56 protein-coding genes (2 of these 56 running past the window's edge) are annotated in these 53526 nt (G+C 69.8%); 23 read left to right on the top strand and 33 right to left on the bottom strand.

From position 1 onward, the window contains the following. On the bottom strand, window positions 1-235 hold the start of the coding sequence (locus CS1GBM4_RS18120) for a dicarboxylate/amino acid:cation symporter (RefSeq protein ID WP_186420133.1). The gene continues 1100 nt to the left of window position 1, outside the view; 235 of the gene's 1335 nt are visible here — the first part of the coding sequence; its start codon is at window positions 233-235; its stop codon lies beyond the left edge, outside the window. A 210-nt stretch (window positions 236-445) separates the two neighbouring features. Here CS1GBM4_RS18120 and CS1GBM4_RS18115 point away from each other — a divergent pair, with 210 nt between their 5' ends. After that, window positions 446-2263, top strand: a complete 1818-nt coding sequence (locus CS1GBM4_RS18115; protein ID WP_186420132.1) for an ATP-binding protein — start codon at window positions 446-448, stop codon at window positions 2261-2263. Beyond that, complete coding sequence (locus CS1GBM4_RS18110) at window positions 2260-3627, top strand: sigma-54 dependent transcriptional regulator (protein WP_186420131.1); 1368 nt, start codon at window positions 2260-2262, stop codon at window positions 3625-3627. The genes CS1GBM4_RS18115 and CS1GBM4_RS18110 overlap by 4 nt, the downstream gene beginning before the upstream one ends. A gap of 102 nt (window positions 3628-3729) precedes the next feature. Here CS1GBM4_RS18110 and CS1GBM4_RS18105 read toward each other — a convergent pair whose 3' ends face one another. After that, window positions 3730-4155 carry a hypothetical protein gene (locus CS1GBM4_RS18105; protein WP_186420130.1) on the bottom strand — a complete coding sequence of 142 codons (426 nt, stop codon included), beginning with the start codon at window positions 4153-4155 and terminating at the stop codon, window positions 3730-3732. A gap of 331 nt (window positions 4156-4486) precedes the next feature. Between CS1GBM4_RS18105 and CS1GBM4_RS18100 the strand changes: the two genes are divergently transcribed. Together CS1GBM4_RS18100 and CS1GBM4_RS18095 are read left to right on the top strand one after the other, a co-directional pair. Then, complete coding sequence (locus tag CS1GBM4_RS18100; protein WP_186420129.1) at window positions 4487-4786, top strand: PepSY domain-containing protein; 300 nt, start codon at window positions 4487-4489, stop codon at window positions 4784-4786. 14 nt (window positions 4787-4800) lie between these two features. After that, window positions 4801-5340, top strand: a complete 540-nt coding sequence (locus CS1GBM4_RS18095; RefSeq protein ID WP_186420128.1) for a hypothetical protein — start codon at window positions 4801-4803, stop codon at window positions 5338-5340. Between the two features lie 172 nt (window positions 5341-5512). On the opposite strand, the gene CS1GBM4_RS18090 is transcribed toward CS1GBM4_RS18095, so the two are convergent. The 4 genes from CS1GBM4_RS18090 to CS1GBM4_RS18075 form a co-directional block, all read right to left on the bottom strand. Next, window positions 5513-6037: a cupin gene (locus CS1GBM4_RS18090; RefSeq protein ID WP_186420127.1), complete on the bottom strand. Its 525-nt coding sequence runs from the start codon at window positions 6035-6037 to the stop codon at window positions 5513-5515. Between the two features lie 14 nt (window positions 6038-6051). Further along, the gene (locus CS1GBM4_RS18085; RefSeq protein ID WP_186420126.1) at window positions 6052-6279 is read right to left on the bottom strand and encodes a hypothetical protein; all 228 of its coding nucleotides are present in this window, start codon (window positions 6277-6279) and stop codon (window positions 6052-6054) included. 16 nt (window positions 6280-6295) lie between these two features. Continuing rightward, window positions 6296-7177, bottom strand: a complete 882-nt coding sequence (locus CS1GBM4_RS18080; protein ID WP_186420125.1) for a hypothetical protein — start codon at window positions 7175-7177, stop codon at window positions 6296-6298. A 138-nt stretch (window positions 7178-7315) separates the two neighbouring features. Continuing rightward, on the bottom strand, window positions 7316-7786 hold the full coding sequence (locus CS1GBM4_RS18075; RefSeq protein WP_186420124.1) for an MgtC/SapB family protein: 471 nt from the start codon (window positions 7784-7786) through the stop codon (window positions 7316-7318). Window positions 7787-8061: 275 nt separating this feature from the next. Here CS1GBM4_RS18075 and CS1GBM4_RS18070 point away from each other — a divergent pair, with 275 nt between their 5' ends. Both CS1GBM4_RS18070 and CS1GBM4_RS18065 read left to right on the top strand, forming a co-directional pair. Further along, entirely contained in the window at window positions 8062-8514 is a 453-nt protein-coding gene (locus tag CS1GBM4_RS18070) for a hypothetical protein (protein ID WP_186420123.1), read from the top strand. A 47-nt stretch (window positions 8515-8561) separates the two neighbouring features. Then, window positions 8562-8939 carry a VOC family protein gene (locus CS1GBM4_RS18065; RefSeq protein WP_186420122.1) on the top strand — a complete coding sequence of 126 codons (378 nt, stop codon included), beginning with the start codon at window positions 8562-8564 and terminating at the stop codon, window positions 8937-8939. 79 nt (window positions 8940-9018) lie between these two features. On the opposite strand, the gene CS1GBM4_RS18060 is transcribed toward CS1GBM4_RS18065, so the two are convergent. Both CS1GBM4_RS18060 and CS1GBM4_RS18055 read right to left on the bottom strand, forming a co-directional pair. Next, entirely contained in the window at window positions 9019-9522 is a 504-nt protein-coding gene (locus CS1GBM4_RS18060) for a ferritin-like domain-containing protein (protein ID WP_186420121.1), read from the bottom strand. 97 nt (window positions 9523-9619) lie between these two features. Further along, window positions 9620-10243 (bottom strand): DUF4142 domain-containing protein, encoded by a 624-nt coding sequence (locus CS1GBM4_RS18055; protein ID WP_186420120.1) that lies wholly within the window; start codon window positions 10241-10243, stop codon window positions 9620-9622. Between the two features lie 112 nt (window positions 10244-10355). Here CS1GBM4_RS18055 and CS1GBM4_RS18050 point away from each other — a divergent pair, with 112 nt between their 5' ends. Further along, entirely contained in the window at window positions 10356-10550 is a 195-nt protein-coding gene (locus CS1GBM4_RS18050) for a hypothetical protein (RefSeq protein WP_186420119.1), read from the top strand. A gap of 49 nt (window positions 10551-10599) precedes the next feature. On the opposite strand, the gene CS1GBM4_RS18045 is transcribed toward CS1GBM4_RS18050, so the two are convergent. Further along, window positions 10600-12129 (bottom strand): FAD-dependent oxidoreductase, encoded by a 1530-nt coding sequence (locus tag CS1GBM4_RS18045; RefSeq protein ID WP_186420118.1) that lies wholly within the window; start codon window positions 12127-12129, stop codon window positions 10600-10602. 245 nt (window positions 12130-12374) lie between these two features. Here CS1GBM4_RS18045 and CS1GBM4_RS18040 point away from each other — a divergent pair, with 245 nt between their 5' ends. Continuing rightward, the gene (locus CS1GBM4_RS18040; RefSeq protein WP_244607293.1) at window positions 12375-13799 is read left to right on the top strand and encodes a phospholipase D-like domain-containing protein; all 1425 of its coding nucleotides are present in this window, start codon (window positions 12375-12377) and stop codon (window positions 13797-13799) included. Window positions 13800-13850: 51 nt separating this feature from the next. Here the strand turns inward: CS1GBM4_RS18040 and CS1GBM4_RS18035 are convergent, their stop codons facing one another. From CS1GBM4_RS18035 to CS1GBM4_RS18015, 5 genes are all read right to left on the bottom strand, one after another. Then, on the bottom strand, window positions 13851-14825 hold the full coding sequence (locus tag CS1GBM4_RS18035) for a lysylphosphatidylglycerol synthase domain-containing protein (RefSeq protein WP_186420116.1): 975 nt from the start codon (window positions 14823-14825) through the stop codon (window positions 13851-13853). Further along, on the bottom strand, window positions 14815-15615 hold the full coding sequence (locus tag CS1GBM4_RS18030) for an endonuclease/exonuclease/phosphatase family protein (RefSeq protein ID WP_186420115.1): 801 nt from the start codon (window positions 15613-15615) through the stop codon (window positions 14815-14817). The genes CS1GBM4_RS18035 and CS1GBM4_RS18030 overlap by 11 nt, the downstream gene beginning before the upstream one ends. Window positions 15616-15671: 56 nt before the next feature. Next, window positions 15672-15860, bottom strand: a complete 189-nt coding sequence (locus tag CS1GBM4_RS18025; protein WP_186420114.1) for a hypothetical protein — start codon at window positions 15858-15860, stop codon at window positions 15672-15674. 377 nt (window positions 15861-16237) lie between these two features. After that, complete coding sequence (locus tag CS1GBM4_RS18020; RefSeq protein WP_186420113.1) at window positions 16238-16747, bottom strand: ferritin-like domain-containing protein; 510 nt, start codon at window positions 16745-16747, stop codon at window positions 16238-16240. A gap of 275 nt (window positions 16748-17022) precedes the next feature. Then, the gene (locus tag CS1GBM4_RS18015) at window positions 17023-17880 is read right to left on the bottom strand and encodes an SDR family oxidoreductase (protein ID WP_186420112.1); all 858 of its coding nucleotides are present in this window, start codon (window positions 17878-17880) and stop codon (window positions 17023-17025) included. Between the two features lie 351 nt (window positions 17881-18231). Here CS1GBM4_RS18015 and CS1GBM4_RS18010 point away from each other — a divergent pair, with 351 nt between their 5' ends. Beyond that, on the top strand, window positions 18232-18447 hold the full coding sequence (locus CS1GBM4_RS18010) for a hypothetical protein (RefSeq protein WP_186420111.1): 216 nt from the start codon (window positions 18232-18234) through the stop codon (window positions 18445-18447). Between the two features lie 117 nt (window positions 18448-18564). On the opposite strand, the gene CS1GBM4_RS18005 is transcribed toward CS1GBM4_RS18010, so the two are convergent. Then, window positions 18565-21534 (bottom strand): autotransporter outer membrane beta-barrel domain-containing protein, encoded by a 2970-nt coding sequence (locus CS1GBM4_RS18005; protein ID WP_186420110.1) that lies wholly within the window; start codon window positions 21532-21534, stop codon window positions 18565-18567. A gap of 361 nt (window positions 21535-21895) precedes the next feature. Next, on the bottom strand, window positions 21896-22717 hold the full coding sequence (locus CS1GBM4_RS18000) for a Ku protein (RefSeq protein ID WP_186420109.1): 822 nt from the start codon (window positions 22715-22717) through the stop codon (window positions 21896-21898). 125 nt (window positions 22718-22842) lie between these two features. Here CS1GBM4_RS18000 and CS1GBM4_RS17995 point away from each other — a divergent pair, with 125 nt between their 5' ends. Further along, entirely contained in the window at window positions 22843-23652 is an 810-nt protein-coding gene (locus CS1GBM4_RS17995; RefSeq protein WP_186420108.1) for a Ku protein, read from the top strand. Between the two features lie 63 nt (window positions 23653-23715). On the opposite strand, the gene CS1GBM4_RS17990 is transcribed toward CS1GBM4_RS17995, so the two are convergent. The 3 genes from CS1GBM4_RS17990 to CS1GBM4_RS17980 all read right to left on the bottom strand — a co-directional run bounded on the left by CS1GBM4_RS17990 (window position 23716) and on the right by CS1GBM4_RS17980 (window position 24905). Next, window positions 23716-24003 (bottom strand): hypothetical protein, encoded by a 288-nt coding sequence (locus CS1GBM4_RS17990; RefSeq protein ID WP_186420107.1) that lies wholly within the window; start codon window positions 24001-24003, stop codon window positions 23716-23718. 86 nt (window positions 24004-24089) lie between these two features. Then, window positions 24090-24539 carry a MucR family transcriptional regulator gene (locus tag CS1GBM4_RS17985; RefSeq protein WP_186420106.1) on the bottom strand — a complete coding sequence of 150 codons (450 nt, stop codon included), beginning with the start codon at window positions 24537-24539 and terminating at the stop codon, window positions 24090-24092. Window positions 24540-24695: 156 nt separating this feature from the next. Then, complete coding sequence (locus CS1GBM4_RS17980) at window positions 24696-24905, bottom strand: hypothetical protein (RefSeq protein ID WP_186420105.1); 210 nt, start codon at window positions 24903-24905, stop codon at window positions 24696-24698. Between the two features lie 166 nt (window positions 24906-25071). Between CS1GBM4_RS17980 and CS1GBM4_RS17975 the strand changes: the two genes are divergently transcribed. The 4 genes from CS1GBM4_RS17975 (at window position 25072) to CS1GBM4_RS17960 (ending at window position 30731) form a co-directional block, all read left to right on the top strand. Beyond that, the gene (locus tag CS1GBM4_RS17975) at window positions 25072-27435 is read left to right on the top strand and encodes a heavy metal translocating P-type ATPase (RefSeq protein WP_186420104.1); all 2364 of its coding nucleotides are present in this window, start codon (window positions 25072-25074) and stop codon (window positions 27433-27435) included. A gap of 72 nt (window positions 27436-27507) precedes the next feature. After that, complete coding sequence (locus tag CS1GBM4_RS17970) at window positions 27508-28410, top strand: AraC family transcriptional regulator (RefSeq protein WP_186420103.1); 903 nt, start codon at window positions 27508-27510, stop codon at window positions 28408-28410. A 127-nt stretch (window positions 28411-28537) separates the two neighbouring features. Next, window positions 28538-29824 (top strand): MFS transporter, encoded by a 1287-nt coding sequence (locus tag CS1GBM4_RS17965; RefSeq protein ID WP_186420102.1) that lies wholly within the window; start codon window positions 28538-28540, stop codon window positions 29822-29824. Further along, complete coding sequence (locus CS1GBM4_RS17960; RefSeq protein ID WP_186420101.1) at window positions 29817-30731, top strand: amidohydrolase family protein; 915 nt, start codon at window positions 29817-29819, stop codon at window positions 30729-30731. The genes CS1GBM4_RS17965 and CS1GBM4_RS17960 overlap by 8 nt, the downstream gene beginning before the upstream one ends. Here the strand turns inward: CS1GBM4_RS17960 and CS1GBM4_RS17955 are convergent. The 7 genes from CS1GBM4_RS17955 to CS1GBM4_RS17925 form a co-directional block, all read right to left on the bottom strand. Continuing rightward, window positions 30689-31876 carry an FAD-binding oxidoreductase gene (locus CS1GBM4_RS17955; protein ID WP_186420100.1) on the bottom strand — a complete coding sequence of 396 codons (1188 nt, stop codon included), beginning with the start codon at window positions 31874-31876 and terminating at the stop codon, window positions 30689-30691. The two genes, CS1GBM4_RS17960 and CS1GBM4_RS17955, sit on opposite strands and share 43 nt — an antisense overlap. A gap of 10 nt (window positions 31877-31886) precedes the next feature. After that, window positions 31887-33497: an NAD(P)/FAD-dependent oxidoreductase gene (locus CS1GBM4_RS17950; protein WP_186420099.1), complete on the bottom strand. Its 1611-nt coding sequence runs from the start codon at window positions 33495-33497 to the stop codon at window positions 31887-31889. 104 nt (window positions 33498-33601) lie between these two features. Next, the gene (locus CS1GBM4_RS17945; RefSeq protein ID WP_186420098.1) at window positions 33602-34372 is read right to left on the bottom strand and encodes an amino acid ABC transporter ATP-binding protein; all 771 of its coding nucleotides are present in this window, start codon (window positions 34370-34372) and stop codon (window positions 33602-33604) included. Continuing rightward, window positions 34369-35220: an amino acid ABC transporter permease gene (locus CS1GBM4_RS17940; protein WP_186420097.1), complete on the bottom strand. Its 852-nt coding sequence runs from the start codon at window positions 35218-35220 to the stop codon at window positions 34369-34371. The genes CS1GBM4_RS17945 and CS1GBM4_RS17940 overlap by 4 nt, the downstream gene beginning before the upstream one ends. After that, window positions 35217-35957, bottom strand: a complete 741-nt coding sequence (locus CS1GBM4_RS17935; protein WP_244607291.1) for an amino acid ABC transporter permease — start codon at window positions 35955-35957, stop codon at window positions 35217-35219. Before CS1GBM4_RS17935 ends, CS1GBM4_RS17940 begins: the two co-directional genes overlap by 4 nt. A gap of 118 nt (window positions 35958-36075) precedes the next feature. Beyond that, a complete protein-coding gene (locus CS1GBM4_RS17930; protein WP_186420095.1) occupies window positions 36076-36897 on the bottom strand; it encodes a transporter substrate-binding domain-containing protein in 822 nt (273 codons plus the stop codon). 84 nt (window positions 36898-36981) lie between these two features. After that, window positions 36982-37968 carry a GlxA family transcriptional regulator gene (locus tag CS1GBM4_RS17925; protein WP_186420094.1) on the bottom strand — a complete coding sequence of 329 codons (987 nt, stop codon included), beginning with the start codon at window positions 37966-37968 and terminating at the stop codon, window positions 36982-36984. Window positions 37969-38038: 70 nt separating this feature from the next. Between CS1GBM4_RS17925 and CS1GBM4_RS17920 the strand changes: the two genes are divergently transcribed. From CS1GBM4_RS17920 to CS1GBM4_RS17905, 4 genes are all read left to right on the top strand, one after another. Then, window positions 38039-39289, top strand: a complete 1251-nt coding sequence (locus tag CS1GBM4_RS17920; protein WP_186420093.1) for a sarcosine oxidase subunit beta family protein — start codon at window positions 38039-38041, stop codon at window positions 39287-39289. Window positions 39290-39448: 159 nt separating this feature from the next. Next, window positions 39449-39742: a sarcosine oxidase subunit delta gene (locus tag CS1GBM4_RS17915; RefSeq protein WP_186420255.1), complete on the top strand. Its 294-nt coding sequence runs from the start codon at window positions 39449-39451 to the stop codon at window positions 39740-39742. Further along, window positions 39739-42720 (top strand): sarcosine oxidase subunit alpha family protein, encoded by a 2982-nt coding sequence (locus CS1GBM4_RS17910; RefSeq protein ID WP_186420092.1) that lies wholly within the window; start codon window positions 39739-39741, stop codon window positions 42718-42720. The genes CS1GBM4_RS17915 and CS1GBM4_RS17910 overlap by 4 nt, the downstream gene beginning before the upstream one ends. Further along, the gene (locus CS1GBM4_RS17905; protein WP_186420091.1) at window positions 42713-43342 is read left to right on the top strand and encodes a sarcosine oxidase subunit gamma family protein; all 630 of its coding nucleotides are present in this window, start codon (window positions 42713-42715) and stop codon (window positions 43340-43342) included. Before CS1GBM4_RS17910 ends, CS1GBM4_RS17905 begins: the two co-directional genes overlap by 8 nt. Before the next feature lie 39 nt (window positions 43343-43381). On the opposite strand, the gene CS1GBM4_RS17900 is transcribed toward CS1GBM4_RS17905, so the two are convergent. Genes CS1GBM4_RS17900 through pdxH form a run of 4 tightly spaced genes read right to left on the bottom strand, consistent with a single transcriptional unit; the run spans window position 43382 to window position 45701 of the window. Beyond that, window positions 43382-43831, bottom strand: coding sequence for a TIGR02301 family protein (locus CS1GBM4_RS17900; RefSeq protein WP_186420090.1), 450 nt, complete (start codon window positions 43829-43831; stop codon window positions 43382-43384). Further along, window positions 43828-44313 (bottom strand): NUDIX hydrolase, encoded by a 486-nt coding sequence (locus tag CS1GBM4_RS17895; protein ID WP_244607290.1) that lies wholly within the window; start codon window positions 44311-44313, stop codon window positions 43828-43830. The genes CS1GBM4_RS17900 and CS1GBM4_RS17895 overlap by 4 nt, the downstream gene beginning before the upstream one ends. Beyond that, window positions 44310-45086 (bottom strand): SDR family oxidoreductase, encoded by a 777-nt coding sequence (locus CS1GBM4_RS17890; protein WP_244607289.1) that lies wholly within the window; start codon window positions 45084-45086, stop codon window positions 44310-44312. Before CS1GBM4_RS17890 ends, CS1GBM4_RS17895 begins: the two co-directional genes overlap by 4 nt. Before the next feature lie 12 nt (window positions 45087-45098). Next, complete coding sequence (gene pdxH, locus CS1GBM4_RS17885; protein ID WP_186420089.1) at window positions 45099-45701, bottom strand: pyridoxamine 5'-phosphate oxidase; 603 nt, start codon at window positions 45699-45701, stop codon at window positions 45099-45101. 159 nt (window positions 45702-45860) lie between these two features. Here pdxH and CS1GBM4_RS17880 point away from each other — a divergent pair, with 159 nt between their 5' ends. From CS1GBM4_RS17880 to fabI, 3 genes are all read left to right on the top strand, one after another. Next, window positions 45861-46301: an RT0821/Lpp0805 family surface protein gene (locus CS1GBM4_RS17880; RefSeq protein WP_186420088.1), complete on the top strand. Its 441-nt coding sequence runs from the start codon at window positions 45861-45863 to the stop codon at window positions 46299-46301. Between the two features lie 86 nt (window positions 46302-46387). Continuing rightward, the gene (locus CS1GBM4_RS17875) at window positions 46388-47305 is read left to right on the top strand and encodes a J domain-containing protein (RefSeq protein WP_186420087.1); all 918 of its coding nucleotides are present in this window, start codon (window positions 46388-46390) and stop codon (window positions 47303-47305) included. 284 nt (window positions 47306-47589) lie between these two features. After that, window positions 47590-48429: an enoyl-ACP reductase FabI gene (fabI, locus tag CS1GBM4_RS17870; RefSeq protein ID WP_186420086.1), complete on the top strand. Its 840-nt coding sequence runs from the start codon at window positions 47590-47592 to the stop codon at window positions 48427-48429. A 4-nt stretch (window positions 48430-48433) separates the two neighbouring features. Here fabI and folK read toward each other — a convergent pair whose 3' ends face one another. Genes folK through folP form a run of 3 tightly spaced genes read right to left on the bottom strand, consistent with a single transcriptional unit; the run spans window position 48434 to window position 50153 of the window. Continuing rightward, a complete protein-coding gene (gene folK, locus CS1GBM4_RS17865) occupies window positions 48434-48958 on the bottom strand; it encodes a 2-amino-4-hydroxy-6-hydroxymethyldihydropteridine diphosphokinase (protein ID WP_186420085.1) in 525 nt (174 codons plus the stop codon). After that, entirely contained in the window at window positions 48955-49323 is a 369-nt protein-coding gene (gene folB / locus CS1GBM4_RS17860) for a dihydroneopterin aldolase (RefSeq protein ID WP_186420084.1), read from the bottom strand. Before folB ends, folK begins: the two co-directional genes overlap by 4 nt. Continuing rightward, window positions 49320-50153 (bottom strand): dihydropteroate synthase, encoded by an 834-nt coding sequence (gene folP / locus CS1GBM4_RS17855; protein ID WP_186420083.1) that lies wholly within the window; start codon window positions 50151-50153, stop codon window positions 49320-49322. Before folP ends, folB begins: the two co-directional genes overlap by 4 nt. Before the next feature lie 145 nt (window positions 50154-50298). On the opposite strand from folP, the gene CS1GBM4_RS17850 reads away from it, so the two are divergent. Together CS1GBM4_RS17850 and CS1GBM4_RS17845 are read left to right on the top strand one after the other, a co-directional pair. Further along, window positions 50299-50895, top strand: coding sequence for a histidine phosphatase family protein (locus CS1GBM4_RS17850; protein ID WP_186420082.1), 597 nt, complete (start codon window positions 50299-50301; stop codon window positions 50893-50895). Between the two features lie 207 nt (window positions 50896-51102). Then, on the top strand, window positions 51103-53526 hold the 5' portion of the coding sequence (locus CS1GBM4_RS17845) for a Pls/PosA family non-ribosomal peptide synthetase (RefSeq protein WP_186420081.1). The gene runs 1590 nt beyond the window's last position; 2424 of the gene's 4014 nt are visible here — the first part of the coding sequence; it begins with the start codon at window positions 51103-51105; the stop codon falls past the right edge of the window.

The raw sequence follows: 53526 nt of genomic DNA, 5'->3' as shown, positions 1-53526 counted from the left end.
CGCTCATTCCGGCGATGCCGGTCGAGACGGTCAGGAAGATCACCGGCGCGATGATCATCTTCACCAGCTTGATGAAGGCGTCGCCGAGCGGCTTGAGGGCCGCGCCCTGCTCCGGCCAGAAATGGCCGAGCAGGATGCCGGCGGCGATGGCCGCGAGCACCTGCACATAAAGGTGCTGATGGAATTTCCGGGGGCGGGCCGGCTGGGTCGGCGCCTGGTCAAGCGTGATCGCCATGGTTTCCTCCTTGGGGCCTAGCTCGCGGGTTCTTGCTGTTCTCGACGCCGCTGCCGCCTCGCTGGCAATCACTGTGCCAAGGTCTCCCGCGGGATTTCATCACGTGATTTCAGTGTGTTATAAGTCCTATCCGCCCATTTCGACCAGCGGCCTGGCGGTAAGCCGCACGCGAGCTGGTTGACTTGTGCGGGATTCCACACAAGATGGCGCATGGCCCCATCGGATACGCGCGCCCAGTGGATCGGCAAGCGCCGCCTCTGGATCGTCTTTGCGCTCGCGGCCGTGGCGATCGCCAGCTGCGCTGTGCTGATCGCGGGCGATGCCGGCCGCAGCCGCGCCATCGCAGCGATGCGCGGCCGCGCTGCGGATGCCGCGACGCTGGCGCTCGCCATCCTGCGCGGCGAGCTGGAGAAGCACCGCGCCCTGCCGGTGATCCTGGCGCGTGATCCGGACGTGCACGCGGCGCTGACGGACGGCGACAGGCACGCGCTCGACCTCAAGCTGGAGGCGATCGCCCGCGAGACCCGTGCGGCGGTGATCTATGTGCTCGGGAAGGACGGCCTTGCGATCGCCGCCAGCAACTGGCGGGAGCCGACGAGCTTCGTCGGCAACGACTATGCGTTCCGGGATTACTTCAGCGGCGCGGTTTCAGGAGGGGCGGCGGAGCAGTTCGCCCTCGGCACCGTCAGCAAGCGCCCGGGCCTCTATATCACCAGCCGCGTCGGCGATGGCGAGGATCCGCTCGGTGTCGTCGTGGTCAAGGTCGAGTTCGATCGGGTCGAGGCCGATTGGCGGGCGCTGGGCGGCCAGACCTATGCCGTCGACAGGCGCGGCGTCGTCTTGATCTCCACCGTCGCGGACTGGCGCTTCCGGACGGAGATCGCGCTCGCCGCGCACATGGCGGCGGAGATCCGGCAATCGCTGCAGTTCGGCGCAGCGCCGCTGACGCTGCTGCCTTTGCGGCGGGACGGCGAGATCGTCCGCGGCACGGGCGCCGCAGCCGGCGCGCATGTCGCCTCGCGCATCCCGGTCGCGACCACGGACTGGCAGCTCGAGGTCCTGATGCCGGTCGGCGCGGCGATCCGCGACGAGCAGGTCCGCCTGCAGACGCTGGTCGCGCTCCTGCTCATGCCAGGCGCAGCCCTCGGTGCATTCGCGCTGTGGCGGCGCCAGGTCAATCTCGCCCGGCGCGACGCCGAGGCCCGGGTCAAGGCCGAGCTCGAGCGGCGCGTGGCCGAGCGCACGCTCGCGCTGGCCGGTGCGAACGACCGGCTCGTCGAGGAGATGGCGGAGCGCACGAGGGCGCAGCAACGCCTGTCCGATGCGCGCGAGGAACTGGCGAAAGCCAATCGCCTCGCAACGCTCGGCCAGGTCACGGCCGGTGTCGCCCACGAGATCAACCAGCCGCTCGCCGCGATGCGTACCTATGCCGAGAACGCCCGCGCCTTCCTCGGTCGTGCCGACGCGGCCGCGGCGGATGGCGCACTCGCGCGGATCGTCGGGCTGACCGACCGTATCGGCACCATCACGGACACGTTGCGCGGCTTCGCCCGGCGCGGCGGGGGGCCGCATGGGCCGGTCGATCTCGGCGAGGCGCTCGGCGGGGCACTGATGATCCTCGATGCCGCGCTGCGGCACGCCGGCATCGCGCCGGCCCTTCCCGAACCAGCCGAGCCGGTTTTCGTGCTGGCCCGGCCGGTGGAGCTGGAACAGGTTCTCGTCAACCTGATGCGCAATGCGATCGAGGCGATGACAGAGGCTCAGGACGGCCGTGCGCCATGCCTCGCGATCGATGTCGCGATCCGGGGCGAGCAGGTCGACATCGCCATCAGCGACAATGGGCCGGGCCTCGACGCCGCCGCGCTCGCCGCGCTTTTCGCCCCGTTCCGCACCACCAAGCCGCGTGGGCTCGGCCTCGGGCTGGTGATCTCGCAGGACATCGTCGCCTCCTTCGGCGGCACGCTCTCCGCGACGAGCCGGAAGGGCGAAGGCAGCACCTTCACGATCAGCCTGAAGAGAGCCGCATGACCGCTTCCGCCAGCGACCAGCGCGCCGTCGAGGTCGCCTTCGTCGACGACGATCCGGATCTGCGCGACGCCAACGCCCAGGCCTTGCGCCTCGCCGGCTTCGCCGCCGTCCCGCTCGCCTCGGCTCAGGCCGCCCTCGACCGCGTCGGCCCGGATTATGCCGGCGTCGTCGTCACCGATGTGCGGATGCCCGGCATGGACGGCATCGCGCTCTTCCGGCGCCTGCGGGCGATGGACGCCGATATCCCGGTGGTGGTGATCTCCGGCCATGCCGATGTCGCCATGGCGGTCGAGGCCATGAGCGAGGGCGCCTACGACTTCATCGCCAAGCCATATTCCACCGGCCGCCTGGTCGAGACCTTGAGGCGCGCGGTCGAGAAGCGCGCGCTCGTCCTCGAGAACCGGCGGCTGCGCTCGCTGGCGGCGGCGCCTGAGGACGAGACCGCGCTGCTGGGCGAGGCACCGGCGATCATCCGCCTGCGCCAGACCATCCGCGATCTCGCCGATGTCGATGTCGACGTACTGGTCCTGGGCGAGACCGGCACCGGCAAGGAGGTCGTCGCGAACCTGCTGCACCAGCAGGGTCGCCGCCGCAGCAAGCCCTTCGTCGCCCTGAATTGCGGAGCCCTGCCGGAGAGCGTGATCGAAAGCGAGCTGTTCGGCTACGAGGCCGGCGCCTTCACCGGGGCACAGAGGAAGCGCGTCGGCCGCATCGAGCATTCCAGCGGCGGCACCCTCTTCCTCGACGAGCTGGAGAGCATGCCGCCGGCGGCCCAGGTCAAGCTCCTGCGGGTGCTGGAGGGGCGCGAAATCTCGCCGCTCGGCTCGAATGAACGCCGCCGCGTCGACCTGCGCGTCGTGGCCGCGACGAAGCTCGACCTCGGCGACCCCGCCGAGCGCGGCGATTTCCGCGAGGACCTGTTCTACCGCCTCAACGTCGTCACCTTGCGGATTCCCCCGCTGCGCGAACGCCGCCGCGACGTGCCGCTGCTCTTCGCCCAGTTTCTCGCCCGTGCGGCGCGCAAATACGGCCGTGACGTGCCCCCGCTGGATCGCAGCGTCGAGCGCCATCTCGTCGAGAACGCCTGGACCGGCAATGTCCGCGAGCTCGTCCATTTCGCCGAGAGGGTGGCGCTCGGCCTCGTCGCCGACCTGCCTGCGGCGCCCGCCAAGGGCGATGTCGTGGCGGCGAGCCTGCCCGAGCGCCTGAATGCGATCGAGGCCAATCTGATCCGGGAGGCCCTGGAGGCCAATCGCGGCGATGTCCGCGCGACCCTCGAGATGCTCGGCATCCCGCGCAAGACCTTCTACGACAAGCTCACCCGTCACGGCATCGACCGCGCCTCCTATGCGGTGACGGAGTAGAGAGCCGCGGTATCTCGGCAGTCCTCCTTCCGGCAGCGCGGAGCGCGGCGGCTGCCGAGCCGGGCCGTGCGCGAGACGTTGCGATCGTGCGGATCCGCTCGTCTATTCCTGCTCGACACTGGCCGACTCGGCGGCCGGCGGGCCGGAGAAGATCTCGAACAGCATGACCAGTTCGCCCTGGTTGTCGCTGCGGTCGTTGTCATGCGCGGTCATGAAGAGCCGGCCCGGCCCGGCGATGGTCAGCACATCGTCGTCACGCATCATGAAGTACATGCTCGGCCGGCCGCCCGGCGGGTGCCGCGAGACGGCGAAGCTGCCTTCGTTGCCGCCGCCGAACCGCACGCCGTTACCGCCGGGGCCGCACCAGCCTTCGCTGCCGTGCGGGTGGGTCAGCCACCTCTGCCCGGGCCGCGCATTGCTGAACCTGGCGAAGTGACCGGCCGCCAGCGGGATCGGCGTCTCGGTTCCGCTCGATGTGGCGGAGACCCGCACCTCCTCGGCATGCACGCGATGACCAGCTGCAACCATTGATCCCTCCCGACGTGGCCGCACACGCGATCGCATCATTCTCCTGACCTTGCGTCAAGTGGACGAGGGCAGCGCGCTTGTGATCCGCCGCGCCTCGTTCCCTGCGTCGGCGGCTGGCCCGGGCGCCGCCTCGCCAGGGCGGTGCGGGTCGGCACCGGCCTGTTCGTCTGGTTCGGCGACCGGGCGCTGCCGCCGGCTTCATTCCCGGCTGGAGGCCGAAAATCCTGGAGCGCTGAGCACGGGCTGATCGCGACGTCTTGCCGAAGGAACTTCTCCGGGCTGCTGCGGGTTCTTGGCGTACCCGAACCCGCTCTCAGACAAGGAGTTTCCCATGCGCAACGCGCTCGTCGCGTCGATCTTCTGCGCCGTGGTCTCAACCGCGGCGATCGCACAGACATCCACAACGTCGCCGACACCGGCGCCGAACGCGCCGGCGGATGCCAACGCGCCGCTGCCCGGGGCCAACAGCTTCACCGAAGGGCAGGCCAGGAGCCGCCTGGAGGCGAACGGCTATAGCGGCGTCAGCGAGCTCAAGAAGGACGACAACGGCGTCTGGAAGGGCACCGCCATGCATTCCGGCGCCAAGGTGAACGTCTCGGTCGACTACCGCGGCAACATCACGCGCAACTGAGGGAGGAAACCCAAATGACCCGCACGATCACCCGCGCCTATGACGACTACGCCACTGCCGAGGGCGTCGTGGAGCGCCTTCAGGCGGCCGGTGTCGCCACCTCCGACATCAGCCTTCTCGGCCGTCGCGTCGAGGCCGACAACGACGACAGCAATGCCGGGGAGGGGGCCGGGATCGGCGCTGCGGTTGGTGGCGCAGCCGGGCTGCTCGCCGGCCTGGGCCTGATCGCGATTCCCGGCATCGGTCCGGTCGTCGCTGCAGGATGGCTCGCTTCGACGCTGGCCGGCGCTGCCGCGGGCGGCGCGACGGGCGGCATCATCGGCGCCCTGACCAGCGCCGGCGAGGATGAGGAAAGCGCCCACTATTATGCCGAGACCGTCCGCCGCGGGGGCAGTGTGGTTTCGGTTCGTGCTGCCGACGACCGCGCGGCTGCCGTCGAGGCGATCATGGACGGCGCCACGCCCATCGACCGGGATCGGCGGATGGCGGACTATAGGAGCGAAGGCTGGTCCCGGTTCGACGATCAGGGCGAACCCTACCGCCCTCTGATCTGACCACCGCGCCGAAGCATCCGACCCCGCCGGCTCACGCCGGCGGGGCTTTCCTGTCTCGGCCAGCCTGCGCTCGCAGCGCTCCCATCTCGCCGACGCGCTGCGGTCATCGTCACGGCTCCCGCGGGACCGCCGAGGCTTCCTCCATCGCCTTGCCGACCATCGTACCCGCCGCTCAGAGGACGAGCCCGTCGCTCCAGCGCTCGAGCATCGGTCCGTCCCTGCCGAAGACGGGGTCGGCTGGGGGCCTCGGCAGCCTCGCGATGGCCGCCCGGAGCTCGGCGCTCGGCGCCTCGCGGAGGATGTCGCCGCTCTGGCCCGGCGGGTAGGCGCCGACGACCAGAAAGTCGCTGCTGGCGCCGACCCGGCAATGCCCCGTGCCGGCGGGCAGGAGCAGCACGTCCCCGGCCGAGACGGCGAGCTCGCGACCGCCTTCCCCGCCCAGGACCAGCTCGGCCGAGCCCCGGGCGATGCCGAGCACCTCATGGCCTTTCGAATGGTAGTGGTGGAAGTCGAAGACGCCGTCGCGCCAGGCCGGCGGCCAGCCGTTCTCGCCGAAGCGTCGCTCCATGGCTCCGGCGAGATCGGCGGTGTCGTTCGCGAAGGCCTGCCGATAGACGAGCGCCGGAAACCGGGCGTTGTTCGGAACGAAGCCGCGTTCCTCGAAAGGGAGAATCAGGATCGTCGGCACCGTCGCCATGGTTGTCCGCCCTCTCAGCCGGAGCGTGGGCCGCTGGGGTCGCGGTCGCGCCCATGGCCGCTGCCCGGCGTCGCGTCGCCGTCGCCCGACACCACGACCGGGTTGGCGCTGGTCAGCCCGTCCGGATTGGGCTTGGCCCGGGACGGGGCGAACTGCCCCCGTGCGTCCGTCTTCTCCGGCTTGCGGGATTTGACCTGCGCCTCCTCGTCGGGGCTGAGCGGGTTGCCGTGTCCGTCTCGCATGATGACCTCCTGTCGTTCAGCGCGGCCCCAGCAGGGCCGTGAGATCGAGTTCCTCGTCGCGATGCCTGCCACCGAGCTGCGCCGCCAGCCACGAAGCCGCCGCGCCGACGAGCAGGGCCGCCGCGGTCAGGAACGCCGAGAGAACCCCCATCTTGCGGGCCCGCTCGGCGGCCTGCCTGGCGGTCTCCTTGGCCTGGCCGAGGCGGGCGAAGGCATCGTCGATGCGCTTCTCCGCTTCGGGCTGGGCGATGTTCATCCGCGCCGCCATCCGGCTCGCGACATAGGACCGGTCGGCCGGATCGAGCTGACCGGTCGCCAGGCTGCGCAGGAGGATGCGCGAGGCCTCGTCACGCTCGGCCTGCGTCGCCGGCTCGGTGCCGCTCGCCCGCGTCAGCATGTCGACGGCCGTCGCCAGCGGATCGGGCTGCTGGCTGAGGGCCGCGCCCGCTGCCGTGCCGGCACCGGCAGCCCCGCTGGCGGCGGTCCTGACGAGACCGGTCGCGGAGGACGCGGCCAGAGCGGCGACGAGCAGCGCGCCCACCGCCCAGACGACCAGGCCGTGAGCGCCGTCCCGGACATGGCGTTCGTGCAGGCTGGCGTCCGCGGCCGGGCGCCTCATCCGTCCCGCCAGATAGCCGCCAGCCGCGGAGGCGGTGACGGCCACCCACAGGGCCCAGAGCGCACCGGCGATCGCCAATGCGGTCAGGCCGGTCGACCGCGAGGGCTCGAACGAGACGAGCGACAGGCCGATCGCCGAGCCGAAGGCGGTGAGCAGCGTCGTGATGGCGGCGGAGAGGGCAGCGCCGCCGAAGATCGCGCTCCATTCGAGATAGGAGCCGGAGGGCGGGGCCGTTTCGGCCGGGGCAACGACGACGACGTCGGTGGTTTCGCTTGCCATGGGACGCTCCTATCGCAGGCCGAAGAAGGAGAGGATCGCCATGACGACGACCACGAGGCCGACCAGATAGATGACGTCGTCCATAGCTGTCCTCCCGGGATGCGCGCTCGGCGGCTGCCGGGAGAACTGTTCGAAGGGTCAGTCAGTTCCGTCCGGAGGAGCGCCGCTCCGAGATTGTCCGGGCCGGCCGGCCCAGCGTTCGATCGAGTGGTCGACCGCCAGCAGCCCGACGGCCAGGATGGTCGCCGACAGGACGATGGCGTGATGCCCGAGCCCGGCCGCGCAGCCCAGCGCCGCCGTGACCCAGATCGCAGCCGCCGTGGTCAGTCCCTGCGGGGTCGTCTCGCCCTTGCGCAGAACGATGACGCCGGCGCCCAGGAAGCCGATGCCGGTGACGAGACCCTGGATCACGCGGCTGGCGGCGTCGGCCTGGTGCGGCTCGCTGAAAATGGTCGCGGCGGCGGCGGTGCCGAGGCCGACGAGCCCGAAGGTGCGGATCCCGGCCGCGCGCTGCTTGCTGGTGCGCTCCCAGCCGACGACGATGCCGGCCGCCGTTCCCGCCAGCAGGCGCAGCAGCAGATCCAGCTCGTCGCGGAAATCGAAACTCATGCCGCCCTCCCGTCTTCAAGCCGGCCAAGGCTGAACGCGCGTGCGGGGCAGGTGGTTCGCCGGCTTTCCGAGGCGTCCCGGGGTGCAGCCGATCCGCGGATGCCTTTCGTCGGTGCGTCGGCGTACCGAAACCCCTTCGCGCACGCGGGCGTTGAGGCGTCATCGGGTCGGCCACCCCGCACGAGGCGCTGTCCGCCTGCGGAAAGACGGCCGCCGCCCTCAGGAGAGGCCGAGCAGCGCGGCCCGCGCCCGATCCTCATCGCCGGAGCCGATCGATGATACGAACCATCACCCGTCGCTATCGCAGTTTCGAGGATGCGCGGAACGTCGTCGTCCGCCTGTCCGAAGCGGGCATCCCCGCGCAGCGGATCGGGCTGGTCGGGCGCCGCCGCACCGGTGACGACAATGCGGCGGCCGCCGCCGGGATCGGTGGCGCCGCCGGCGCCGCGGCCGGGGCCGTCATCAGCCTGGGGGCGCTCACCCTGCCCGGCGTGGGACCGGTAATCGCTGCCGGCTGGCTGCTGGGAGGGGCCGCGGCGGGAGCGCTCGCCGGCGGAGTCGTCGGAGCGCTGGTCGATGCTGGCGTCACCGAGCCGGAGGCACGCGGACATTCGGAGGCCGTGCAGGAGGGGGCGGCGCTCGTCGCCGTCCAGGCCGAGCCGGGCGAGGTCCTGCAGGTCGAGGCGATCCTCGACGCCGCCTTGCCGGTCGCGACCCCGATTGCCTGAGCCGGCCGCCGGGGTCGGCGCGAGACCACAGCCATCGGAGCATCACGATGATCCATCACCTGTCGCTCGGGACCAATGACGTCGCGCGGGCGCGTGCCTTCTACGACCCGGTCCTCGCCGTGCTCGGCATCCGGCTGCTGCAGGCCGATGCAGGCTCGGCCGACTATGGCGTGGGCAGCTTCCTGTTCAGCCTCGAGACGCCCGTCGACGGCCGTCCGGCCACGGTCGGCAACGGCGTGCATGTCGCGTTTTCGGCGGGACGGCGGGGCATGGTCGAGGCGTTCCATCGCGTCGCCCTGGACCATGGCGGGACGGATGCCGGGCCGCCCGGGCTGCGACCGCAATACGACCACCATTATTATGCGGCCTTCGTTCTCGATCCCGACGGCAACAAGATCGAGGCGGTGACCTATTCGGCAAAGTGACAAAGGGCGGCGAGCCTTGGCTCGCCGCCTCGGATCCCGGGCGGGGGCGGCACCGGAACGATCCGGCGCAGCCGCGTCCTCAGGCCGCCTTCTGGGCCTGCTTGTTGACCGAGCTCTCGCCGAGCTTGGACAGGGCCTCGTCGGTGGCGATCTCTTCGCGCAGGGTCTGGTCGAGCAGCTTGGCCGCATCCTTGAGCCCGAGCTGCTGGGCCCAGGTCTTCAGCGTGCCGTACCGGGAAATCTCGTAATGCTCGACGGCCTGGGCCGCCGCGAGCAGGCCGGCGTCGAGCGCGGGGCTGTCCTCGAACTCCTCCATGATCGACTTGGCCTCCTCGATGATGCCGAGGATGGCGTCGCAGGTCTTGCCGCGCGGCGCCTTGCCGATGATCTCGAACACGTCGCCGAGACGGTCCACCTGGGTCTCGGTCTCGTCCCGGTGCTTCTCGAAGGCCTGCTTCAGACCGGGCGAGGTTGCGGCCCTCGCCATCTTCGGCAAGGCCTTCAGGATCTGCTTCTCGGCGTAATAGATGTCCTTGAGCGTATCGATGAAAAGATCGTTCAGGGTCTTGGGATTGCTTGCCATGGTCGCACTCCGGTTGGAATCGGCGAGCAGGAACGGCTACACTGCCCCGCCGGTTCCGCCGGACCGGCGTCTGTACGCTACGGTACCGCCGCCCGCGTCAGGCGAGCTGAGCCTGGATCGTCGCCAGGTCCTTGAGATGTTCGCGGATATGACCGCGCGCTAGCATCGCGACGGCGCGACTGTAAGGGTCCTTCCCCTTGCCGAGATAGGCCTCCTGGAGCTCCAGAAGCTCCTGGTGGCCCTCGATCTGATGGGCGATATAGGCCTTGTCGAAAGCGGAGCCCGTCGCGGTATTCTCCAGCCGCCCGAGCATCGACTGGCCTTTCGGCTCGAGCGCCTGCGCGGGGGCGTGCGCGCGCTGCCTGAGCACCGCGGCGACGGTTTCCTGCTCCGCGATCTCCAGTTCCGCGAACGATTTCGCCAGGGTTCCCGCCCTGGTCAGCGCGAGGCGGCTGGTTTCGAGGGCGATGCCGCCGGCGGCGAGCGTCGCATTGGCATGCTGCGTTTCGTCGGGACCCGCCGCGGGCTGCGAGCCGGCCAGCGGCTGCCCCGTCGTTGCCTGGGCGACGGCCAGGCCGGGCAGCAGCAGCGCGCCGGTCAGGACGATCATGCGTCGATGCATCGCGAAGTCCTCACTCCGGGTGGAAGCCGACGGAAATAACCGTCCGCTCGGCAGGTCAGGATCTGAAACGACGCTGCGACGGGCGTTGTTCGATTTCACGGGGCGGGGTGCGCGACCGCACCGTCGCGCGCCCGGCCGCCTGGAAAGCCGAACTTCCGCCCCATTCGCAGCTACAAACGAGCCGTCGCCTCATCGTGCAAGGGAGTTGGCCATGTACCATGAGAAGCTGAAGCAATTCCGCAGGCGATCGATCGAGAAGGCCCTGCGCGCCGGGCTTCCCGCCTATTTCATCGACGAATGCCTTGGAGACGGCGTGATCCGGATCAAGCCGGACGGCGTTGTGGAACGCATCGTCGTCCAGCAGGGCCAGGCCCAGATCAAGCCGTTCGAGTGCCGGTCCTGCTGACGGCCTCGGGTCCGTCGACCTTCCGCCGGCCGATACAGGGGCGGCGAGGTCACGAGGTTTCCCGGGCCGGAGCGAGCGGGGAAATGGCCGGTCCATTGAGAACCGAACCGTCCGGCGCGAAATGCGAGCCATGGCACGGGCAATCCCAGCAGCGCTCGAAGGCGTTCCATTTGAGATGGCAGCCGAGATGCGTGCAGACGGCGGAGCGCAGCTGGACCGTGCCGTCCACATCGCGATAGGCCGCGACCTTGTTCAGCCCGTCGCGGAGGATTCCGCCTTCGCCCGGGCCGAGCTCGTCCACCGAGGCGATCTCGCCCGGCAGGGCATATTCGGCCATGTTCGTGACGGCGGTGGCGTTCTCGCTCAGGAAGGTGGCTGCCGCGCGGGCCGGCGTGCGGGCGGGATGGTAGACCGCGGCGTACTCGCTGCCCTCGCCGGCGATCATCGCCGGGATGATCAGGCTGGCGACGACGCCATGCGTCATGCCCTGGCCTGAATCGCCCGTGGCGACATAGGTGCGCCGGCTGTCAGGGTCGCGCCCGATATAGGCGCCGTAGTCGAGCGTCTCCATCACCTGGCCCGACCAGCGGTGGGTCTCCCGCCCGAGATCCGGCAGCAGCGTCCTGATCCAGGCTTCGAGCGCGGCGAAGCGCCTGGGCGCGTCGTCCGCCTCGCCGGTCTTGTGATCCTCGCCGCCGACGATCAGGAGGTCCTTGCCGTCCGCGCCGGCGGTCAGGCGGACATAATGATAAGGGTCGGCCGTGTCCCAGTAGAGCGCGTCGGCGAGGCGTCCGCGTTCGATCTCGAACGCCATCGCATAGGTCCGGTAGGGCGCCTGCTTGGTGTGATAGGCGAAGCGGGCATGGACGGGCGCGTTGGTGGCGACCACCGCATGTCGGGCGAGGACCTCGTGCCCGCCGGCGACGCTCAGGCGAACGCCGTCCGCGGTCTCGGCGATCTCCTCGACCGCCGAGCGCGGATGCAGGGCCGCGCCCTGCGCCGCCATCGCCTCGCACAGGCCGCGCAGATAGGCGAGGGGATGGAAAGTCGCCTGCCCCGGATAGCGCAGGCAGGGCGTCTCGGTGAGCGTCCGCAGCGGCAGCCCGGTCTCGCGGACCACCGCGATACCGAGCCGGCGGGCTGCCTCGGCCTCGTCGTCCAGGATCGACGGCTCGCTGCCCGGATCGAGGCAGAGGATGCCGTCCAGGCGGCGGAACTCGCAGGCGATGCCGTGGCGCTGCACGATCTGCTCGATCCTGTCGAGCGCGGCGCTCTGGCTGGCCTGGAAGCCGCGCGCCTCGTCGATCTCGCGCATCGACAGCAGGCTCGCCAGGGAATCGTCGCAGATCGGCGCGAGATGGGCGGTCGTGCGCGCGGTCATCCCGCCTGCGATCGCGCCGCGGTCGAGGATCACGACCGACAGGCCGCGCTGCAGCAGTTCGTAGCCGATCGAGAGTCCGGCGATGCCGGAGCCGACGATGGCCACGTCGGCGTTCGCACTCCCGGCCAGGGGACGCGCGTCGGGCGCGACCTGCGCATCCATCCAGACGGAGCGGCTGTGTTCGTCCCAGGCGTTCATCGCGACCTCCGCCGATTGCGAGGAAACGTGACGCCCCGAGGCCGGGGTCCCGGCGCGGCCGCGACCGTACGCCAGCGTACCGTCGCCGGGGGCCGAGATCGCGGCTCCGGCCGGATCGCGGCTTCGGGAACAATCGCGCCGCGCGGAACGTTGCGCGCTCCGTGATGAGCTTGTCTTCGCGCCTGAACATCTTCCGGAAGGGGAGCCGTCCGCAGCAGGCCCCGCCCGGCCGAAGCCCGGCTTCGATGTTCTGCCCCGGCCGGAATTGCCGCGACGCGGTGGCGGCCGAGCGGGCGGCCGTCCTCATCGACGGCGCCGAGTATTTTCGCCATCTCGAGAGCAGCCTTCGCCGGGCGAGGCGCTCGATCATCATCATCGGCTGGGATTTCGACGGCCGCATCCGCCTGCGCCCGCAGGCCGGCGACGACGACTCGCCTGCGCTCGGGCCGCTCCTGCGCGCGCTGGTCGAGGCGAAGCCGGAGCTTCACGTCCATATCCTGATCTGGAGCGTCTCGGTCCTGCATGGCCCGAGCGCGATCGCTCCCGCCCTGTTCGGCAGCGAATGGCAGGGCCATCCGCGCATCCAGGTCAAGCTCGACACCCGGCACCCGATCTACGGATCGCACCACCAGAAGATCGTCTGCGTCGATGGCGCGATCGCCTTCGTCGGCGGGATCGATCTCACCGTGCGCCGCTGGGACACGCCGGAGCATCTGGCGGAGGATCCGCGCCGCCTCGACTGCGACGGCGAACCCTACGCGCCGGTTCACGATGTCCAGATGGTGTTCGACGGCAGCGCGGCGGCGGCGATGTGCGCCATGGCGGCCGAGCGTTGGCGCAGCGCCACGGGAGAGGCTCCGGGCGGCGATGCGGATCCACCGGCGCAGGCGCGGCAGGGTGGCGCCGACGATCCCTGGCCGGACGGGCTGACCCCGGACTTCCACCCGGCCTCGGCCGCCATAGCGCGGACCGAGCCGGCCTATGACGGGCGCGCCGAAATCCGCGAGTCGGCGGCGCTGGCGCTCGACATGATCGCGTCGGCGGAGCGCTCGGTCTACATCGAGACGCAGTATCTGACGGCGCGGAGCATCGGTGCGGCGCTGTCGAAGCGGCTCAAGGCCCGCAACGGACCCGATATCGTCATCGTGATGACGCGGGAGGCGCGCGGCCTCCTCGAACGCCTCGCCATGTCCGAGAACCGCGACCGGCTGATCCGCAGGCTCGCCCGGGCGGACCGGTTCGGCCGGCTGCGGGTGCTCTACCCGGTGGTTCCGGGGCCGGAGGGGGACGTCGAGGTGTTCGTCCATTCCAAGCTCATCATCGCCGACGACCGGTTGATCCGGATCGGATCCTCGAACCTCAACAACCGCTCGGTCGGTCTCGACACCGAATGCGATGTCGCGATCGAGGCCGGCAGCCCGGCGGACCACCGCGCCATCGCCGGCATCCGCAACCGGCTCCTGGCGGAGCATCTGGACTGCCCGGTCGACGCCGTCGACGCCGCGATCGCAGCCGACGGGCTGGTGCCGGCGCTCGATCGGCTCAACCGCAAGCCGCGCGGGCTCAGGCCCTTCGACGTGAGCACGCCGGACGGGCCGTTCCGGCCGATCCTGGGGACGCAATTCCTCGACCCGGAGCGCATCCTGCGGCTGCCCTGGCCGTTCCGCTAGAGCGCCCCTCGGTCCGCGGGGGCGGTGATCGCGCCGACAAGGCCCGTAACCTCACGCCGATCCGGACGCCTCCTGCTCCCTGCGGCCGCGCAGCAGCGAGAACGCCAGCAGCGCTGCGCCGGGAAGCAGGGGCACGAGGAAGTAGACGGCACGGAAGATGAGCAGGCCGGCGACCACGCCGGCGCCGGGGAGAACGGTCGCCACCACGGCCTCGATGACCCCGAGCCCGCCGGGGACATGGGCGATCAGCGAGGCGATGTTGGCCAGCACATAGCTTGCGGCGACATCGGGGTAGGATACCGTCCCGAGGCTCGCCAGGGCCTGGTGCAGGCTCGCCGCGACGAGGGCGAAGTTCAGCGGGCCGACGACGAACTGGGCGGCGGCGAGCCGGGGATCGGGCAATTCGACGCCCCAGTTCCGGATCCGCCAGCGCCCGCGTACGACGACGCAGGCGACGAGGTAGGCCGCCAGCATCAGGATCAGCCCGGCCGCCAGGGCGAGCAGGGCGCTTTCGGGCAGGCCGGTCAGCTTCGCCGCCAGGTCCGTGCGCAGGAGCAGCGCCAGCGCTGCGAGCGTGCCGAGGCCGATGCCGACTGTCGCCCCGCAGAACAGGATCACCCTGGCGACCTCGCCGACGCTGAGCCCCCAGCGCGCGTAGAAGTGGTAGCGGATCGCGCCGCTGCTCAGAGCGGCCAGGCCGATATTGTGGCCGAGCGACAGGCTGGTGAAGGAGGCCAGCGCCGCCTGCCGATAGGGCAGCGGCCTGCCGGCATAGCGGAGCGCCAGGGCGTCGAACAGGGTCAGGCAGGCATAGCTGGACAGGGCGAAGCCCAGTGCCGCGGCCACGCGCGCCGGGGCGGCCGAGCGCAGCAGGCGGACCAGTTCGTCATAGCTGTGGCCGCGCAAGGTCCGGTGGAGCAGGTAGGCCGCCAGCGCGATGGCGGCCAGCGCCAGGAGGGTCCGCAGGACGGAGGGCCATCGCTTGGCGCCGCCTCCGCTCCCGTCGCGGGAAGCGTCAAGGTCCATCGGTTTCGGCAAGGCCGGCCTTGCCCTCCTGGACCGGGACGCGCAGCCGCACGACCAGCGGCAGGTGGTCGGAGGCGACGCTGGCGAGCGGCGTGCGCAGCACCGCGGCGTCCGCGACCTCGATATCCTGCGACACGAAGACATGGTCGATGCGCAGCAGCGGCCGGCGCGACGGGAAGGTCGGCGCCGGCTTGCCCTGCGAACCGGCCAGATGGGCGTCGCCCATGCGGGCGGCGAAGCTCCGGTAGACCTGGCCGCCCGGCAGCGAGTTCAGATCGCCCGCCACCACGACGGGAGCCGGGCATTGCCCGAGCCAGTCGGTGCCCAGCAGGGCCAGCGCCTGAGCGCGCCGCTCGCGGCGGCCGAGGCCGAAATGGGTGTTGATCACCTGCAGCCGGGCGCCGTCCAGCACCGCCTCGATCCGGATGGCGCCGCGCGGTTCGGCCAGCCAGGAGATGCGCGGGCCGGGCAGGAAGCCGACCTTGACGAGCCGGGACCGGCCGCGCGTCAGGACCGCATCGCCGTATTGCTCCTGTGCGATCCGCAGCGCCGGGTGGAAATGGCTGGCGAAGCCGAGCTTCTCGGCGATGAGGCGGGCCTGGTCGACGCCGCCGCTGCGCAGCCGGCCGACATCGATCTCCTGCAGGGCCACGATGTCGGCGTCGCAGCCGGCGATCACCTCGGCGATGCGCTCCGGCGAGAGCCGGCGATCGGTGCCGAGGCAGCGGCGGACGTTATAGGTCGCGAGGGTGACCGGGACGGTCGGGGGCGAGCATGCATCTCGGGTCATCAGCACTCAATGCGGGATCGGCTCGGAAGTTCATCGAGTTCGGCCGGACGCCCGGCTCAGCCCGAGCGCTCGCGCTCCTTCAGGAGGCCATTGAGGCGGTCCTGCTTCTCGTTGAGCATGTCCGCCAGCCGCTCCTCCTGGGCCGCTCCGGAGGCCGCGGCCGCCTGCTCCGTCAACTCCGAGATCTGCCGCCGCAACAGCGCGATCTGGTCGTCGAGAGCCTCGTGATTGCCGTTCTCCGCCATCGCTCCGTCTCCGTCATGCCGCTGCCGTCAACAAAAACCCGGAGCTCCGAGAACTCCGGGCGCCGCTGGCTGTGGTCCCATGGACAGCATGAGCTGCCCGGTCAGCGACGAGTTGGGTGCCGGGGCGTGGCACCGGCTCTCGAACGGGACCCGGCCGCTTCGGTTCCGCTACCGTGCAGAGATTGTGCGGAGACGTACCAAGCTATCGGCCCGGACGAATCGGGCGCTTGCGGCCTGCACAGCTCCTCGGACGAAACCGCGGCGAACGGGCTTCGGCGCCTGCGACGCGAGAGGGGCCATGATGACGGGCGACGGTCAGCTGATCCTGCGCGACGGCGGCCGAGCCGGCCTGAGCCGGCCCGGCCGGCTGCGGCGCCTCAATGCTGCGCTTCGAGCTCGGGAGCGGCCTCGCGCACCAGATAGCGCTGCGTGAGCGGCGCAAGGTTCTCGGAGAGCCAGCGCGCCATCTCCTCCTCCTCGCGGAGGATGCGGGCGCAGACGGCGCTCGTCTCCCGATCACCGACTTGCTCGGCCGCGGCGATGAGAATGCGGTAGGCGGCGATCTCCATCTGCTCGAAGGTATAGCTCGCCATCGCGCCCTTGATGATCTCGTCGCCGACGAAGATGCCGCTCAGGCCCTGCCCGAAGGCGACGAACTTCGCAGCGAGATCCTTGATGGTCGAGGTGTCGCCGCCCCGCCTCTCGATGCAGTCCTGGAGCAGCGAGGCTTGCTGGCGGGTCGTGCCGAGGTGAGCCTCGATCTTCGCCTTCACGTCCGGATAGTTCTCGATCCGCGACGCGAGAGACGACAGCATCGTCTCGGCCTGCCGTTCCATGGCGTGCGCATCACGCAACCATTCCATCAGCCGTTCTTCGGGACTGGCCATCTGCATATCTCCTGATCGATCGCTGGGCTCGCTCGAAGACGTCCGAGAGAACGCCGCGAGGGCCCGGCGGCGCCGTCATCAGCGAGGCGCCCTGCCGCCTGCCCCAAGAACCGGGCAGGCTCGCGGACGTTCAGCCGTGCCGTGGATCGGTGCGCTGGCGCACGCTGCGGGACAGTTCGGAAGGGCGCAGTCGGGTCGGCGGGACGCTCGATCACGCTGCATGGACGGAGTCGTCCAAATGCAGCGTGATCGATTCTAGAGGTTTAAAGCATGCTCTAGATGATCGGCTTGCCGCCGGTCACGGCGACGGTCGCGCCGGAGACGTAGCTCGACAGCGGATCGGCGAGCATCACATAGGTGGTCTGGAGCTCGGCCGGCTGGCCGGGCCGCTGCATCGGCACCTGCTTGCCGAAATTGGTGACGCTCTCGCCGGTCATCGTCGAGGGGATCAGCGGCGTCCAGATCGGCCCCGGCGCGACGGCATTCGCCCTGATCCCCTTCGGCGCCAGCAACTGGGCGAGGCCGGCGGTGAAGTTCTGGATCGCCCCCTTCGTCGTCGCATAGGCGAGCAGGGTCGGGTTCGGCATGTCCGCGTTGATCGAGGCGGTGTTGATGATGGCGCTGCCCGGCTGCATGTGCGGCACCGCAGCCTTCGTCAGATAGAACATCGCGTGGATGTTCACCGCGAAGGTCGTCTGCCATTCCTGGTCGCTGATCTCGTCGAGCTCCTCGAAGCTGGCCTGGTGGGCGGCGTTGTTGACGAGGATGTCGATGCCGCCGAGCTCGCGCAGCGCCGTCGCGACGATGGCGCGGCAATGGTCGGAGGATTGGATGTCGCCCGGAACCAGCACCGCCTTGCGCCCGGCCTTCGCCACCCAATGCTCGGTCTCGGCCGCGTCGTGGTCCTCGTCGAGATAGGCGATCAGCACATCGGCGCCCTCGCGGGCATAGGCGATGGCCACCGCCCGGCCGATGCCGCTGTCACCGCCGGTGATGATCGCGCGCTTGCCGGCGAGGCGGCCGGCTCCCTTGTAGGAGTGCTCGCCATGGTCCGGCTGGGGCTGCATCTGGCCGGTCGCGCCCGGCATGGCCTGCTGCTGGTCGGGAAAGGGCGGCTTGGGATGATCGGTCACGTTGTCCTCCGGGGCGTTCGCTGCGGGGCACCGATCTCACGGGAACGGCGGGCAGATGGAGCCGACCTGATCGGATTCGGCGCTTGGACGGCCAGTGGCCCGGTATTCGAGGCACGCCGTCCCGGCGAAGGCGCAACGCGGCAACGCCGGGACGGGTTCCGGCGCGCCGGCGCACGCTTCGGCGACACGCCAGGCTCTTGCCGGGCTTGCTGGCCGGGGTTCGAGCCGCGCAGCGCCGCCGTGCCCGGCGCGGAGCCGTCCGCAGCGCGCCGAAGGTGCGGAACCACTTGCGAATCCTCGCGCTTATCGACACATCTCCTTCCCTCTGGACTGGCTATCGGGGGAAAGGAGATGCCATTCTCGTCACTGACGGATCCGGTCGAGCTCGCCCGCGCCCAGGCGGCGCTGGAAGCCGCCTGGAAAGCGGTCGCAACCAATATTCCCGAAGCCCTCACCGAGCAGGAACGCACCAGGCTGGCCTATATCGTCGCGAATCTGGTCGCTCTCTCGATCGATGAGGACGACCTGATGCAGCGCAGCATCGACCAGTATCGGCGTTCGCCCTGAGCCCCGGCGAGAGCGCGTGGCTCCGGGCCGGCAAGCCTACAAATCGCCGAGGCTCCGGCGGCGCGATCCGCGCGCCGCTGGAGCCTCGATCCCATTCCCGGCCTGGCCGGGCAGTGGTTACCAGGTCACCCTGAGGCCAACGCGCCCACCGAGACTGTGGCCCTCGCCTTCGCCGAGTGCGAAATTGTAGTCCGCCGCGGCGAACAGGTTGACGTTCTCGGCCAGGCGACCGGACATTCCGAGCCCGAGCTGGGCCCAGGTGCCGCCGAGCCCGGTCTTCAGCGTAACGGGGAAATTGCCCGCCAGATTGGTGAAGGTGGTCTTCGCATCAGCGCCGAAGCTATGCCAGAGGTTGGCCCGGGCCCAGGTCGTCACCGGGCGCCCGCCGAGCGACCAGTCCTTGGTCAAGCGCGCGCCGACTCGGCCGTAGAGCACGTCGGTGTCGTCATATTTGGTCCAGCCGAAGCTGTCGGCGCCGCCGTCGAGCGAAACGCGCTGGTAGATCAACTGCGCCTGCGGCTCGATGGTCCAGCCGGCACCGAGGGCGACGGGATAGCCCCCCTCGAGCGAAGCGGTGAGGCCCCAGCCGCTCGGCTTGAGGCGCTCGCCGAACATCGAGGTCGCCTCGACCTGATCGTACCGGGTGCCTTGCACGACGGCATCGACATACCAGCCGCTCGCGCCCTTGCGGGTCCAGTAGCCGCCGAGCGAATAGCCGTACATCGAGACGGATCCGGCCCTGCCGCCATAGACGGCGTCGACGTCGCCGACGATGCGGCCTGCACCGACATAGAGGCCGGCAATGTCGCGGACGCCATCGGCCGCGTGCCTGCGGAAGAGATCGAGGCCGGTCTGCAGGCCAGCGACGTCGAAATCGTAGTCGGGCCCGTTCTTGTAGAAGCTGTTCAAGCGTCCGAAAGCTCCGGTGCCGCCCTGCTTGACCGTTCCAGTCTCGCCGAAGACACGGCCCCACGCCGCGCTGCGCCGCTCGCCCGACGCCGTGCGGGCGTCGGCATAGTCCTCGCCGTTGCGGTCGTGATAGGTCCCGAGCATGACGAGGCCGAAGCGGTTGGCCATGGCCGGCACCGCCAGGTTGACCGGCACCTCCACGCGGTAATTGGGCAGCTCGGCCGCCTGCGTCGCCGCCGGCGTTCCCGGCTGTGCGCCACCTTGCGGCGTCTCCTGCGCCGCACCGGGCGTGGTCGTCGGCCCGGTGTAGACGGAGCGCAGGAAGTAGTCCTGCGCATCCGAGCTGCCGCCGCGGAACAGGTTGTATTCATAGGCGCCGGCCGCGACGCGCCCGGCGAGAGAGAAGGCGCCGGACGCGGTGGTTCCGCCGTTGATCGCATCGACGACACGGATGCCGTCGCCCGTCGTCAGCGCGCCGCCGCCACCGGCATTGCTGATGCGAAGGCCGGTCGTGCCGGTCGCGCTGCCGCCATCGATCACGAGCTGGTCGCTCGGCGAGTTGTCGCCGCCGAGCACGGTGTTGAGCGCGATCGTTCCGCCCTGGCCGACATAGCTGCCGGTGGTGAGCGTCGTGCCGGCGGTGCCGCCGGGCAGGCCGAGCATGACCGTTCCGGCATTGGTCAGCGAGGCGACGGTCTGGCTGTTCCCGAGCAGGTCGAGCGTGCCGGCCGCCTGCACCGTGTAATCGGAATTCGGGCTGAGCACGTTGGCGGCGCCGGCCGCAACGGTGCCGGCGTATAGGGTCGTCGGCCCGGCATAGGTGCTCGGGCCGGTCAGGCGGGTGTAGCCGTTGTGGAAGTCGACAGCGCCCGTGCCGCCGATCGCGGCCGCGAAGGTGTAGGCTCCGCTGGTGTCGCTATGGTTGAACACCAGCCGTCCGGTGCCGGCGCCGAAGGTGACCGTGGGCGTGTTCAGCGCGCCCGGCGCCGCAGCGGCCGCCCCGGCGGCCGCGCCGATATCGAGCGTGCCGGTCGAGCCTGCCTGCGCCGCTATCGTGGTGCCGCCGGCGGCATTCACGACAGCCTGATTGCTGATCGTCAGCGCTCCCGCGCCGGCGTCACCGACGACCAGCGAGGCCGCGGTCATCGATGTGCCGGCACCATCGATCGTGGCTGTTCCGGTGCCCGTTGCCAGGGTGCCGATGCTGAAGGCGCCGCCGGCGGTCGCCGTTGCGCCAGCCAGCAGGCTCAGCGTGCCCCGGCCGATGAAGCCGATATTGATGTCCTGGCCGGCGGTCATGGCCGAACCGGGGCCCGTAACGGTTATGGTGCCAGTTGCGGTGGTGGGGCCACCCGCATGTCCACCAGCGTTGATGAAGCCATCGGCGTGAAGCAGGCCACCATTCTGAACGGTCACCGAGCCGGTTCCGCCGGAGCCGCCAACATAGACATTCGCGACGCTGTTCACGGCCGAGCCCGCGCCATCAATCAGCACGAAGCCGCGAGCCCCGCTGTCGATGTGGCCGACGAAAAGACCACCTCCGACGGGGTTGGTGATGTTGACCTGGCTGCCGCTGAGCACGTTGAGGGTGCCGGTCGAATTGTCGTTCTGGCCGACGCCGATGGAGCCGTTCGTATTCCAGACCGAGTTGTTGCTCAGGGTTACGGTGGCGGTGGAGCCGGTGCCCTGGGCGATCACGCCGACGGCCGGGATAGCCGATGTCGTGTTGACGGTACTGCCGTTGGTGATCAGGACGTTGCCCTGAGACCCGGCTGCGTTGGCTATGAACAACACCGAGCTGGTCAGCGTCGCATTGTCGACGGTGACCTGCCCTGACGTGCCGGTCGAGGCACCGAGAACGAGCCAGTTGCTGACCGACACGGCGCCGCCGTTCTGGATGCTCACTGAGCCATTGGCCGCGTTTCCAACGACCAGGTTGCCGACGACGTTCCATGGATTGGTGCCGGCCGGATAAGCCGGCGTCACATCGCCTGACGTCATGATCTGCTGCGCCTGCACTCCGGATGCCGGCATCAGCGTCAACGCCGTCGCCGTGAGCAAGGAAAGCCGCAAGGACACTCGCGGCACCTCGAAATGACCAGCTCGCCCGCTTCTCGGAATCACGGATTCTCTCCCCGATTTAAAAGTCGGCGAGATGTTTAAATAGGTTGCATGCAAGGGATACCCTTGGTTGTGTCAACCGTGGGTAGCGCCGGGCGCATGTCGTTTAAACCGATTCAGTCTTGACTAAATCGGTTTAAACGTGCGAGTCGCGCGATTCTGTAAATAATGGTACAAATTTGGATCTAATTTCTCTGGGAATACTATTTACAGGCAGTATCGATCAACTGTCACAAGATTTATTCACATGATCGGATCTGCTGATGCGTTATCCTGTGTTGTTGACGTAAGGCAATATAACTTACCATTGGTCATGCATCTCGCTGCAATTCCGGGTTGGTGCAACTCCGCCCGAGCTGAACGGCGGTCTCCGCAGAGCGCCTGCCAAATCCTCGCTGCCGGGAAGCCGAGGTCGAGGCTATGCCGCCTTCTTCGCCGCCTTGCGTTTCACCGGCTTCGGGGGCGCCCGGCCGGCGCTCGCCCGCAGCGCTTCCATGAGGTCGAGCACCTGCGGCGCCTTAACCTTCTTCGCCGCCCTGACAGGCTTGCCGGCGAGCTTCGCCTTCACCAGCTCGGCCAGAGCGGCCTCGTAGCGATCGTCGAATGTCGACGGGTCGAACGTGCCGCGCTTGGTGTCGATGATGTGCTTGGCGAGCTCGAGCATCTCCTTGTCGAGCTTGAGCTTCGGGACGCCGTCGAAGGCCTCGCGCGCCGAGCGGACCTCGTAGTCGAAGTTCAGGGTGTGGGCGACGAGGCCGAGGCCCTGGGCGCGGATCATCAGCGAGCGGTAGCGGCGAAACAGCACCGCATGGGCGAGAGCTGCGACCTGGCCGGCGCGGAGCGCCTCGCGGATCACCGCGAAGGCCTCGTTCGCCATCTCGCCCGACGGAGCGAGATAGTAGGGCTTGTCGAAATAGACGGTGTCGATCTCGGCGCAAGGCACGAAGGCGGCGACGGCGAGGGTCTTCTTGCTCTCCTCCACGGCCTTGGCGATCTCCTCGGGCTCGACCTCGACATAGCGGTTCTCGCCAATCTCGAAGCCCTTGATCTGCTCCTCGCGCCCGACCGGCTTCTCGGTCACGGGGTCGATGAATTCGCGCCGGACCCGATGCCCGGTGTCGCGGTTCATGGTGTGGAAGGCGATGCGCTCCGAGGTGCTGGCGCCGGTGTAGAGCGCGACCGGGCAGCTGATCTCGCCGAATTTCAGATAGCCCTTCCAGTTCGCCCGCGGCGCAGCCATGGCCCTCGCTCCAGAACGCAGCATCGGCGAGTCAATGCGGGGCAGCCCGGCAAGTTCCGGCACAGGGAACCGAATCGAGCCAAGCCGCATTGAATCGGCACAGCCGTCGAGCGGAGTTGCAGCGCATGCCTGCCCGGACCTACTGGAAAGGCTATCTCAAGCTCTCGCTGGTGACATGTCCGGTGGCGATGAGCCCGGCCACCTCCGAGAGCGAGAAGGTCCGCTTCCACACCCTGAACCGCGAGACCGGCAACCGCGTCGTCAGCCGCTATGTCGACGCCGAGAGCGGCGAGCCCGTCGATCCCGAGGACCAGGCCAGGGGCTACGAAGCGGAGGCCGGCCGCCTCGTCGTGATCGAGGATGAGGAGCTCGACGCGGTCAAGCTCGAGAGCGTTCGCACGATCGACATCGACGCCTTCGTCCCGCGCGCGTCCATTCCCTGGATCTATCTCGACAGCCCGCACTATCTGGTTCCCGACGACGAGGTCGGCGAGGAGGCGTTCGCGGTCATCCGCGACGCCATGGCGGCCACCAGGATGGTCGGCATCTCCCGCGTCGTCCTCTACCGCCGCGAGCGCGCCGTGATGCTGGAGCCGCGCGACAGGGGGATCGTGCTGTGGACGCTGCGCTACGGCGACGAGGTCCGCGACGAGAAGGCCTATTTCGCCGAGATCGACAAGGAGAAGCCCGAACCCGAGCTGCTCGCGCTGGCCCAGAAATTCATCAAGGCGAAGACCAAGGAGTGGTCACCCGACATGGTGAAGGACCCGGTTCAGGAGCATCTGCTGAAGCTGATCGCGGCCAAGAAGCGCCGCAAGGGGACGCGCGCCGCCGCCGCCGCCGCCGCCGGCGGCAAGGAGCGGCCGAGCAACGTCGTCAACCTCTTCGAGGCGCTGAAGAAGAGCCTTCAGGCCGACAAGGCGCTGCGGAGCTGACCCGGCTGACGGGATTGCGCCGCATCGCCGCATGCACCGCTTCCGCGTCGGCGACGGCGGGCCTCAGGACAGGCGGCGGTCGAGGACGTCGTCGATCCGGTCACATGCGGCGCGATGCTCCGCGAGCAGGTGCTGCAGCGGTCCCGTCGGGCGGAATGCGCGCGGATCGGCCTCGTCCTCCCCGCCCTGCCGCCAGGCCTCGATCGCCGCCTCGGCCGCGGCCCATTCGCGCGCGGTCGGCTCGCCGACGACCGGCATGCCCGCCTCGTCGGCGATCCGCCTGGCGATCCGGCCGCGAAGCTCCCGCTCATAGGCGACGATGGCATCGAGTTCGTCACGGTAGCGTGGCATCGGGCTGGAGCGGTTCTTTCAGGCAAGGGCGCCGTTCGGGGACCTGTCACGCGGCGAGGATTCTTCCGCGGAAGCGCGGGCATTCCCTAGATCCTGCGGCCGCCCTTGCGCCTGCCGCCGGAGGCTCCGGGCCGCTCCCCGGGCTTCCGGCCCAGGCCCATCGACTTCGCCAGCTGCGCGCGCGTCTCGGCATAATTGGGTGCGACCATCGGATAGTCGGCCGGCAGCTCCCACTTCGCCCGATACTCCTCCGGCGACATGTCGTAGGCCGTGCGCAAATGGCGCTTCAAGGATTTGAACGGCCGCCCATCCTCAAGGCAGTAGATGGCATCGGGGGTGATCGACTTCTTGACCGGAATGGCCGGGTTCGGCTTTTCGGGCTCCGGCTCGGGGCTTCCATTGCCGAGCGCGTGAAGCGTCGTGTGGGTCTTCTCGATCAGCGCGCTCAGTTCCGATTGCGGGAGGCGGTTGTGCCTGACATAGGCCGACACCACCATCGCAGCCAGGCCAAGCAACTCTTCGCGGTTGTCCGACATTGTTCCTCCACTCCCTCGCGACACCTGACTAGCCGATTCGCCAGGGCCGCGAACAAGCGCTCGGACCATATGGTTACTCGCTCAAATGCAAGAGGTTAACCTTTCGCATTCCGGCCGGTCGGGACGCATCGGCCCGGCCGTCACCGGCCGTCCGTCCTAGCTGCTCTCGCCGGCCTTGCCGCCGGACATGGTCGCGGTCTGGCGCGTGGCCACGCGGTCGAGACACTCGGCCATCTGGGCGGTCCCCCATTTGTGCCTGGAGCATTCGCCGGTGCCGATCGTCAGGTTCCGGGCGACGGCGTGCGGCTGGTCGGTTCCGCCGCAGCCGGTCAGAACCAGGGCGATGGCTGCGAGAGCAAGGCGCATGTCGATCCTCCTTCCGGGCTGCCAACTCGACCAGCCATATGCGGCGGCAATTTGATCCCCGGCAGCCGATCTGGCGATCGACGATCAAGGGCTTGACCTTGCCATGGTTGGAACCTGCAGGCTCACTCCGGAACGCCCATGTCGCTCATGCGCCGGGAGCCCGCCGATGTCCGATCAGCAGCACGCGCACCATAGCGGCCACGGGCCGCACCACCATCGGGAATCGGCCGCGGCCGGAACGGTGAAGGACCCCGTCTGCGGCATGGATGTCGATCCGGCGACGACGCCGCATCGGAGCGAGCACGGCGGCGCGAGCCATTATTTCTGCTCGGCCGGATGCAAGGCCAAGTTCGACGCCGCTCCCGCCGCCTATGCGGCGAGCGTACCCGGGCCGCCCAAGGCTCAGCCGGTCGCCGAGGGCACCATCTATACCTGCCCGATGCACCCGCGGATCCGCCAGGCGCAGCCTGGAAACTGCCCGATCTGCGGCATGGCGCTCGAGCCGGAAATGCCTTCGCCGGACACAGGTCCGAGCGCCGAGTTTCGCGACATGCGGCGCCGCTTCTGCATCGGCCTCGTGCTGACGCTGCCGATCCTCCTGCTGGAGATGGGCGGGCACCTGACCAACCTGCATGGCTGGCTCGGGCCGCGCAGTTCGAACTGGGCCCAGCTCGTTCTGGCAACGCCCGTCGTGCTGTGGGCTGGATGGCCCTTCTTCGCGCGCGGCTGGCGCTCCCTGGTGACCCGCCAGCTCAACATGTTCACGCTCATCGCCATGGGCACGGGCGTCGCCTGGCTCTACAGCGTGGTGGCGACCGCCGCGCCGGGCATCTTCCCGCAGGCGCTGCGGAGCGCGGACGGAGCGATTCCGATCTATTTCGAGGCGGCGGCCGTCATCACCGTGCTGGTCCTGCTCGGCCAGGTGCTCGAGCTGCGCGCCCGCGAGCAGACCGGCGGCGCGATCCGCGCGCTTCTGGATCTCGCACCCAGGACAGCGCGGCGGGTGAGGCCGGACGGCACCGACGAGGATATCGGACTCGATGCGGTCGCCGTCGGCGACCGGCTGCGGGTGCGCCCGGGCGAAAAGGTCCCGGTCGACGGCACGCTTCTGGAAGGACGCAGCTCCGTCGACGAATCCATGGTCACCGGCGAGTCCATGCCGGTGACCAAGGCGCCCGGCGCCGCGCTCATCGGCGGGACGATGAACCAGACCGGCGGCTTCGTGATGGAGGCCGCCAAGGTCGGGAGCGACACCATGCTCGCGCAGATCGTGCGCATGGTCGCCGAGGCGCAGCGCTCGCGTGCGCCGATCCAGCGGCTGGCGGACGACGTCTCGGGCTGGTTCGTGCCCGCCGTGATCCTGGTCGCGATCATCGCCTTCCTCGCCTGGTTTCTCGCCGGACCGGAGCCGCGCCTCGCCCATGCGCTGGTCGCGGCGGTCGCCGTGCTCATCATCGCCTGCCCCTGTGCGCTCGGCCTCGCCACGCCGATGTCGATCATGGTGGGCGTCGGCCGCGGCGCGGGACTCGGCGTGCTGATCAAGAACGCCGAGGCGCTGGAGCGCTTCGAGAAGGTCGACACGCTGGTGGTGGACAAGACCGGGACGCTGACCGAGGGACGGCCGAAGGTCACCGCGATCGTCCCGGCCGAAGCCCTGGCGGAGTCCGAGCTGCTCCGGCTGGCGGCGACCCTGGAGCGGTCCAGCGAGCATCCGCTCGCGCTGGCCGTCGTCAATGCCGCGCGCGAGCGCGGCCTCACCCTCGGCACGGCGCAGGCGTTCGACAGCCCGGTCGGCAAGGGCGTGACCGGCACCGTGGAGGGCCGGAGACTGGTCCTGGGCAGCCACGCCATCATGGCCGAGGCAGGGGTCGACCTCTCCGCCATGAGCGCCGAGGCCGAACGGCTCCGCGGCGAGGGCGCCACGGTGATCTTCATGGCGACCGACGGCGTCCTCTCCGGCCTCTTCGCGATCGCCGACCCGGTCAAGGCCACCACGCCCGAGGCCGTCCGCACCCTGACGGCGCAGGGCATCCGGGTGGTGATGCTGACCGGCGACAACAGGACGACCGCCGAGGCGGTCGCCCGCAGGCTCGCCATCTCCGAGGTCGAGGCGGAGGTCCTGCCCGAGGACAAGAGCGCAATCGTCGCGCGGCTGCGCCGCGAGGGCCGCGTGGTGGCGATGGCCGGCGACGGCGTCAACGACGCTCCGGCCCTCGCCGCCGCCGATGTCGGGATCGCCATGGGGACCGGCACCGACGTGGCGATCGAGAGTGCCGGCGTCACGCTCCTGAAAGGGGATCTTCAAGGCATCGTGCGGGCGCTGCAGCTCAGCCGCGCGACGATGAGGAACATCCGCCAGAACCTGTTCTTCGCCTTCATCTACAATGCGGCCGGCGTACCGGTGGCGGCCGGCGTGCTCTACCCCGCCTTCGGCATCCTGCTCTCGCCGATCATCGCCGCCGCGGCCATGGCGCTGTCCTCGGTCAGCGTCATCGGCAACTCGCTGAGGCTGCGGAGCGCGCGCCTGTAGCCTTCGCGGGCGCGGTGGCGGGTCCGGGTCATCGATGCTAACGGTATCGATCACCCGGCTCCGCGCGATCCGATGCAGCTGAACCCGCTTCTCCACGCCGAACTGGTCACGGGCCGCAGGCAGTCGGCCCTGATCGACCTGTGGTCGACGACAGGCTTCGCCGCGGCGGTGAGCGAGGTCACCGGCCCGCATCTCTACCAGTTCGGAGAGCTGCCGGTCCCGACGGTCGCGATCACGCTCTATGACGTCCGCCGTCACGTGCTGATCGAGAACGGCAGGGTCAGGCGCGATGCGCCGGTTCGCGCCGGGCGCTTCCGCATCGGGCAGCCCGGGCGCAGCGTTGTCGTCGATGCCGTGCCCGAGGTCCGGTCCGGCAAGCTGCTCCTGTTCTATCTGGGCGAGGCCCTGCTCAGGGAGGCGGGTGCCGCGCGGGGATCGGCCGGTCCGATCGCCCTGATGGACAAGGTCTGGGACGCCGAGGATCCGATGCTGGAGATGTCGGCGAGACGCCTGGTCGAGGCCAGCGAAAGCGGCGTCCGGCCCAACGCCCTCCTGGCCGAACAGGTCGCCTATACCCTCGCCCTCCATCTGTCCGATCGCTATGCCGCACCGGAGACGCGGATGTCCGGGCACTTGCCGGGACTGGACGAGGCGATGCGCCAGCGCGTCGCCGAGTTCGTGCTGGACGATCCGGCCGCTCCGATCACGCTGACGGCGATGGCGCAGGTCGCCGGCATGAGCCCGTCCCATTTCATCCGGAGCTTCAAGCGGACGACGGGCATGACGCCGCATCGCTTCGTGGTCGAGCAGCGGGTCCTCGCCGCCCGGCGCCTGCTCGAGACCTCGGACCTGCCGATCGTCGAGGTCGCCCTTGCGGCCGGCTTCTCGTCGCAATCGCATTTCGGTGTCGCCTTTCGGGCGGTGACGGGAGAGAGCCCGGCGCGGTATCGCCGCCTGCGGCGCGGGCGCCAGTGATTTTTCGACAAAACCCCGAAGATGAGCGCCCCGCCGGAGAATTTTCCGGCAGACGGCCGGCGCTGTTCTGAGAGACCTCTCCGCCCCAGCCGATCGCCCATGGAAGGCGACGCGAGGGAGGCAACCAATGGCGACATCCGAAAGCACAGTCGCGCCGGGCGAGGACACCAGCCTCACCGGCTTCTACAAGGACATGACCGTTCCCGAAAAGCGCACCTTCTGGGCCTGCGCGACGGGCTGGGCGCTCGACGGCATGGATTTCATGATCTACCCGCTGGTGATCGGCACGATCATCACGCTGTGGAAGGTCGACGCGGGCACGGCCGGCCTCGCCGGCACCGTGACGCTGCTGGCCTCGGCGGTCGGAGGCTGGGGCGCCGGCTATCTCGCCGACCGCATCGGCCGCGTGCGCACGCTGCAGCTGACCATCCTGTGGTTCTCCTTCTTCTCGCTGCTCTGCGCCTTCGCGCAGAATTTCGACCAGCTCCTGATCTTCAGGGCCCTGCTCGGGCTCGGCTTCGGCGGCGAATGGGCGGCCGGCGCCGTGCTGATGGGCGAGACGATCCGGGCGCAGTACCGGGGCCGCGCGGTCGGCTCCGTCCAGTCGGGCTGGGCCGTCGGCTGGGGGCTCGCCGTGCTGGCGCAGGCCGTGCTGTTCTCGCTGCTGCCGGCGGAACAGGCCTGGCGCTGGATGTTCGCGATCGGAGCGCTGCCGGCTCTGCTGGTCCTGTATCTGCGCAGCTATGTGAAGGAGCCGGAAGTCGCCGCGCAGACCCGGGCCAGGGGCGCCGCCACCGGCGATCGCCCGTCGATCCTCGCGATCTTCCAGGGGCCGATCCTGAAGACGACCATCCTCGCCTCGCTCGTCACGACGGGCTGCCAGGGTGGTTACTACGCCATCACCTTCTGGGTGCCGCGCTTCCTGACGACCGAGCGCAAGCTCTCGATCGTGAGCTCGACCGGCTACCTGTCGGCGCTGATCGTCGGTTCCTTCGCCGGCTATCTCGTCGGCGCATGGTTCGCCGACAGATATGGCCGCCGCAACCTGTTCCTCAGCTTCTCGCTCGGGGCCATTGTGGTCGTGCTCGCCTACACGCAGCTGCCGCTGTCGAACGAGCTGCTCTGGGTGCTCGGCTTCCCGCTCGGCTTCTTCGCCTCGGGCTATTTCTCCGGCATGGGAGCTTTCCTGACGGAGCTGTTCCCGACCAGGCTGCGCGGTTCGGGCCAGGGCTTCTGCTATAATTTCGGCCGGGGCGTCGGGGCTCTCTTCCCCTTCCTCGTCGGCTACCTCTCGCAGATGACCTCGCTCGCCAACGCGATCTGCCTGTTCGCGCTCTTCGCCTATCTCCTGTTCTTCCTCGCGGCCTACGCGCTGCCGGAAACGCGCGGCAAGGTGCTGCATGCCGATGCCTGAGGCTTCGCTCCCGGATCGTGCCCCGGCCTGTCCGGGGCCCGATCCTGCTCCGCGCGGGCCGACGCGCTTCGCCGTGCCGCGCGGGGCCGTCGACACCCATGCGCACGTCATCGGCGTGCCGCCGGCCCATCCCTTCGTCGTCGACCGCAGCTACACGCCGCCGGCCGCACCGCTGGAGCGCTACGTCGCCATGCTCGACGCGACGGGCATGAGCTACGGCGTCCTGGTCCAGGTCAGCGTGCACGGCACGGACAACAGCCTGATGGTCGAGGCGCTGAGGGCGCATCGCGACCGGTTGCGCGGCATCGCCGTGATCCCGCTCGGCCTGCCCGACAAGGCGCTGGCGGAGCTCAAGGAGGCGGGGGTCGTCGGCCTGCGCCTCAACATCCTCTACGGTGGCGGCATCGGCTTCGAGCAGCTGGAGGACTATGCCGCGCTCGCCCGCGAGATGGGCTGGCACCTGCAATTCCTCATCGACGCCAGGGACCTTGCGCCGCTGGCGCCGAAGCTCGGCAAGCTGCCCGTGCCCTTCGTCGTCGACCATTGGGGGCATTTTCCGGTCTCGCGCGGGCTCGGCGACCCCGGCTTCCGGACATTGCTCGCGCTGGTGCGCGACGGGGGCTGGGTCAAGCTTTCGGGCGCCTACCGCAACACGGTCGACGGGCCGCCCTATGCCGACACGGTGCCCTTCGTCCGCCTCCTGCACGAGGCGGCGCCTGAACGCTGCGTCTGGGGCTCCGACTGGCCGCATGTCGCCCATTGGCAGCGGATGATGAATGTCGGCGAGCTGCTCGATCTCCTCGCCGACTGGGTGCCCGATCCGGCGGCCCGCGAGCGGGTACTCACCGAGAACGCGCACCGGCTCTACGGCTTTGTGCCGGAGCCGGCCGGCGCGGCCAAGGGCTGAGTCGCCGCGGCGGCCCAGCCCTGACGCTCGCGCCAGTCCGGCTCGAGCGCGGCGAAGCGTGCGAGCCTGAAGCTGGAGAGGTCGGCGAAGCCGCAGGCGCCGTCCACCACGAGGTCGCGGATCGCGCGGCCGCTCGCCGGCGAGAGGCCGAAGCCGACGCTCGACAAGGTCGCGACCACGACATTGGCCTGCGCGTCGAGACGGTCGATCACCGGCCGGCCATCGGGCGTGTTCTCGATCACCCCGGCCCAGGAGCGGATGATGCGGGCATGCGCCGCCTTGGGCAGCAATTCGGCGAGGCGCCTGCCGATCGGCAGCATCAGCGGCGTGGTCGGCTTGGGGGGCGTGCCCTCCTCGCCCAGCGCCAGCCATTCATGCGGGCCGCCGCCATAGGCGAGGTTGCCGCGCAGGGTCTGGCGGCCATAGAGCCCGCAGCCGTCGACGCCGCCGAGCGGCATCAGCGGCAGCGGCTCGGTCACGATCATCTCGCAGCGGGCGGACTGCACCGGCACCTCCTGCCCGAGCAGGGCGGAGAGCCGGCCGGTCTGCGGCCCGGCGGCGAGCACGAGGCTGTCGCAGCCGACCTCGCCGCGATCGGTCTCGACCGCAATGACGCGGCCGCCCTCGCTGCGGAAGCCGGTGACGGTGGTGTGCTGCAGGACGCGCCCGCCATGGTCCTGCATCGCCCAGGCATAGCCCTGCAATGTGCGGTGCGGATTGGCATGGCCGCCGAACCTGTAGTGATAGCCGCCGACGATGGTGTCGCCCGCCAGCGGCACGAGCTCCTTCGCCTGCCTGGCGTCGAGCACCTCCGATCGGAAGCCCTGCCGCTCGGCGTTGCGCAGCGCGCGGCCATAGAGCGCCATCTGCTGCTCGTTCGCGGCGAGGCGGATGCGCTGGGGCCGGAATTCGGTCGGGTAGCCGAGCAGGTCGTCCATCATCGGCCAGAGCCGCTGCTCCTCGGCGAAGAGGGGCGAATGGTGGTGCGAGCAGCCGCCGCCATTGCGGCCGGAGGCCTCCCAGCCGATCAGCCCCTTCTCCAGCACCAGCACGTCGACGCCGCCCTGCGCCAGCCACCAGCCGGCGGAAAGACCGGTGACGCCGCCACCGACGATGACGACCGAGGCTCCCTTGATCCCGTTCATCGCTGCCGTCTCACTCGCTCGCGACCGGGCCGGCCGCGTCGTTGCCCGCGACGGTGTAGAGCGCCGGCACCTCCCAGAACGGGCGCCATTGCGCATGCATGCCGAACCAGGTGTCCCAATGCTCGACCTGGCCGGGCGCCTCCGGCACATCGGCCGTCAGCGCCAGCGGCAGCGGCCTGACCGGGGCGCGATAGCCGGCGAGGGGGATCGCCGACAGAGGCTGCGCCGCGCCGAGCGCGAGCAGGGCGGCGACCTGCTCGCGGCAGCGCCGGCCCTGGCAGGGCCCCATGCCGGCACGGGTCAGACGCTTGACCTGGTCCGGATTGGGCGGGCCCTCGCCGAGCAGCGCCGCGAGCGAACGGTCGTTGCGGCGCTCGTCCCGCCAGTCGAGATAGCGCGGCGGGCGGATTTCGAGGATCTCGCGCGCCGTCACCTCCTCGCATTGGCAGACATGGCATTCGGCGCGGGCTTCGATCACGCTCGCCCGCACCCAGGCGAGACGATAGGCCGAGACGTCGTACTCCGGCGCCGGCGGCGCGGCGGCCATGTCCCCCGCCGCATCCAGGCCGAGCGCCGCGACGGCGCGGGCGGCCTCAGCCTCGGCGATGGCGCGGTCGCGGGTCTTGGCCGCCCAGAGGCCGGCACAATCGCCGACGGCATGAACGTTCGCGAGGCTGGTGCGCTGGCCCGCATCGAGCACGGGTGCGTAACCGCCGCGCTCGGGCTGGAACGCGACCTTGCCGCCGGCGGCATCGATGAGGTCGACGACCGGCGTCGTGCCGACGCCGAGCACGATGCCGTCGCAGGCGATGGCGCGTTCCGTGCCCGCCGGGCGGCCCTGCGCGTCCAGCATCGCGACCGCTGCCGCCTCGACGCGATCGCGGCCGAGCGCCTCGCGCACGACATGGCCGGCGAGGATCTCGGTGCCGTCGGCGCGGAGCTCGGCCAGCAGATCCGTATCGCCGACGGGCTCGGACGCCTGCTCGACGATGGCGGCGATCGTGACGCCGGCCTCGCGCAGGGCGAGCGCCGTCGTCAGCGCCTCCGTGGTCGAGCCGAGGATGACGAGCTTGCGCGGACCGATGGCGCCGTAGCGCGTCGCGAGGCCGAGCGCGGCGGTGGCGCCCATCACACCGGGCTTCTCCCAGCCGGGAAAGCCGAGACCCATGTCGCGGCGGCCGCAGGCGAGGATGACGTGGCGCGCCTGGACGAGGAGGCTGCGCTCCTCGTCGGCGAGGCCGGCGACGAGGCCGGGCAGCCAGCCCAGCGCCGGGCCGTTGGCATAGAGCGCCCAGCAGGCGGTGCCGAGGCGGACGTCGATGCCGGCTTCGAAGGCCTCGGCGATCCGCGGCTCGGAGGCCACGAAGGCCTCCATCATGGCGTTGCGGTTGCGGGCGCTGGCCGCCATGCCCTGGCCGTAATGCAGCGGCACCTCGTCGCCCATCGTCCTGAACGGGACCGGGTTCTCGTCGACCAGCAGCACGCCGAAGCCGTGCGCCGCCGCGCCGATCGCCGCAGCGAGGCCGGCCGGGCCCGCGCCGACGACGAGGACGTCGACGGTCTCGGCGATGGTGAGCGGCTTGCCGGTGACGGATCTTGGGTCTGGGGCCGGGTTGGTCATGGGCTGCGCTTTCGGATGGCGGGGCTCAGTCTCGGCACGGCAGGGCGGCGAGGCAGGCCGGTTTGCGACATTGTCTCGCCCGGGCGCGACATTCCCGCCTCGCGTCAGAGCACCTGCTCGAGGAAGGCGCGGGTGCGCGCCTCGCGCGGCGCCCCGAAGAACTCGGCCGGCGGGGGGGGCTCGACGATGAGCCCGCCATCGGTGAAGTAGACGTGATCGGCGACTTCGCGGGCGAAGCCCATCTCATGGGTGACGAGGATGCAGGTCATGCCCTCGGTAGCGAGATCGCGGATGGTGACGAGCACCTCCTTCTTGGTCTCGGGATCGAGCGCGGCGGTGACCTCGTCGAAGAGCATCACCTTCGGGTTCATGGCCAGCGAGCGGGCGATGGCGACGCGCTGCTGCTGCCCGCCGGAGAGCTCGCCCGGATAGGCGTCGTGCTTGTGCGACAGCCCGACCTTGGCGAGCAGGCGCACGGACCGCTCCTCGACCTCGGCGCGTTTCTGCTTGAGCACATGGATCGGCGCCATCATCACGTTCTGCAGCGCGGTCTTGTGCGGGAAGAGATTGTATTGCTGGAAGACGATCCCGACGTCGCGGCGCAATGCGAGCTTGTCGAGGCCGGGGTCGTTGACCTGCCGGCCGGCGACGGTGATCGAGCCCTTGCTGATCGGCACCAGCGCGTTGATGCAGCGCAGCAACGTCGACTTGCCGGAGCCGGACGGGCCGATGATGCAGACGGTCTCGCCGCGGCGGACGGTGAGGTTGACGTCCCTGAGCACGACGAAGGCGCCGAAGGCCTTCTCGACGCCCTCGACCACGACGACAGGCTCGCCGAGCCGATGTCTGGCGATGTCCTTGTCGGCCATGGTCATCCCTTCACGTGGAATCGGCGTTCGAGCGCCATGGTGAGGCGTGCGATCGGGTAGCAATAGGCGAAGAACATCAGCAGCAGCAGCAGGTACATCGGCAGCATCAGCTCGGGCCGGCTCTCGGCCACGAGGGCGGCCCGCGTCACCGTCAGCCCGTCCTGGATGCCGACGACCGAGATCAGCGTCGTCGCCATGGTCAGGATGGCGTAGAGGTTCATCCAGGGCGGCAGCATGCGCTTGACCGCCTGCGGCAGGATGATCATCCACATCGTCTGGCGGCGGCTGAAGGCGAGCGCCTCGGCCGATTCCCACTGGCCGGACGGGATCGAGCGGATGCCGCCGCGCACGATCTCCGAGACATTGGCCGCGACCGGCAGCGCCAGGCCGATGATCGCCTTGACCCAGGCCGGGAAGGCGATGGCGACCGGCCCGAGGCTGATCTCGAAGGGCAGAAGGAACATCGCGTAGAACAGCAGCACAAGCCAGGGCGCGTTGCGGAAGAACTGCGTCGCCGCCCAGGCCGGCTGGCGCAGCGCCGCCGAGGGCGAGACCTGGCCGATGCCGAATAGCACGCCCACGGCGGTGCCGAGCGCCATGGACAGCACGCTGATCAGCAGATTGAACAGGAAGCCCTGGAAGATCAGCGGCAGCCAGCGCAGCAGGATGGTGACGGCCCCGTCGCGCATGGCGGGGCCTGTCGCCTGTGCCACGGCCAGCGAGGCAGCGAAGACGATGGCGACGCCGGCGACGAGGCCGGCGCCGAGCAGGGCCGGCGCGGCGAGCCCGCTCGGCGCGATCGGCGGCGCGCGGAAGGGCTTGAGGACGGGAAGATCGGTGGCGGCGGTCCTCATGGCATGTAGCCCGGAATGCGCATGGCCCGCTCCCAGCGGTGCATCACCCAGACCAGCACCGCGACGAGCAGCACATAGGTGACGAGCAGCACGTTCATCATCTCGCGGACATTGAAGACCTCGGACCAGATCTGCGAGGCGGCGTAGAGCAATTCCGGTACGCCGATGGCGTAGGCGAGCGTCGTGGTCTTCACCAGGTTGACGAGATTGTTGTTGAGCGCCGGCAGGCAGATGCGGAAGGCGAGCGGCAGCACGATCTCGCGCCAGAGCTGGAAGCGGGTATAGCCGAGCGATTCAGCCGCCTCGACCATGGTCTCGGGCACCGCCTCGATCCCGGCCCGAAAGATCTCGACGTTGAAGGCACCGGCGAAGAGCGAGAAGGCGATGATCGCCCAGCCGGTGCCGCTGACCAGCGGAGCCTGGCCGCCGAAGCCGTCGGAGCCGGTCGGCAGCAGCCCGCCCACCGCGAAATAGAAGAAGGAGAGCTGCACCAGCGGCGGCGTGTTGCGGAAGAACTGGACGTAAGACCGGATCAGGAGCCGGCCGAGCCGGGAGCCGCCGCCGGCGATCCAGACGCCGAGCAGCCCGATCGCGAGCGAGGCGAGGATCGAGACGATGCAGATATACGTCGTCGTCCACAGCCCGGTCAGGAAGCGCGACCGGTCGAAGGCGTCGTAGAAGACCGAGAAGTTGAGGCCGTGAACCTCGTTCAGACGCTCGAAGAAGGCGGCGATCATGTCCGGCATTCCGGGGGCACTCGGTGCGTCATGGTCGGGCTTGACCCGACCATCTCGGAAACCAGAGAGCTCTGGTCATGAGATTCTCGGGGCGAGCCCGAGAATGACGCGCCCTCGCCTACGCGCCACCCTTCAGCTTCCTGTTGGTCTCGATCAGGTAGGGGCTCTGCTTGATGCCCCATTTGGTCTCGAGCGCGAGCAGCTTGCCGCTCTTGTGCCAGTCGGCCGACATCTCCTTCAGCAGCTTGCCGAAGGCGCCGTCGAGATCGTCGAGGCGGACGCCGATCGCCCAGAGCTGCGGGTCCTCGGAGGTGAGCGGCATCTCGTAATTCGCCCATTTCGGGTCGCCGCCGGACAGCGTCGAGACGATCAGCGTGTCGTCGAACAGGAAGGCGACGCAGTTGTTGCCCTGCAGCGCGTTCAACCCGTCCGGAACCGAGGGGAACACGACCAGCTCCGGCGCATAGACCTGCGAGACGCGGCGGTTGTAATAGGCGCCCTGCACGGCGCAGACCTTGCGACCCTTGAGGTCTTCCCACTTCTTCAGGCCAGCGCTCTTGGGCGCGAGCACATTGGTGGCGCCGGCATAGTAGTTCGGCTCGATCATGCCGATCTGCTTGCGGCGCTCGGCCGTGTCGCCGAGCGTCGCCAGGATCATGTCGATGCGGCCCTGGCGCAGGAACTCGATGCGATTGGCGGCGATCACCGGCACCATCTCGAGCTTGACGCCGATCTTGCTGGCGACCTCCTGGGCGAGATCGATCTCGAGACCGACGATCTTGCCCGACGGATCGAGGAAGCCCCAGGGCTTGTAGTCGTTCTTGACGCCGACGGTGAGGACGCCCTTCTCCTTGATCTTGGCGAGCGTGTCCTGGGCGAAGGCCGGCAGGGCGGCGAGCGTGGCGGCGAAGGCGAGCGTCAGAGCGGTCAGTCGTTTCATCGGCGGCGATCCCCTTTTATTTGAAGCCCTAGCTTCCGGTGGATCGCCGCGCAGATTTGACCATGTGCGACGCTTTCTTGTCTGTCAGCGTCGACCCGGCTGAAGCTGCTGCGGTCGCTCGGCCCGCGGCGGATGGCCGAAGCGCTCGCGATAGCTGCGCGAGAAATGACTGGCGCTGGCGAAGCCGCAGGCGAGCGCGGTCTCCAGGATCGACAGGCTGGTCTGGCGCAGGAGATCGCGGGCCCGGTCGAGGCGCAATGCGAGGTAGTGCTCGCCGAGCGAGCGGCCGAGATGCTGGCGGAAGAGGCGCTCGAGCTGGCGCAGGGAGACATTGGCGAGCCGGGCGAGCTCCTCGCGCGGCTCCGGGGTCTCGATGGTCTGCTCCATGCGCCCGATGACCCGCAGCAGCGGCGCGTGCGCGATGCCGAGCCGCTCGCGCAACGGCATGCGCTGCGGACCCGCGCCTTCGCGGACATGGGTCTGCAGGAACCACTCGCTGACCGCGAGCGCGAGCTCGCTGCCATGCTCGCGGGCGATGATGGCGTGCATCATGTCGAGCGGCGCGGTGCCGCCGCTGCAGGTCAGCCGGTCGCGGTCGATCTCGTAGAGCGAGCGGCGCAGGTCGAGGTCGGGATATTCCTCGAGGAAGGCCGGCGCATGCTCCCAATGGATGGTGAAGCGATAGCCGGTCAGCACATTGGCGCGGGCCAGCAGATAGGGGCCGCCCGAGACGCCGCCGATCCTGACGCCGCGCCGGGCGAGCTGGCGCAGCCAGGCGAAAGTCGGCTGATGCTGGAAGAGCGCCGGATTGCCGCCGGCGCAGACGAAGAGATAGTCGAGCCGCAATTCGGCCCCGACCGTCGCGTCGGGCGCGATCGCGACCCCGTTCGAGGCCGAGGCGGCGGCACCGTCGATCGCGATATGGCTCCAGCGATAGAGCGAACGGCCCGACAGCCGGTTGGCGGCGCGCAGCGGTTCGATCGCCGAGGCGTAAGGCAGCAGCGCGAAGTCGGGGATCAGCAGGAAGCCGACATGGGTCGGGGCCTCGCTGTCGCTAATGGACAATCGCATGTCGCTGCCGAGCATGTCGTGCAGCCTATGTCGGTCAATCTCCTGGTGACAAGACCGTCCGGACCCGCCGATGCGCTATTCCCTCTTCTCGCTGCTGTCGCAGACCCTTCGCGGCCACAAGGGCTGGACGCCGGCCTGGCGCGACCCTGCACCCCGGCCCGAATACGACGTCGTCATCATCGGCGGTGGCGGCCATGGCTTGGCGACGGCGCATTATCTCGCCAGCCGCCACGGGATCACCAACGTCGCCGTGCTGGAGAAGGGTTATCTCGGCTCCGGCAATGTCGGCCGCAACACCACGATCATCCGCTCGAACTACCTGCTGCCGGGCAATACCCCGTTCTACGAGCTCTCGATGAAGCTGTGGGAAGGGCTGGAGCAGGATCTGAACTACAACGCCATGGTCAGCCAGCGCGGCGTGGTCAACCTGTTCCATTCCGACGCGCAGCGCGACGCCTTCGCCCGCCGCGGCAACGCGATGCGGCTCGCCGGCGTCGATGCCGAGCTGCTCGACCGCGAGCAGGTGAGGGCGATGGCGCCCGTGCTCGATTTCGACAATGCCCGCTTCCCGATCCAGGGCGGGCTGCTGCAGCGCCGCGGCGGCACGGCAAGGCACGACGCCGTCGCCTGGGGCTATGCGCGCGCCGCCGACAGCCGCGGCGTCGACCTGATCCAGAACTGCGAGGTCACCGGCATCACCATAACGGGCGGGCGCGCCGTCGGCGTCGAGACCTCGCGCGGGCCGATCCGGGCGAAGAAGATCGCCACGGCGGTCGCCGGCAACTCCTCCCGCGTCGCGGCGATGGCGGGAATGCGCCTGCCGATCGAGACCCATGTGCTGCAGGCCTTCGTCTCGGAGGGGCTGAAGCCGCTGATCGACTGCGTCGTCACCTTCGGCGCCGGGCATTTCTACATCAGTCAGTCCGACAAGGGCGGCCTCGTCTTCGGCGGCGACATCGACGGCTACAATTCCTACGCCCAGCGCGGCAACCTGCCGATCATCGAGGACGTGATGGAGTCGGCGATGGCGCTGTGGCCGGGCCTCGGCCGGGTGCGCATGCTGCGCCATTGGGGCGGCGTGATGGACATGTCGATGGACGGCTCGCCGATCATCGATACGACGCCGGTCGAGGGGCTCTATCTCAATGCCGGCTGGTGCTATGGCGGCTTCAAGGCGACGCCGGCCTCGGGTTTCTGCTTCGCCCATCTGATCGCGACGGGACAGCCGCATCCCGTCGCGAGCGCCTATCGGCTCGACCGCTTCCCCGCCGGGCGGGTGATCGACGAAAAGGGCGCCGGCGCCCAGCCGAATTTGCATTGAGATGACAAGCTGCGCTTCCCCTTCCCGTCATGGTCGGGCTTGTCCCGACCATCCACCTCTTCGCTGGTCGAGCGTGGTGTTCAAGACGTGGATGCTCGCCACAAGGGCGAGCATGACGGTGGCGGCGCGTCGCATCCCGACGATCGTGGAAGCCTGACCATGCGCATCACCTGTCCCCATTGCGGCGCGCGCGACGCCCAGGAATTCAGCTATCTGGGCGCTGCCGATCCGAAGCGGCCGGACGGCATGGCGGCGAGCGCGGCCGCCATGGCCGAATATGTCTATCAGCGCGACAACCCCGCCGGCCGCCATCGCGAGCTCTGGTATCACGGCGCCGGCTGCCATGCCTGGCTGGTCGTGACCCGCGACACCCGCACCCATGCGATCGCGGCGGTCGAGGTCGCCAAGGCGCGCAAGGCGGGAGCGGCGGCAAAGGTCGGAGCAAAGGCATGAGCGCGCAACCTTTCCGCCTCGCCTCCGGCGGGCTGATCGATCGCGGCCATCAGCTGGAGTTCAGCTTCGACGGCACCTCCTATCGCGGCTATGCCGGCGACACGCTCGCCTCGGCGCTGCTCGCCAATGGCGTGCGCCTGGTCGGCCGCTCGTTCAAATATCACCGCCCGCGCGGCATCCTCTCGGCCGGGCCAGAGGAGCCGAACGCGCTGGTCGAGCTGCGCTCCGGTGCGCGCCGGGAGCCGAACAGCCGCGCGACGGTCGTCGAATTGTTCGCCGGTCTCGCCGCCTCGAGCCAGAACCGCTGGCCTTCGCTCGCCTTCGACCTGCTCTCGCTCAACGGGCTGGTCTCGCCGGCCCTCGTCGCCGGCTTCTACTACAAGACCTTCATGTGGCCGGCCTCCTTCTGGGAGAAGCTCTACGAGCCGCTGATCCGGCGCGCCGCCGGTCTCGGCCGCGCCGCCGGCGCGGAGGATCCGGACCATTACGAGAAGGCCTTCGCCTTCTGCGACGTGCTGGTGATCGGCGCCGGCCCCGCCGGTCTTTCCGCCGCGCTGGCGGCAGGGCGCAGCGGCGCCCGCGTCATCCTCTGCGACGAGGATTTCCGGCTGGGCGGGCGGCTGCTGGCGGAGCGGCGCGAGATCGGCGGCAGGCCGGGCTCCGAATGGCTCGCCGCGACGCTGGCCGAGCTCGCAAGCCTGCCGGAGGTGCGGATCATGCCGCGCACCACCGTGTTCGGCCTCTATGACCACGGCGTCTACGGCGCGGTCGAGCGCGTCGCCGACCACCTGCCGGAGCCGCCGGCGCATCAGCCGCGCCAGCGCGGCTGGCGCATCCATGCCAGGCGGGCGATCCTTGCCGCCGGGGCGCTGGAGCGGCCGATCGTCTTTGCGGGCAATGACCTGCCGGGCGTCATGCTGGCCGGGGCGGTGCGATCCTATGTCAACCGCCATGGCGTCTTGCCCGGCCGCGAGAGCGTGCTCTTCACCGCCGGCGACGACGGCTGGAGGACGGCGCGCGACATCGCCGCCGCCGGCGGCAGGGTGGCCGCGATCGTCGATTCCCGTCCGGATGACCCGGCACGCAAGGCGCTGGCCGACAAGATTGGCGCGCGGCTCTTCGCCGGGGGCGCCGTGCTGCGCGCGCGCGGCGGGCGGCAGCTTCGCGCTGTGACGATCCGCGATGCATCCGGAGCCGTGACCGAGCTTGCCTGCGACCTGCTCGCCGTCTCGAACGGCTGGAATCCGACGCTGCATCTGACATCGCATCAGAACGGCAAGCCGGCCTGGAACGAGGAGCTGCACTGCTTCGTGCCGGCTGCCCTCCCGGCAGGGCTTGCGGTCGCGGGCAGCGCCGCCGGGCGCTTCACCCTGGCGCAGGCGCTGGAGGACGGTGCCAGGCTCGGGCGCGAGGCAACGGCCGAGGCGGGCCTTGCCGCCAAGCCGGCAGAGCCCACCCTGACGACCGATCCGGAGACCAACGGGCTTTCGCCGGTCTGGCGGGTGAGCGGCGGCAAGGGCAAAGCCTTCGTCGACTATCAGAACGACGTCACCGACAAGGACGTCGAGCTCGCCGCCCGCGAGGGCTTCCGGCCGGTGGAGCATCTCAAGCGCTACACCACGCTCGGCATGGCGACCGACCAGGGCAAGACCTCGAATCTGGCTGGCCTCGCCATCATGGCCGAGCAGACGGGCAGGACGATCCCGCAGACCGGCACGACCACGTTCCGGCCACCCTACACGCCGGTCGCGATCGGGGCGCTCGCCGGCCATCATCGCGGCAAGGATTTCAGGCCGGTCCGGCTCGCCCCGACGCATGAGTGGTCGAAGGAGCAGGGCGCCGTCTTCGTCGAGGCCGGGCCATGGCTGCGGGCGCAGTATTATCCGAAGCCCGGCGAGACCGACTGGCTGACGACGGTCAACCGGGAAGTCCGCGCGGTCCGCAGCAGCGTCGGCCTGTGCGACGTCTCGACGCTCGGCAAGATCGACATCCAGGGCGCCGACGCCGCCGAGTTCCTGGAGCGGGTCTACAGCAATGGCTGGAAGGCGCTCCCGGTCGGCAAGGCGCGCTACGGGCTGATGCTGCGCGAGGACGGTTTCGTGATGGATGACGGCACCACCTCCCGCCTCGGCGAGCAGCATTTCCTGATGACCACCACCACCGCCAATGCCGGCAAGGTGATGCAGCATCTCGAATTCTGCCATCAGGTGCTCTGGCCGGAGCTCGACCTGCGCATGGTCTCGGTCTCCGAACAATGGGCGCAGGCCGCGATCGCCGGGCCGAAGGCGCGCGAGACCCTGCGGGGCGTCGTCGATCCCGAGCACGATTTGTCGGACGCGGCCTTCCCCTATCTGGCGGCGCGCGCCGTCACGGTCGGCGGCGGCATCCCGGCGCGGCTGTTCCGCATCTCCTTCTCGGGCGAACTGGCCTATGAGCTGGCCGTGCCGGCCGACCATGGCGACGCGATGATGCGGGGGCTGATGCAAGCGGGGGCGGCCTTCGGCATCACGCCCTACGGCACCGAGGCGCTCGGCGTGCTGCGCATCGAGAAAGGCCATGTCGCCGGCAACGAGCTCAACGGCCAGACCACGGCGCGCGATCTCGGCCTCGGCCGGATGATGTCGTCGAAGAAGGATTTCATCGGCCGGCTGATGGCGGGCCGCGCGGCCCTGCTCGATCAGGACCGGCCTGCCCTGGTCGGCTTCAAGCCGGCCGAGCCCGGCCAGCGCCTGCGCGCCGGCGCGCATTTCATCGGCATCGGCCGATCGGCGGAGATGGCGAATGACGAGGGCTACATGACCTCGGTCGCCTACTCCCCGCACCTCAACCACTGGATCGGCCTCGGCCTGATCAGGGGCGGCGCTGCCCGCATCGGCGAGCGCGTGCGCGCCTACGACCCGGTCCGGAACGGCGACGTCGTCGTCGAGATCTGCTCGCCCGTCTTCGTCGATCCCGAAGGAGCCCGCCTCCATGGCTGAGACAGCGACCTCGCCGACCGCGATCGCCTGGGTGCCGCGCGGCGCCTGGAGCGGCAGCACACGGGCCGGATCCTTCGGAGCGGAAGGGGTATCCGGCATCATCGCGACGCTGCTCGGCGGCTTCGGCCTGGCGACGCTGATCGCCGGCACAGGCGGCGCGAGCAGCCTGTCGCAGGCGGTCGAACGCCGGCTCGGCATCGTCCTGCCGGCGACGCCGAGGATCGTCCGGGGGCAGACGCATGACGCGATCTGGTCGGGGCCGGAGCAATGGCTGCTGCGCGCGGCCTCGCGCGACGGCTGGTCCGCGCTCCTCGGCGAGCTCGCGGCCCATGCCGCCGTCAGCGAGCAGAGCGACGCCCGCGCGGCGCTGCGCCTGTCGGGGTCGCAGGTCCGCAAGGTGCTGGCCAAGGGCGTGATGCTCGATCTTCACCCCGCCGCCTTCGCGGTCGGCGATGCGGCCCTGACGAGCATCGCCCATGTCGGCGTGCAGCTCTGGCGGCTCCCCGACGGGCCGGATGGGCCGGTGTTCGAGATCCTGGTGGCGCGCAGCATGGCGGGCAGCTTCTGGTCCTGGTTCTCGGCCTCGGCGGCGGAGTTCGGCTGCACCGTCACGGCCGGCTGAGCCGGCGCGGCGCCGGGATCGCGCCCAGCAGGCGGGCAGCTAGCCGCCGAAGCGGCCGGCCAGCGCCTTGGCCAGCTTCTCGCCCTCCTGGGCGAGGCGGGCCGAGGCCTCCTGGCTGCCCTCGCTGCAGGTGCGGTGCGTCGCAGAATAGGCGCGGAAACCGCGATTGTAGGCATTCGCCAGCCGCTCGCGCCGCAGCGGCGTGCCCCCTTCCGAATCGAGCAGCGCGGCCATGCGCTCGCGCCAGTCGTTCGCCTCGCGAGCCTCGCAGAGCGTGCGCAGATAGGAGAGCGAGCCGATGATCTCGGCGAGCTGGAGCAGTTGCGGCTCATAGGGCGGCGGCGGCGCCTCGGGTTCCGGCGGAGCCGGCTCGGCGGGCTTCTGCTGCGCGGGCGGCGGCGGAACCTGGCGCCGCGCCTGGGCCAGCGGCGCCTCCGGGCTCGCCGCCAGCGCGGCGAGGATCAGGCCTGCGAGCGCGCGCTTCGTCATGCACCAGCGTCGCGCGCGAAAATGGCGGCTGCACGGCGCAGCACGTCGCCGAGCTCACGCGTCGTCGGCAGGCCCGCGAGCCTCAGCGGGTCGGCCCACATCACCGCCCCGGCTTCCGGCCCCGCCCGCGGCTCGCCGGAGAGCCAGGCGCCGACGAAGGAGGCGATGACGAAATGATGGGTCACCGCGCCCCCGGGGTCGCGGCCGACGATCTCGACATGGCGGTTGAAGCCGAGGATGCGGGCGCTGACGCCGACCTCCTCGCCGAGCTCGCGCAGCGCCGCGTCCTCGAGGCTCTCGCCGGCCTCGACCTTGCCGCCGGGCAGCGACCAGAGCTGGTCGGCCGGCGGCTTCGTCCGCGTCGCCAGCAGCACCTTGCCGTCGCGGAAGACGGCGATCGAGGCGGCGAGCACCGGGCGCGCCGCCCGCGACGGACCGGGGAAGCGGATGACCTGGCTGGCGTCGCTGCCGGCTGCGCTCACACGTGCTGCCCGCCATTGATGTGGAGCTCGGCGCCGGTGACGTAGCTCGAGGCGTCGGTGCAGAGGAAGTAGATCGCCTTGGCGACCTCCTCGGTGCGGCCGAGGCGCTGCAGCGGCAGCCTCTCGACGATCTTGTCGGTGCCGGGGGAGAGGATCGCGGTATCGATCTCGCCCGGCGAGATCGCGTTGACCCGGATGCCGAGCGGGCCGAAATCGGCGGCCATCTCGCGGGTCAGGCTGGCGAGCGCCGCCTTCGAGGTCGCATAGGCGGCGCCGGCGAACGGATGGACGCGGGAGCCGGCGATCGAGGTGACGTTGACGATCGTGCCCTTCGCCACCTTGAGCTCGTCGAGCAGGCCGCGCGCCAGCATGATCGGCGCGAAGAAATTGACCTGGAAGACCTGGTGCCAGTCGTTGAAGGAGGTGGTCGCGGCGCCGAGCCTGGCGCCGCCCGGCCCCTTGGGCGAGATGCCGGCATTGTTGACGAGGGCGTTGAGCTTGCCGCCCTCGGCGGCGAGGCGCTTCTTGATCTCGGCGATGCCGCGCATCGTGTCCTCGGGATCGCCGAGATCGATCTGGACGTGGTCGTCCGCGCCCGACGGCCAGGGGCACTTTTCGGAGAAGGCCTGGCGCGAGCAGGACAGGATGCGCCAGCCGGCCATGGCGAACTGCTTCACCGTGGCGTGGCCGATGCCGCGGCTGGCGCCGGTCAGCAGCATCACCGGGCGCTTGCCCGGCTCCGTCTTCGGAATGTCGAATTTGGGCATGGCCATGCGGGCTGATCCTCAGGGGTAGAGTCGGGTCTTCGCCCAGGCCTCGCCGGGAGTGGCGCGGCGGAAGACGACGCGGTCGTGCAGGCGGAAGGCGCCGTCGCGCCAGAACTCGATATAGACCGGCGCGATGCGGAAGCCGGTCCAGTGCGGCGGGCGCGGGATCTCGCCGACGCCGAATTTCAGCGCGTACCCCGCCACCGCCTTTTCGAGCGCGAACCTGCTCTCCAGGGCGCGCGACTGCTGCGAGGCCCAGGCGCCGATCCGGCTGTCGCGCGGGCGCGACTGGAAATAGGCGTCGGCCTCGGCATCGCTGACGAGGCTGACGGGCCCGCGGACACGGACCTGCCGGCGCAGGCTCTTCCAGTGGAACAGCGCCGCCGCCCTGGGCTGGCCGGTGAGCTCCTCGCCCTTCTGGCTCTGGGTGTTGGTGTAGAAGACGAAGCCGTCCGGGCCATGGTCCTTCAGCAGCACCATGCGGACATTGGGCAGGCCGTCGGCGTCGACCGTCGAGAGGGCCATGCCGTTCGGGTCGTTCGGCTCCGAGGCCCGGGCCTCCTCGAGCCAGCCGGCGAACAGCGCGAAGGGGTCTTCGGCCTGGGTGAAGTCACCGCTCATTAACGGATTCACTGCTTAATCCTCGCAAGTTCAGGAAGCGTCGGGCGAGCGCGATCCGCAATGCGGTTTGAGTCGGCAGTCATATATAAGCCCCGCGTGCAGCGGAGCCAGAGGCCGCGTGAGCGCAGTCCCCTTGCGCGCGGGGCATCGCTTCTCGGCATGCTGCTGCTCGCGACGGCCGTGGCGGGCTGCTCGATCTCCGTTCCGATGATCGGCCTCGCCGGCAAGGGCGAGGACGAGGCCGCGATGACCACGGCCTCGGTGCTGCCCGCCCGGGGCAGCGACGGCAGCAGCCCGCTGGTCGCGCTCGCGCCCGATCTCGGGCCGGAGGACTGGCGGCGGGCGGAAGGCGCGCTGGCGCTGGCGCTCGATCCGCAGGGCAATGGCGCACCGGTGTCCTGGGACAATGCCCAGAGCGGCATGAAGGGCACCTTCACCCCGGTCGGCGGCCCGTTTCTGAAAGCGGACGAGATCTGCCGCGCCTTCCTCGCCTCGATGAGCCTGCAGCGCGGGCCGGTGAAAGTGCAGGGCACGGCCTGCCGCCCGTCCGGCGGCGAGTGGGTCGTCAAGGACGCCAGGCCATGGAAGGCGGCGGCCTGAGCCCTCTGTTGCAACTGCGCCACAGTCTTCCCATCTAGGAGGCGGTTCCGGTACGTCGGAGACGAAGCCTTCCGGGGGTGTTGCGAATGCGTGATCCATATCAGATTCTGGGCGTGTCGAAATCGGCCGACGAGGCCGAGATCAAGAAGGCCTATCGCCGCCGCGCCAAGGACCTGCATCCCGACCGCAACCAGAAGGATCCGAAGGCGCAGGAGCGCTTCTCCGAGCTGAATACGGCCTATGAGATCCTCGGCGACGCGGACAAGCGCAAGCAGTTCGACCGTGGCGAGATCGACGCCGAAGGCAAGCCGCGCTTCACCGGCTTCGAGGGCATGGGGGCTGGACGCGGCGGCGCGCGCCAGGGCGGCTTCGACTTCCATTTCGACGGCGGGGGGGCACCTTTCGGCCGGGGCGGCGAGGCCGGTTTCGACCCGGCCGACATCTTCGGCTCGCTCTTCGGCGATGCGGCCCGGCGCGGCGGCCGGGGCCGGACGAGCCAGCCGCAGAAGCCGCCGGAGCAGAGCTTCACTCTGGAGGTCGCCCTGGCGGAGGCGGTCAATGGCGGCACCCGCCGGGTGAAGCTGCCGGGCGGGCGCGAGGTCGAGGTGACGATCCCCGAAGGCGTCGCCGACGGCAAGGTCATGCGCCTGCGCGGCCTCGGCCAGACGCATCCGCTGACCGGCGAGGCCGGCGACGTGCTGATGACGATCAAGGTCCGGCCCGATCCGCGCTTCAGCGTCGACGGCCTCGACCTGCGCACGCGCGTCGCGGTCCCGCTGGCGACGGCGGTGCTGGGCGGGCCGATCCATGTGCCGACGCTCGGTGGCGCCGTCGAGATGAAGGTGCCGCCGATGACCGGCACGGCGCGCCAGTTCCGCCTGCGCGGCAAGGGGCTGCCCGGCGAGAAGAAGGGCGTGCATGGCGATCTCTTCGTCTCGATCGACATCGAGATGCCGACGGAGGATGCCGAGCTCACCGCGTTGATGAAGGCGCGCGCGAGCTAGAGCGCGCTGCGAAAAAGTGGCAACGGTTTTCGCATCGAGCATGCTCTAAGCTCTTGGAATCGATCACGTTGTCTGCATTTGGACGATTCCGTCCAAATGCAGACAACGTGATTCAGCGCGCCTCCGTTCGATCCGACGCGATCGGCGGAGGACATTCGCGCGACATGCCGGGGGTCCGGCAGGCTCCGGACAGGATTTCGGCAGAGGACGCTTCCACCGCTTCGCCACCTCAGTTATGAGACCGTCCGGTTCTTTCGCCGGTTCGTTCAGTTCGAAGGTCTCAGATGCCTGAATCCAGCAGCGCCGCCCCGACCGCCAATCTGCTCCGGGGCAAGCGCGGTCTCGTCATGGGCGTCGCCAACAACCGCTCGATCGCCTGGGGCATCGCCAAGGCGGCCGCGGACGCCGGCGCCGAGCTCGCTTTCACCTATCAGGGCGATGCGCTGAAGAAGCGGGTCGAACCGCTGGCCAGGGAACTCGGCGGGCATGTCGTCGGCCATTGCGACGTCACCGATCCGGCGACGATCGACGCGGTCTTCGCCGAGGTCGAACGGCTCTGGGGCAAGCTCGACTTCGTCGTCCACTGCATCGCCTTCTCCGACAAGGACGAGCTGACCGGACGCTATGTCGACACGACCGAGGCGAACTTCTCCAAGTCGCTGCTGATCTCCTGCTATTCCTTCACGGCGATCACCCAGCGCGCCGAGAAGCTGATGCCGGACGGGGGCTCGCTGCTGACCTTGACCTATTACGGCGCCGAGAAGTGGATGCCGCACTACAACGTCATGGGTGTGGCCAAGGCGGCTCTGGAGTCGAGCGTGCAGTATCTCGCCGCGGATCTCGGCCCCTCGAAGATCCGGGTCAACGCGATCTCCGCCGGCCCGATCAAGACGCTGGCGGCCTCGGGCATCGGCGATTTCCGCTATATCCTGCGCTGGAACGAGTACAACTCGCCGCTGCGCCGCACCGTCACCATCGAGGAGGTCGGCGAGACGGCGGTGTTCCTGGTCTCCGACATGTCGCGCGGCATCACCGGCGAGGTGATGCATGTCGATGCCGGCTACCACGTCGTCGGCATGAAGGTTCCGACCGCGCCGGACATCTCGCTCGACAAGGGCGAGTGAGAGCTCAGCCTCTCTGGTCTGCCTGCTGGTCCTTCAGCCGCGCCGAATCGTCGGCATCGCGGCTGACATCCTGGCTTGCGATCGCCGCTCGGAGCGTCGCGACGCTGCGGCCTCCGATCATGATTTCCGGCGCGATCTCCGCCAGCGGCGCCAGCACGAAGGCGCGCTCGGCGATGCGCGGATGCGGGACCTGCAGGCCGGGCCGGTCGATCGCCTCATCGCCATAGGTCAGGATGTCGATGTCGAGCGTGCGCGGCCCCCAGCGCTCGCGCCGCTCACGGCCGCTCTCGCGCTCGATCGCGAGGCAGAGCGCGAGCAGGTCCTCGGCGGACAGCGAGGTTTCGACCAGCACCGCCATGTTGCGGAATTCGGGCTGGTCGAGCTTGCCCCAGGGCGCGGTGCGCCAGACCGAGGAGACGGCTTTCAGCTCGATGCCGGCATGGGCGCGCAGCCGCGCCAGCGCCGCCGCGAAGGCCGCGACCGGATCGCCGAGATTGCCGCCCAGGCCGAGCGCGGCCTCGACCGTCATCGGCTGAAGTCCAGCTTGATGCCGACCGATTCCATGCGGCCCGGAATCGGCGGAGCCGGCTTGCGCAGCGTGACCGCGACGCGGCTCACGGCCGGATATTCAGCGAGGATCGCCTCGGCGAGCGCGCGGGCGGCGGCCTCCAGCAGCTTGAAGCGCCTGGCCGAGAAGGTGCGCGTCACCAGCGCGACGACCTCGCCGTAATCGACCGTGTCGGACAGGTCGTCGCTGAGCGAGGAGGCGCGCAGGTCGCAGTCGAGCACGAGGTCCATCGAGAAGCGCTGGCCGAGCCGGCCCTCCTCGGCGAAATGGCCGTGATAGGCGTAGAGGTCGAGCGCCTCGATGAAGATCTGTCCGGTCGCGCTCATCGCGCCTCTCCGATCGCCGCCCAGACCTTGAGCGCGTCGACATGTTCGTCGACGTCGTGGGCGCGGATGATGGCGGCGCCGCACATCACGCCATAGAGATGCGCGGCGATGCTGGCGGCGACGCGCTGCGCGGGAACCGCCTTGCCGGTGACGTGGCCGAGCACCGATTTGCGCGAGGCGCCGAGCAGGATGGGGCAGCCGAGCTCGGCGAGGCGGCCGAGCTGCTTCATCAGCCGCAGCGACTGCTCGGCGGTCTTGCCGAAACGGCCGATGCCGGGATCGACGACGATCTGGCCGCGCGGCACGCCGGCTTCGATCGCGATCGCGATCGAGCGCTCGAGGAAGCGCATGACCTCGGCGAGGATGTCGAGCGCCGGATCGACCTCCTCGCGATTGTGCATCAGGATGATCGGCGCGCCATGGCGCGCGGCGACGGCGGCGATGGCGGGCTCGCGCTGCGCGCCCCAGACGTCGTTGACGATCGAGGCGCCGGCCGCGAGCGCCGCCTCGGCGACTTCGGCCTTGTAGGTGTCGATCGAGATCGGCACGTCGCTCCCGGCGGCGATGCCGGCGATCACCGGCATCACCCGGGCGAGCTCGGCCGCGGCATCGAGGCGGGTATGGTCGGGCCGGGTCGACTCGCCGCCGACGTCGACGATGTCGGCGCCCTGCCGCGCCAGCGTCAGCCCGTGCGCGACGGCGAGCGCCGGGTCGGCGAAGAGGCCGCCGTCGGAAAAGGAATCCGGGGTGACGTTGACCACGCCCATCAGCAGGGGTCTGGCGCCGAGGTCGAGCCTGCGGCCATCCGGCAATGTCAGCGTGGCGTTCATGTGGTCGACACGTCGAGGAGAGATGCCCGCCTCTTACACAGGCCCATGGGGGACGGCCACCACAAAGCTCACGAGGCAGTGAGGACGCCTGCGCGGCGCTTTCGCCGCTTTGACGTGGCGGTGCTCAACGTGCATGAGGCAGGGTATGACTGCCTTGACGATTCCAGGTCGCCTTTTCCTCGTCCGCCACGGCGAGACCGACTGGAATCGGGAAGGCCGGCTGCAGGGCGGGCAGGACATCCCGCTGAACGCGCTCGGCCGCATGCAGGCCGAGGAGGCGGCGCGACGGCTGAAGAAGCTGACGCCGGACTACGCCGCGGTCGACTATGTCTGCTCGCCGATGCTGCGCGCCCGCGACACGATGACGATCATGCGTCGGGAGCTCGGCCTGGAGCCCGAGCGCTTCCGCATCGACGAGCGGCTGCGCGAACTGACCTTCGGTGCCTGGGAGGGCTTCACCTGGCGCGAGATCCGCAGCCGCGAGCGCGAGCTCGCCCAGGCCCGGGAGCGCGACAAATGGGGCTTCGTGCCGCCCGGCGGCGAGAGCTATCGCATGCTGGCGGAGCGGATCAGGCCGGCGATCGAAAGCCTGGCGCCGGATACGGTGATGGTCAGCCATGGTGGCGTGGCGCGGGCGGTGCTGGCGCTGATCGGCGCGGTCGGCACCGCGGACGCCGCCCGTATCGAGATCTGGCAGGGCAAGATCCTGGTGGTCGAGGGCGCCAGGGCAACATGGATGTGACGGGGCGAGCCGGGCCGGGCTTAACCGCATCCGGTCTTCACGCTTGCCGTTCAGCCCTGGTTCAGTCACATCTGCGCAGGTAGGGCCGGCAGGCCAGCTCCCGCATGTCAGCGGGTGCCCGGTTCGAGGATCCAGGGGACGCGCCGCGGGGGGCGGACGTTCGGCATGAGGCGCGGTCCGGCGGATTCCGGCCCGCGGCGGGGCAGGATGAACGATATCACCACGGTTTCGGCGGGCACCGCCGACTCGGCCGCGACCGCGCTCGCGATGTTGGCGGGCGAGAAGCGGCCGGACTTGCTGCGCGACGAGGTGCTCGCCGAGATCTTCGCGGCGAGCGTCTCCGCGCGTCCCGACCATGTCGCGATGATCTCGGGCGAGCTGCGGCTGAGCTATGCGCAGGTCTGGCAGCAGGCGCAGGCGCAGGCGCGCGGGCTCGTGCTGGCCGGCGTCGGCCCGGGCGACATGGTCGGCCTGTGGATGCCGCGCGGCATCGAGCTGCTCGTGGCGCAGATCGCGATCACGCTGTCGGGGGCGGCCTGGCTGCCTTTCGATGCCGAGGCGCCGGTCGAGCGCATCGCCGTCTGCCTCGAGGACGCCAGCGCCAAGGGGCTGGTGACGCAGACCGACTGGAAGACGCGCGCGGCGGCGACCGGTCGCACGGTCTGGTGCCCGCAACAGCTGGCGCAGGCGAGCGACGGGCAGGCGCTGCCGGCGCGGGCGCCGGGGCTCACGCCCGATCACCCGGCCTATCTGATCTACACCTCGGGCTCGACCGGCACGCCGAAGGCGATCGTCATCAGCCATCGCAACATCTGCCATTTCCTGCGCTCCGGAAACGCGATCTACGGCATGGGTCCGCAGGACGTGGTCTTCCAGGGTGCCTCGGTCGCCTTCGACCTGTCGATGGAGGAGATCTGGACGCCTTATCTCGTCGGCGCGACCCTGTTCGTCGCGACGCCGCAGATGATGGGCGACGCCGAGATGCTGCCGGCCATCCTGGCCGAGGCCGGTGTCACCGTGATCGATACCGTGCCGACCCTGCTCGGCATCCTGCCCGCCGACGTGCCCTCGCTGAAGCTGATCCTGCTCGGCGGCGAGGCGCTGCCGCCCTCGATCGTGCAGAAATGGTCGAGACCGGGCCGGCGCATCTTCAACACCTACGGGCCGACGGAGGCGACGGTGGTGGCGACCGCCGCTCCGGTCGAGCCCGGCCAGACCGTGACGATCGGCCGGCCGATTCCGAACTACACCGCCTATATCGTCGACGAGGAGATGAAGCTGGCCGGCATCGGCCAGCAGGGCGAATTGCTGATCGGCGGCCCCGGCGTGGCGAAGGGCTACCATCTGCGGCCGGAGCTGACCGCCGAGAAGTTCATCGCCAACCCGTTCGGCACCAGCGGCGACGATCCGATCCTCTACCGTTCCGGCGACGCGGTCAGCCTGGACGAGAACGGCAATATCGTCTTCCACGGGCGCATCGACGACCAGGTCAAGATCCGCGGCTTCCGGGTCGAGCTCGGCGAGATCGAGACGGCGCTCACCGACGAGGCCGGCGTCGGCCAGGCGGCGGTGGTCCTGCGCACCGATGACGGCATCGAGCGGCTCGTCGCCTTCCTGGTCGGCGAGCCGGGGGTCCAGATGGAAGGCGCCGTGCTGCGCGCCTCGCTGCGCGAGAGGCTGCCGCCCTACATGATCCCTGCGCATTTCGAGCCGATCGGCTCGCTGCCGCGCATGGTCTCCGGCAAGGTCGACCGCAAGATGCTGAAGGCGGCGCCGCTGACCGCCCCGGCTGCGAGCGGCCAGCAGGAGCCGCCGCGCAACGAGACCGAGGCGGCCCTGCTCGACGCGGCCAAGCGCGTGCTCGGCGCGCAGGCGCTGCCGCTGGAGGCCGATTTCTTCGTCGACCTCGGCGGCCATTCGCTGCTGGCGGCGCGCTTCATCTCGATCGTGCGCGAGACGCCGGCCCATGCCGGGATCACGCTGCAGGACGTCTATGGCGCGCGCACCCTGCGGGCGATGGCGGCGCTGCTCGACGCGCGCGGCGCGCGGGCCGAAGAGGACCTCTCCTTCACGCCGCCGCCGCTGCTGCGCCGCTTCCTGTGCGGGCTGGCGCAGGCGGTCGCGCTGCCGGTCATCATCAGCCTGTCGACGGCGCAATGGCTCGGCATCTTCGTCAGCTACATGCTGCTCTCCGGCGAGGAATTGTCGGCGATGGCGCAGGTCTTCGCGCTGCTCGGCATCTATGTCGCGATCACGATCGCCACCGGCTTCATCTCGATCGGCCTGAAATGGCTGGTGCTCGGCCGGACGAAGCCCGGCACCTATCCGCTCTGGGGCGTCTACTATTTCCGCTGGTGGTTCGCATCACGGGTCGCCGGGCTCGTGCACATCAAATGGCTGCAGGGCACGCCGGTGATGCGCTTCTACTGGCGCCTGCTCGGCGCCAGAGTCGGGCGCGACGTCATCATTTCCGATTACGAGGCCGGCGCCGTCGACCTCATCGAGATCGGCGACGGCACCACGCTCGGCTCGAAGACGACCTTCGCCAATGCCGAGGCGATCGGGGCCGATTTCGTCATCGGCCGCATCACGCTCGGCAAGGACGTCTATGCAGGCTCGTCCGTGGTGTTC

Origin of the sequence: Allobosea sp. CS1GBMeth4, assembly GCF_900185715.1 — a bacterium.
GTDB lineage: Bacteria > Pseudomonadota > Alphaproteobacteria > Rhizobiales > Beijerinckiaceae > Allobosea.
The sequence above is the reverse complement of the archived record's forward strand: the minus strand, read 5'-3'. Positions and strand labels throughout refer to the sequence as shown.

Excerpts from the sequence above, each read along its gene's own strand:
- CS1GBM4_RS18010 (WP_186420111.1), top strand. The coding sequence starts at position 18,232 with ATGCCATTCTCGTCACTGACGGATCCGGTCGAGCTCGCCCGCGCCCAG.
- CS1GBM4_RS17965 (WP_186420102.1), top strand. The coding sequence starts at position 28,538 with ATGGCGACATCCGAAAGCACAGTCGCGCCGGGCGAGGACACCAGCCTC.
- CS1GBM4_RS17890 (WP_244607289.1), bottom strand. The coding sequence starts at position 45,086 with ATGGCCATGCCCAAATTCGACATTCCGAAGACGGAGCCGGGCAAGCGC.
- pdxH (WP_186420089.1), bottom strand. The coding sequence starts at position 45,701 with ATGAGCGGTGACTTCACCCAGGCCGAAGACCCCTTCGCGCTGTTCGCC.
- CS1GBM4_RS17910 (WP_186420092.1), top strand. The coding sequence starts at position 39,739 with ATGAGCGCGCAACCTTTCCGCCTCGCCTCCGGCGGGCTGATCGATCGC.
- CS1GBM4_RS17905 (WP_186420091.1), top strand. The coding sequence starts at position 42,713 with ATGGCTGAGACAGCGACCTCGCCGACCGCGATCGCCTGGGTGCCGCGC.
- CS1GBM4_RS18045 (WP_186420118.1), bottom strand. The coding sequence starts at position 12,129 with ATGAACGCCTGGGACGAACACAGCCGCTCCGTCTGGATGGATGCGCAG.
- folK (WP_186420085.1), bottom strand. The coding sequence starts at position 48,958 with ATGACGGTCGAGGCCGCGCTCGGCCTGGGCGGCAATCTCGGCGATCCG.
- CS1GBM4_RS17925 (WP_186420094.1), bottom strand. The coding sequence starts at position 37,968 with ATGCGATTGTCCATTAGCGACAGCGAGGCCCCGACCCATGTCGGCTTC.
- CS1GBM4_RS18080 (WP_186420125.1), bottom strand. The coding sequence starts at position 7,177 with ATGGCAAGCGAAACCACCGACGTCGTCGTCGTTGCCCCGGCCGAAACG.
- CS1GBM4_RS18090 (WP_186420127.1), bottom strand. The coding sequence starts at position 6,037 with ATGGCGACGGTGCCGACGATCCTGATTCTCCCTTTCGAGGAACGCGGC.
- fabI (WP_186420086.1), top strand. The coding sequence starts at position 47,590 with ATGCCTGAATCCAGCAGCGCCGCCCCGACCGCCAATCTGCTCCGGGGC.
- folB (WP_186420084.1), bottom strand. The coding sequence starts at position 49,323 with ATGAGCGCGACCGGACAGATCTTCATCGAGGCGCTCGACCTCTACGCC.
- CS1GBM4_RS18105 (WP_186420130.1), bottom strand. The coding sequence starts at position 4,155 with ATGGTTGCAGCTGGTCATCGCGTGCATGCCGAGGAGGTGCGGGTCTCC.
- CS1GBM4_RS17975 (WP_186420104.1), top strand. The coding sequence starts at position 25,072 with ATGTCCGATCAGCAGCACGCGCACCATAGCGGCCACGGGCCGCACCAC.
- CS1GBM4_RS18035 (WP_186420116.1), bottom strand. The coding sequence starts at position 14,825 with ATGGACCTTGACGCTTCCCGCGACGGGAGCGGAGGCGGCGCCAAGCGA.
- CS1GBM4_RS17900 (WP_186420090.1), bottom strand. The coding sequence starts at position 43,831 with ATGACGAAGCGCGCGCTCGCAGGCCTGATCCTCGCCGCGCTGGCGGCG.
- CS1GBM4_RS18050 (WP_186420119.1), top strand. The coding sequence starts at position 10,356 with ATGTACCATGAGAAGCTGAAGCAATTCCGCAGGCGATCGATCGAGAAG.
- CS1GBM4_RS17985 (WP_186420106.1), bottom strand. The coding sequence starts at position 24,539 with ATGTCGGACAACCGCGAAGAGTTGCTTGGCCTGGCTGCGATGGTGGTG.
- CS1GBM4_RS18060 (WP_186420121.1), bottom strand. The coding sequence starts at position 9,522 with ATGGCAAGCAATCCCAAGACCCTGAACGATCTTTTCATCGATACGCTC.
- CS1GBM4_RS17980 (WP_186420105.1), bottom strand. The coding sequence starts at position 24,905 with ATGCGCCTTGCTCTCGCAGCCATCGCCCTGGTTCTGACCGGCTGCGGC.
- CS1GBM4_RS18000 (WP_186420109.1), bottom strand. The coding sequence starts at position 22,717 with ATGGCTGCGCCGCGGGCGAACTGGAAGGGCTATCTGAAATTCGGCGAG.
- CS1GBM4_RS17915 (WP_186420255.1), top strand. The coding sequence starts at position 39,449 with ATGCGCATCACCTGTCCCCATTGCGGCGCGCGCGACGCCCAGGAATTC.
- CS1GBM4_RS18025 (WP_186420114.1), bottom strand. The coding sequence starts at position 15,860 with ATGGCGGAGAACGGCAATCACGAGGCTCTCGACGACCAGATCGCGCTG.
- CS1GBM4_RS18030 (WP_186420115.1), bottom strand. The coding sequence starts at position 15,615 with ATGACCCGAGATGCATGCTCGCCCCCGACCGTCCCGGTCACCCTCGCG.
- CS1GBM4_RS17850 (WP_186420082.1), top strand. The coding sequence starts at position 50,299 with ATGACTGCCTTGACGATTCCAGGTCGCCTTTTCCTCGTCCGCCACGGC.
- CS1GBM4_RS18100 (WP_186420129.1), top strand. The coding sequence starts at position 4,487 with ATGCGCAACGCGCTCGTCGCGTCGATCTTCTGCGCCGTGGTCTCAACC.
- CS1GBM4_RS17875 (WP_186420087.1), top strand. The coding sequence starts at position 46,388 with ATGCGTGATCCATATCAGATTCTGGGCGTGTCGAAATCGGCCGACGAG.
- CS1GBM4_RS17960 (WP_186420101.1), top strand. The coding sequence starts at position 29,817 with ATGCCTGAGGCTTCGCTCCCGGATCGTGCCCCGGCCTGTCCGGGGCCC.
- CS1GBM4_RS18095 (WP_186420128.1), top strand. The coding sequence starts at position 4,801 with ATGACCCGCACGATCACCCGCGCCTATGACGACTACGCCACTGCCGAG.
- CS1GBM4_RS17940 (WP_186420097.1), bottom strand. The coding sequence starts at position 35,220 with ATGAGGACCGCCGCCACCGATCTTCCCGTCCTCAAGCCCTTCCGCGCG.
- CS1GBM4_RS17930 (WP_186420095.1), bottom strand. The coding sequence starts at position 36,897 with ATGAAACGACTGACCGCTCTGACGCTCGCCTTCGCCGCCACGCTCGCC.
- CS1GBM4_RS18115 (WP_186420132.1), top strand. The coding sequence starts at position 446 with ATGGCCCCATCGGATACGCGCGCCCAGTGGATCGGCAAGCGCCGCCTC.
- CS1GBM4_RS18075 (WP_186420124.1), bottom strand. The coding sequence starts at position 7,786 with ATGAGTTTCGATTTCCGCGACGAGCTGGATCTGCTGCTGCGCCTGCTG.
- CS1GBM4_RS17990 (WP_186420107.1), bottom strand. The coding sequence starts at position 24,003 with ATGCCACGCTACCGTGACGAACTCGATGCCATCGTCGCCTATGAGCGG.
- CS1GBM4_RS17945 (WP_186420098.1), bottom strand. The coding sequence starts at position 34,372 with ATGACCATGGCCGACAAGGACATCGCCAGACATCGGCTCGGCGAGCCT.
- CS1GBM4_RS17955 (WP_186420100.1), bottom strand. The coding sequence starts at position 31,876 with ATGAACGGGATCAAGGGAGCCTCGGTCGTCATCGTCGGTGGCGGCGTC.
- CS1GBM4_RS17995 (WP_186420108.1), top strand. The coding sequence starts at position 22,843 with ATGCCTGCCCGGACCTACTGGAAAGGCTATCTCAAGCTCTCGCTGGTG.
- CS1GBM4_RS17970 (WP_186420103.1), top strand. The coding sequence starts at position 27,508 with ATGCAGCTGAACCCGCTTCTCCACGCCGAACTGGTCACGGGCCGCAGG.
- CS1GBM4_RS18065 (WP_186420122.1), top strand. The coding sequence starts at position 8,562 with ATGATCCATCACCTGTCGCTCGGGACCAATGACGTCGCGCGGGCGCGT.
- CS1GBM4_RS18085 (WP_186420126.1), bottom strand. The coding sequence starts at position 6,279 with ATGCGAGACGGACACGGCAACCCGCTCAGCCCCGACGAGGAGGCGCAG.
- CS1GBM4_RS18040 (WP_244607293.1), top strand. The coding sequence starts at position 12,375 with ATGTTCTGCCCCGGCCGGAATTGCCGCGACGCGGTGGCGGCCGAGCGG.
- CS1GBM4_RS17880 (WP_186420088.1), top strand. The coding sequence starts at position 45,861 with ATGCTGCTGCTCGCGACGGCCGTGGCGGGCTGCTCGATCTCCGTTCCG.
- folP (WP_186420083.1), bottom strand. The coding sequence starts at position 50,153 with ATGAACGCCACGCTGACATTGCCGGATGGCCGCAGGCTCGACCTCGGC.
- CS1GBM4_RS17950 (WP_186420099.1), bottom strand. The coding sequence starts at position 33,497 with ATGACCAACCCGGCCCCAGACCCAAGATCCGTCACCGGCAAGCCGCTC.
- CS1GBM4_RS18070 (WP_186420123.1), top strand. The coding sequence starts at position 8,062 with ATGATACGAACCATCACCCGTCGCTATCGCAGTTTCGAGGATGCGCGG.
- CS1GBM4_RS18020 (WP_186420113.1), bottom strand. The coding sequence starts at position 16,747 with ATGGCCAGTCCCGAAGAACGGCTGATGGAATGGTTGCGTGATGCGCAC.
- CS1GBM4_RS18110 (WP_186420131.1), top strand. The coding sequence starts at position 2,260 with ATGACCGCTTCCGCCAGCGACCAGCGCGCCGTCGAGGTCGCCTTCGTC.
- CS1GBM4_RS17920 (WP_186420093.1), top strand. The coding sequence starts at position 38,039 with ATGCGCTATTCCCTCTTCTCGCTGCTGTCGCAGACCCTTCGCGGCCAC.
- CS1GBM4_RS17935 (WP_244607291.1), bottom strand. The coding sequence starts at position 35,957 with ATGATCGCCGCCTTCTTCGAGCGTCTGAACGAGGTTCACGGCCTCAAC.